The following is a 57,671-nucleotide window of genomic DNA, read 5'->3' as shown; positions in this document are numbered from 1 at the left end:
AAGACCTGCTTTAATGGTATGATTTTCTGCGTAATACTTTACTTTTTGTTGCAACTGAATCGTATTTTCGATAGCATCAAAAACATAACCTGGATTTCCAATAACGCCTAATGTTTCATCATTTACACCTAAAATCGTTACTTGCGAACTATTGGGATTAAATGGCTTTGCATAATTCCATCTAAAACGACTATACTGCACATTAGTTTCTCCAGAAAAATCACCAAATTTATAACTGTTTTTTAAAGCCAATAAAATACTGTTGCGTTGCTGTGTATTTCCTGCTGATTTAAAAGTAGAACCACCATCGAGTCCGCCACCTTGTCTTTCAACATCGATCACGCCCACGTTTGCACGCAAGGAAGAACTGAAATTTGGATTCCAAATCTGATCAATTTTCGATGAAAAATAATTGAATGTGTTCGTTCCTCTTACGGTTTCAGTAATGCCTAATTGTGGCACATTTAACAAGTTATCTTTGATATCAGTCGTGTGTTCAAAATTGAAATAATAAAAGGTTTTGTCTTTTACTAAAGCCCCTCCAATTCCTCCACCCGCTTGATAACGAGCAAAACCATTTTTAACTTGGTTTCCAGACAAATCTCTCTGTGCAAAACTAGATTTTCCATCAATGGATGGTCCAGGCCTTGTAATAAAGAACACTTCTCCAGTAGTTTCATTAGATCCAGAACGTGGGGTAATGTTGACAATTCCGCTTCCAGTTAAACCATATTCCGCCGAGAAATTATTAGTTAAAACCGTAACATCTTTTACAAATCCTGACGGAATTGCAAATTTTTGTCCTCCTAGAAATCGCTCATTATTGTCTAATCCATCAATCAAATAGGAAGTATATCCAGAACTTGCTCCATTGATACTCACATTTGCCGCTTCAGGAAAGAACCCTGTCGCCTGTGACACATTAGGCAAGCGAAACAAAACTCTTGTAATATCACGCCCTTCGACAGGGATTTCTTGAATTTCGGCGGCTTTCATTTCAAAAGAAACTTCGGCATCGCGGCGGTTAATTTTTGCAGTTGCTCCTTTAGTAATCAAAACTTCATTCAACTCGTTGGATTCTTTTGGTGCTAAGAGCAAAGTGATATTTGCCGCTTGATTTGAACGCACACTAATTAATTCTGATTTTTGCGCAGCGTAAATTGCCGTTCCTTCAAAAACAACTTGGTATCCATCTAAGGCTGGAATCCCTCTAAAAGTAACCTTACCTTGACTATTTGAAATTTGTTGGACACTACTATTACGAGTGCTATTCAATAATAAAACTTCAATACTAGCAAGAGGTTTTTGTGTATTAAAATCGATGATTGAGACGGATAAGTCTTCTTGAGCGACAGCAAATGTTGTGACACTCAATAGTAAAAACAGGAAAAATTGTTTCATTAAAGTACGGTTTTGGATTATAATTTTTAAAATAAACCACTATGGACTTAAAGTCCATAGATTTGGTTGTCAATCTTAAAGTCTGCATGTTGTATTGCTAATATTTACCGCAGATTCGCAAATTATCTTATATCAATTATTTTAAAATTTGCGAATCTGCGGTGTTAACATTTTATAGAAGCTAAAGCGAGATGCACTGAAAGTACATAGTTTTAAACTCTATTTGAGACCAATAAAAGCTAGAAAATTACTCCAATACGGGAGAGCCTTTATTAAAATTAAGTCCAATAAACGCATGAGCATAAAAGTGCTTTAAAAACGAGTATATAGCAATTGCATAGAAAAGAAAGGATGCCAAAATACTTTTAAAACTACTGTAAAAAGGAAGGTCACGCAAGCGCTCTTCAAAATCACTTTTAGTGTTACAATCGGCTAAAGGAGTAATAATTCCTAGCTTTTGTGTACAATAAAGCGCTTGTAATTGTCCAAATACTTTTGGTGTTTGCCAATCAATTTTGGCGAAAGCCGCCTTATTAAATGAAAGTCTCGAAATTCCTATCAAGTAAGTACCGCCTTTAAAATTAGAACCAAGTACGACACTCTTATCTTGCAGCTCCCTAAAAGCTTCTTGCAAATGAGGCAACCGCAATCCCGGACTATCATTCCCTAACACAATAACCTTATCATACCCTCTATCCAATACGGATTGAATGGCGTGACTCAACTTATCTCCAAAAGAATCGCCTTGTTGCGTATTTTCATCAGAAATAAAATAAGGCAGTTTTGTTTTATGAACCGTTTGTAAGACTTTTTGATTCATTTTATGCCACAATAAATCATTCTGTCTTTTGCCATAAGCAATTGGTTTCAAAGCACTTTCTACCTCATCGCTTTGCGCAAAAAGGAGAATCGCTACTGAACAAGAATGTTTATTATTTAAATTCATATACTTAAAGACGAATAACAGGAGTGTTCCTGACAACAAAAATTATTTTTATTATACTTTTTTTGAAACTTTAATTTGGCTTCACCAAAAATGGCTTCTTCAAAGATACAATCTATATTCTTCTATCTAATTACGAAAATTATCTCATTATGGTTTTACGTTTTTTAATTTTTTTTGCCATAAAGTAGTCTAGCATCAAGCAAAAGCTCGTTTTCTAGGCAAAGTGATATAATTTTATACCTTTGCAGGATGCATAAAACTATTTCATTACACTACTTAAAAAGTAAATCTTCACACAGCAATCCGTTATTTTGCTTCTTAACTAAAAAGACAATCCCTTCTTAAATTAGTATTTTCTTCTCAAATTAATTCATTTTTTAATTACAATAAACATTTTATGTTTTCAAAAATTACTTTGATAATTGGCTTTTTGCTATTATCAACCGGAGCTATTTATGCTCAAGACAAACCCGAAGTAACCATAGGTGGTGCTTTACGATTCAATTATAATTTATCAACGTGGAAAGAAGGACAAAAAAAACGAGGTGGCGATTTTGGCTATGATGTCTTTCGTATTAATGCTAAAGCTAAATACCAAGGAATTAAACTAAATGCAGAATACCGCTTGTATTCAGAAAGTTTTGGAGGCGGAATGCTAAAACAAGGTTGGCTGGCGCATGATTTTGACTCTAAAAACGAAATTCAAGTTGGATTAACCCAAGTCCCTTTTGGTATAACTACCTACAATTCCCACAACTGGTTTTTTAGCATTAACTATTACATTGGCCTGGAAGACGATCATGATATGGGTGTTAAGTTCACACATACCGATAAAAAATGGAATTACACTTTGGCTTTTTTCAAAAATGCAGAAGAGTTAAGATTTGGTAGCAACTCTGATATTTCAGATAGTCGTTATTCTTATGATGTTGCTTCTATAGATTTAGATGGTGATGGCGTTTTGGATTTACGCAATAAAGAAACAAACCAAGTTAATGGAAAGCTTAGCTATACAATAGGAAATGACAGTATTAATCATAAAATAGGCGCCTCAGTACAATATGGCGGACTTTATAACTTAGATACCCAAGAAATGGGATCGCATTATGCAGCGGCATTGCATTATGAATTAAAGTACAAGCGCTTTGGTGTAAAAGCCCAAGTGTCAACCTACAAAAAAAGTCCAAAAAATCCTAACGGACAAAACAACGAAATTATAGCGATGACAGCTTATGGCGCTCCATACCTCGTGGCAGCAGCAGGAAATACCTATACTTTAGGCGTACAATACACAGTACCTGTAAAATGGGGTCCAGTATCAAGCTTACAATTCTATAATGATTATGGATACCTAGAAAAAATAAACGCTGATTTTAAAGACTCGGCGATGAATGTTACTGGTGTTTTAGTTTCTGCTGGAAATGTATATACGTATTTTGATATTGCGGCGGGTAAAGACCAACCTTGGCTCGGACCAGTTTGGAAAAATGCATTGGCAAACGGAACTGCAAATGCCAAATGGGAAGTGCGTTTTAATATGAATATCGGGTACTACTTTTAAACCGTTTTTCTGTATCATAACCAATAGGAGATTTTACCTCTTTTATAATCAAAAAAAACAGCCTTTAGTTCCATCAGGATTAAAGGCTGTTTCTTTTATGTTCCTATTTAAACAAAAAGGAACGTTAAAAATTCTATCTTATTCAACAAAACAATTCTGTAACGATGACAAGTTAATAAACGTCTTCAATGACATAATTAGTTTCATTAAATTGGAAATTATTTCCTTTTTCTAAACCTCTCATGTTTGCATAAATGGGCGCTTTGGTTGAAATACCAAAGACCGTTTCTCCATCTACTTCCACTCTTTCACTGGATACACCAATAAAAAAAACAAATTGCTCAGTGACAACAACTGCTCCAGGTGCAACAACCGAGTTTTCCTTTTTAACATCCAGTGAATTTAGATAAGCTAATTCTTCTTGGGCAAAAGCGAGTTCGTCACCAATGGCTTTCAGTAATTCATATTTTCCAGCTCGGCGATCTTCACTCTGACTCGGTGATTCATTCTGGCTGAAGGTATCGTCATTCATTTCAGCTTCACGCTGTTTAAAATTATCAATCAATTCATGCTGCTTTTGTATACAGGCTTCAAATATTCGGGTTTTAACTATTCTACTTTTCATAATATAGGCATCAGTTTAATAAGTCCTAAAGATATACTTTTTATTCTAAAACCTCCATTAGGTTGTGTCCTGGTATACAATTTAAATCAATTTCGATTTCAAGCGACAATAAATTCGCTAGAAAGCCTCCTTTGTCAAGATTAGCTATTTTCGTGATTTTATCATATTAATCCATATATTCGTAAACACGGAATTACATGGGGTAGATATCCTTGCTCTGCATCAGGATACTTCACATTGGGAACAATAATTAACCGCCCCTAAATTCATATACTAATTGTAAAATACCATGATAGAATTATACTTAAAGACGAATGAAGTAAAGAAATTTAATTTCATTAGTGAGATTGACACTGATGCTGTCGATCTGTTTAATATTCGGATTATTGATTATACAGACAGTATACTAAGCGAGGTTTCTGAAAAATTTGGAATCGACATATCTATTTTTAAACAAAAAGAGGATATTGAAATAAGTTCCCATTACCTAAAATCAAACGATCAATTATCTTTTAATTTTTCAATACCCAAATACAATTCGGAGACTCTTTTTAAAGAAGAAGAAATATTTATTATCATTAAAAACGAATTAGTATTTTATTTTTTATCTTCAAACATTGATAACGATTTTTTAAAGCTGACCAAAACAAGATATGATTTCACGAGTATCCATTTTAGCTCTCATTTAGAGCATTTTGTTTTTCAAATAGGAATAATCTCCGATTATTATGCCGATTTGACCGAGATAATATCCAGGAGAATAAAGCGTTTTTATGAGAATATTTTAAATTCGAAAGACTATAATGAAAAAGATCTGGATTTAATAATGATACTCAACTTCAATAATCTATTGATTAAAGAATCAATAAGTAATTTCCAAAGAATATTGCATTTGCTGATACAAAATAAATTTGAACTAAAGACGATAACAACTAAAATCAACCTAGAGCTGGATGATATCGCAGTAATTTCAGACCATATCCAATTTAATTTTGAAAGGCTTGATGACTTGGAGGACAATATAAACAGTAAAATTGATTTAGAACAAAATAAAATATTTAGAACGTTGACCATTATAACCGTATGCATCTCTCTACCAGCGTTAATTGCAGGAATATATGGAATGAATTTTAAAAATATGCCCGAACTAGAATGGGAATATGGCTATCCAGCAGCAATTGGACTAATGATAATTAGTTTCGTAATTGCATTAATCTATTTCAAAAAGAAAAAATGGATCAAATAAATTAAGCAAAAAAAACAGTTAATTCCCATCCTTTATTGTGATTTCCCAAAGCATTGACGGTGTTACTAATCAAATAAACAAAGCAAATATGAATCTAGATAAAGACTTTACTTTTCAAACTCTTAAACTAAAACCTGACTACGATGGAGAAGCAATTGCTACGTTAATTTCTTCAAAACACAACCTAGGGAATAGAAAAAGTATATTGTACTTACATGGTTATAATGACTATTTTTTTCAAACCCATGTAGCTGAAAAATGCAATGAAAATAATTTTGATTTTTATGCTCTTGATCTTAGGAAATACGGCAGATCCCTTCTGAAACATCAGCACCCCAATTATTGCAAAGACATTGAAGAATATTTTGAAGAAATATCAATTGCTATACGTGACATTTATACCCTTAATAAAGAACCTATTTCCCTGTTAGGTCATTCCACTGGTGGATTAATAGCAAGTAGCTATATGAACAATGGCTCTGAAAGAAGCCATATAAGTGCTCTTATTTTAAATTCACCCTTTCTTGATTTTTATCAATCTAACTTTGAGAAGTTCATTACTTATTGGGGGTCAAAAACCATTTCCACCCTAGCCCAGTATGCCAAAATTGAAGGAGTACTATCGCCTGTCTATGGACAAAGTTTACATAAAGACTATTATGGTGAGTGGGATTATAACCTCGATTGGAAGCCAATAAAAGGATTTTCGACCTATTTTAAATGGGTAATGGCGATAAACATCGCACAAAAAAAACTAGCACACTCTAACATAAAAGTACCCATTCTAGTTATGCATTCTTCGGCTTCCAAAAACGGTAATACTTTTTCTGAAGAGGCCATGTCAAGAGATACGGTATTGAACATTGAAGACATAAAAAGAGTTGGAGTAACGCTGGGTGATGATGTGACCTTACTGCAAATTGATCATGCGCTGCACGACATCTTTCTATCTCCAAAAGCGGTCAGAGAAAACGCTTTTGATACGATGTTTTCCTGGCTAGTAAAAATTAAGTAAATAGCAACAATTAAAAATCGAAATAGCAATACGGGAATTTTTTATAAATAAATCTAATTTTCGGTACCTTATTTTAGAAGCTAAATGAGACACTACCCCATTTAAGTAGTTAAATTAGTCAGTATGAAAGTCCGTTTACTATCCCCTCTTTTTTGTCAATAAAATCTATTATGAGTTCCAATAACGATAAAGATAAGCCGAATTAAATTAATCAATTTACAAGTCTAAAAAAATTGAATACAACCTCCGTATACAATTAAAATAAAAACCATTTAGAGATTAATACTCATTAAGTTTATATGCTTAATTTTCTTAATCTCTAAATAGTTCAAAAAAAGAGGTTACAATTTAATACAACCTTTCAAAAAATGTTTATTTCAACTTCGCAGTATCCACTCTCGTTGGCGTGTCTTTTCCGCTGATGATCGTTGACGAACTAATCGCGATCGCTTTAATGATTTCGGTCATATTATTCATGTCTAAAGTCTCAATTTCATCACTTGCTTTGTGATAATTAGGTTCATTATCCATTTTTGAAGTCGAAATTGTATGTGCAGGAACACCTAATTTTGCTAGAGTAGCGTTATCAGAGCGATAAAAAAGCTGTTGCTCTGGATACGGATCAGCATAAAATTTAAAGGCAGAACCTTCTAAGTTCTTCTGAAGTATTTCACCCATATTTGATTTATCAAAACCAGTAATATAAGCAGAATTCTTTCCCCATTTCGATTCTGTTCCTATCATTTCTAGGTTAAACATCGCCATTACCTGCGCTGGGTCTAGTTGTTTCGAAAAATATTTCGCACCATATCCACCTAATTCTTCGGCTACAAAAGCTGTGAAAATGATCGAACGCTCGTTAGTATCCATTTTCTTAAAATAGTCGGCCAGCAAGATTACAGCGGTCGTTCCCGCAGCATCATCATTGGCCCCATTATAAATAGAATCTTTTGCATCATGCGGCATTCCTTCCCCTGGAGACCCTACACCAAGATGATCGTAATGCCCTGAAAACACTACATATTCATTCGGTTTGCTTTTCCCTTTCAAAACCCCAACGACATTATTTAATTTATTAGTTGTAATGGTATGGGTCGCTTCAATCGAAAAATGGGTCGCCTCAGCAGGGCCAAAAACAAATACTACCGTATTCTTGCCAGGAGTTGCCGCCATCATTGGCATGTGAAGCATGTTCTGAATCGCTTTTTTAAACGAATTATCAACAAGAACCAGCAGGTTTTTATCGCTTTGGTAATACTCATAAAACTTAGGGCCAAAAGAATCTCCAGCTCTAATATTCACCACCGCAATAGGACTATTCTCTGTAAAAGAAACTTGAGGCTGGTATGAAAACGAAAGCATCGAACCCGCATCAATCACTTTGCCGTCAATCGTTACTTCCAGACTTTTCCTTATAGACTCCGTCATTGCAAATTCCTGCTTGTAATCTTTCGCGCCGTCAAAGGTTTGTAAACCTATTTTCTTGAACTGCGACTCAATATACGCCGACGCCTTATCAATTCCCGGGGTAAAGGCTCTCCGTCCTTGCATATCATCCGCAGCAAGTACTTTTTCAATTTCGGTTACCTTGTTTATAGTAATCAATTTATCAATAGACTGCGCCTGAACTAGCAAACCAGAACAAAGCACCAAACCAGTTAAAACAATTTTTTTCATAGCTATATTTTAAATAAGTAATAATCAATTTCTAATAAGAGTGTAAAAACACAAATGTGTTACAGTAAATCTAAGAAAATCACCAACATAAACGCATTGCGGTTCATTAGCCTCTAATGAAAAATTTTAATAGTCTGTTTTATTTTTAGGAGCAGGTCAACTATCGTTTTCAAGAACTTCCCCTCCTGCTGTCCGCTGTATCTCTCCACTGCGTTACGAGGATGCCGCTCCCATCAGGGCTACTAATCACGGGTAATTTTCATAATAACTTTTCCGGTATATTGTCATTGCGAGGAACGAGGCAATCACAATAAAATAAGTCGCCAATAAACACAAGAAAGACACTCGTGCTTGTATAGCTGCTATTCTTCAATCCATTCTCTCATGTACCACACGAAAGGATTCGTGCGGTAGCGGGGACTTAGCTTGTCTCTTAAGATCCCTTGTTTATAAATTGATCATCTTCTGCGACTTCTCGCGAAGGAAGAACACTATTTGGTATACTCGCAATTTTACTAGTTGGATTTGCAATGCCATATTGATGTTTTGCAATGCATACTTTAATCAATATTGCAATTTCTTTTAAAGTCTCAGGCGATGAATAGCTATAGCTATATTCATGCTTAAGTGCAGAAAGAACTTTTAATAAGTAAAATGAGTTTTTGTCTAAACTTACTATATAGCGTTGAACTTCCAATTTCCAGTTTTTTGGCCTATCATATATTATTAACAAAATCAGTTCCAGCTTTTTTAAATCGTTCTTCTCATTATTTATTTGACTAAATATAAGAGCACCGATTTTATTGGAATACAAGTCATCTTTAAAAAAACGTACAACATTGTTTGGAATTACATTTAAAATTCTGCTCGCTCTGTCTTCTTTTGTCTTACCAAAATCTCCATCTAACGTAAAAGTTTGACCTTCAAATACAGCTTTTCCTTGATCAGCTAGGATTGGAGTCAATGCGATGAGCACTTTTGAAACTTGTTCCCAACTCCTCATTATTTGATCGAGGATCAGTTTTTTAGCCTCAGGAGAAACAAAATCACTATTACGAAGAGCACGAGAAGCTGATTTTAAGCTAAACAATAAAGTGTGTAACGAATATTGTTCAAATATCTTACTAACACTTTGATCATATGGCTTGATTTGATTATATGATTTATCAGCATATTCATCTTTAACAGATACTGGTAAGCTTGAGTTCTTCACATTTTCACCTACAAAATCCTGCATTCTTTGTAAACTGTCAGTAGTTGGCTCCCATTTTGCGATTTTATACGGATTCATTCCATCTGGTATCCCAACTTTATTATATACAGTATCACATATAGATTTCAAGTCATCAGTAAGAATTTTTATAGCATTTTCCCTTCTTCTATCAATTCCTGTATAAAATTCAATAATCTCGGGAAAAGACAAATAGTTCTTATCCCTAAACATGAACTGTGTAAATTTTTCACAGTGGTGCATTCTTTGGGCCGCAAAATAATAAACCCAATACATAGATCTAAAAACAAAGGTTGTATCTCGTTTAACGATGATATTATTTTCGTACAAGATTTGAAAAACTAAATCATCTTCGATTGTCAGTAATTTTTCTTTCGAGAATTTTACAATTTTTTTTGAGAAATCTTCTCTAGTAAAGGTGTAGCATTTTTCTCTGATCATATCTTCACAAAAATATCCCAACACATATTCACAATCTGTGACATCAGGCCTGGACTTATAAGTAGGTATTTCAGGACGCTCAAAAAGCATTATTAAAATTCTTTCCAACATTTTAGTCCTGTTTACAGGACTTTCATCATAAAATTTCTCTGATATTTTAAGTATTGTCAAACAATTTAGTGGAGTTCTATGAATATTCAAAACATCTAAATCAGAAATGATTTTAGTAATTACAGCATCTTCTTCACCTATATGCTTTTTGAGATTATATTGTGCTACAACCTTACGAACCTCACCCCTCGGAAGTGCTAATAGATGAATAATTTCAAAGTCTCTATTGATTGGCTCACGATTTTCTTCTTTTAGAAAATTCATATCGTCAATCGTTTGCATAACAATTATTTTAATATCACCAACCAAGTCACTTAAATTTTTAAGTAATGTAAAATTAATCTTAGTTGAATTATTCCATGAATCAAGAATTATACAATTAACATCTTTTAACGAGCACCTTCGTTTTGTTAATTCTTTAGTGATTTTATCTTGCAAGTTGTGTGGACCTACTGTATTAGAATCTAAATATAGCCAAATGGATTTATTTATTTGCCAAGCAGTTTTAATTAAATATTTTGATAAACAAGTTAAGCCAAACTGTGGTGGGGCTTTAATAATTAGTGAATCAGTCGTAATTAGAATCGCTTCAACCGGAACTTTATTATCGACATTATTGAAGTCAGTAATATCATTACTTTTACTAATTATTGGATCAACCCATACGATTGGTTGCCCAGCAAAGGACTCCAGTGCTTCAGTCAATTCATTGTTCAACATAAATAAAACCTCGTCTGAAACCAAAGGTACTTTAGCTGCTTCAATACGATTAAAAATTATTTTACCATCATCAGTATTGGAGAAATTAACGCCTGTTAAGAAATTATTATTTTTGCTCCATTGACGATAAGTTAAATCGACTGGACCTAAATCCGAAAACGTGAAAATTGCATATCCTAAATTGTCTTTTTTCTCTGTGAACAATGGGGGAGCAGAACATTCTATTAATGAATTTTCGCTTATAATTTTATGAAAGATTTCTTGACTGTGAACATGCCCAGATAAGCAGACATTAAAATGATTTTTTAAAATAAGTTTAAGTTCATTTTGAGCCCAATCCATTAACCAATCTATTGGATGGTGCATAACCAAAATTTTATACTTTGAGTTATCCGCAGAAACCCACTTGTATAACTCTCGTGTATTGATTCCTAAATATTGTTGGTCGTTAATATCGCGTAACCCTCCAGACGAACAAATAGATGTATTTAAGCAATAAATCGAAACATCTTTTGCCAATTGGTAACCATTACCTGTAAAGCTACCTGTTAAAGCCATAGGTTGTGAAAATTCATCAGAAAATTTTATATAATTATTAAATTTATCTCTGAAAATATTATTTGGCTTTTCTACGTAGTCATTAAATTCTTTCTCGCTAGGTTTTCTTTTCACAACAGCATCATGAACTACAAAATCCTTTTCAACTACACTTCGTTGTACGTCGTGATTACCAGGTACGCAAAATCGATTTGACTTAGGAATATTTAGTCTATTAAGTTCTCTATCAAAAAGGTCGAAGAGCTCTTTAAATAAGTAATTTTTATCTCCCGCTAAAGCGAAGTCCCCTGACATAACTAAATAATAAGTATCATTTGGAGATAAAGCAATTTGTTTTTCGATATCAATAAACAAGTTCCTAAGAACTACACCTTGATTTTCTTCCCAATTTTCGCGATAATGTAAGTCTGAAAGATGAATTATTCTGATCATTTAAAAATGTATTAGTTTTTATTGAAATTTGTATTAAAATCCTATTGAACAATGAGATGGGAATAAGAAGCGTATAAACTAAATAACCCTTCGTGTTTATACAGCACTTTGAGTACACTGGAGGAGCTTTCTTTTATTTCATTACTTATTTCAAACATACAAATTAATATCCTAAAAATCTGAATAAATAACACATTTGAATTCAAATATAAAACCTTCTCCACAATAAACTTTACGGAAAACCACAATCACCCCAATTAAACCACAAATCCCCTAGCCCCGGTAGCAGTGAAAACCCCATGTAGGTCGAAAACCACTTTTACTGGTAGTGGCAGAGCGACCGCAGGAAGCTCCTGCCACTACCTAGAAAAAGGGTTTGAGACCAAATGGGTTGTAACGGATAACGGGATTAGCTCCTAAAAATAACTTTAAATAAGAGTACTAAAATCTCGATTTTAAAAACGAATCAGCGCTCTAATTTGTAACCAATTCATAAAAAAAATCCCAAAATCTAACTCGTAGACTTTGGGATTTTATGTTTAAAAGGAAAAGTTTAAACTACTATTCGATAGGTAAAACTATGGTGGAAGTCACTTGTTCTAAAACCTCAAAAGCGGTTTCTGCCATTTTATTTCCTTTAGTATCCAAAAGTGGATTTACCTCAACAACTTCAAGACAAACTACCTTTCTGCTTTTAATAATCTGATTGATGATCGCAATTACTTCATGTTGATCAAATCCTTTAGCAACAGGGGTTCCTGTACCGTATGAAATCATATCACAATCCATAGAATCTACATCAAACGATATGTAAATTAAATCACAATTTGACAGCTTAGTCAATGCTTCAGAAACGCAGGTTTGAAGTCCTCTATAGCGTACTTCATCTACCATGTAGTTTCTAATCCCTAATTTTTCAATTTGGCTATTCTCTGCCTCTTCCGTATCACGAACTCCAAAGTAAATTAAATTTTCGGGACGTATTTTAGTACCAGGAGTACCAATGTTTTTCATGTCTTCCCAATGCTGTACTGTTTCGGGAGTAATTTCATTGATTTGACAATCTAAATTATCTTCTCCTAGAGCCGCTGACAAAGGCATTCCATGAATATTTCCTGATGGTGAAGTGTAAGGCGAATGTAAATCGGCATGCGCATCAATCCAAACCACACCTATGGTCTTTGTTGGATAAACCGCTTTAACTCCACTTATCGTTCCCAATGCTGACGAGTGATCACCTGAAAGCACAATAGGAAAATAATTCGCTTGTAAATTATGCTTTACAGCATAAGAAACTCGCGTACATTGTTCTACAACGTGTTCGATTCTTTTAGCAAAATTATTTCTATTTTTATCATAGATGCTTTCGTTGTGCGTTTTCACGTCTTCAAACTCAAATCGATTAAAATAATCACTATTAAGATTGATAGCTGCAATTTCGATAGCATCAACCCCTAAATCAGATCCTCGCGTTCCCGCACCAATATCTGACCGGTTTTTTATTAATTTTACAAATCGTTCCATAACAAATTTTTATTTGAAATCGTTAAGTGCTTTTTCAATAATTGCAAGACAGTCTTGAATTTGAGCTTCCGTAATTACTAATGGCGGAGCAAATCTAATTTTATTCCCGTGAGTTGGTTTAGCCAACAATCCGTAGTCTCTAAATTTCAAACAAATTTGCCAAGCTAAATCAGATTCTTCATCACAATCGATTACTATTGCATTCAACAATCCTTTTCCTCTCACTAAATTAATTATTGGATTTCTGGAAGCGATATCGTTCAATCCTTTTCTCAATATGATTCCGAGACGTTCTGCGTTTTCTGATAAATTTTCGTCACGAACTACTTCAAGAGCGGCAACGGCAACAGCAGCAGCAACTGGATTTCCACCAAAAGTAGAACCGTGTTGACCTGGTTTGATAACATTCATAATTCCATCATTTGCCAATACGGCAGAAACTGGATATACTCCTCCTGAAATTGCTTTTCCTAAAATAAGGATATCTGGTTTTACTTCTGGCGTATTTTCACATCCTTTAGTACAAGAGCAATTGCCACAAGTTGCTAATAATCTACCAGTACGTGCTATTCCTGTTTGTACTTCATCTGCTATGAACAAAACGTTATGAGCTGCACAAAGTGCTTTGGCTTTCGCCAAATAACCTTCGCTAGGAACATAAACTCCTGCTTCACCTTGAATAGGTTCTACTAAAAATCCTGCGATATTTTTACTTGATTTTAAAGTTGCTTCTAGAGCGTCAATATCATCATAGGCAATTTTGATAAACCCATCTGTAAACGGACCGAAGTTTTTACGTGCATTTTCGTCATTTGAAAACGAAATGATTGTCGTTGTTCTTCCATGAAAGTTATTCTCACAAACAATAATTTCTGCTTGATTTTCAGGAATCCCTTTTACTTCATAAGCCCATTTTCTACATAATTTCAAAGCCGTTTCAACAGCTTCAGCACCTGTATTCATAGGTAACACTTTGTCAAAATTGAAATATTTAGTCACATATTCTTCAAAAACTCCTAACTGGTCATTGTGAAATGCTCTAGATGTTAAAGTCAAGGTTTGTGCTTGCTTTACCATTGCTCCAACAATTTTTGGATGACAATGTCCTTGATTTACTGCAGAATATGCAGACAAGAAATCATAATATTTTTTACCATCAACATCCCAAACGAAAACCCCTTCTCCTTTGTCAAGAACTACCGGTAATGGATGATAATTATGAGCTCCATATTTATTTTCTTTTTCTATTAACGCTTCTGCTTTAGAAGAAAGTCCTTGATGTGTGTGTTCCATGATCTATTATTTTTTAATGCTTAGAATACAAAAATACAAATATTTTTTAGTTTTACAATAAAAATAGACGTTATTGACTTATTTATTATTATATAAAGTTAATTTTATCAAATTAGATTGTTAAAAAAGTCAATTCGAGTAAAATAAATCAAAGTTTCGTATGCAAAGAGAAAATAAATAATTACTTTTATACTTATAAAATTACGCATTTTAATTTAAACTAAGTTTCATGGATGTATTAGATGAATTCGATATAAAGATCATAAAGGAATTAGAAAAAGATGGTCGTATGGCGTACTCTGCAATTGCTACGGCATTAAAAATATCAAACACTATGGTGCACCAGCGTATCAATCGCTTAATGGAGCAAGGAATCATTACGGGAATCAAACCCATCATCAACGAAAAAAAAATAGGCTATGATTGGGGCGCTTTTACTGGGATTACTTTAAATAAAGATGAAGATTCAAGCAGAATTATAGAAGAACTTAAAAAAATCCCGGAAGTAACGGAGTGTTATTACATTACAGGTTCTTATACCTTGTATATAAAAATGATTGCTCGTGACCATGAGCACATGAGAAAATTACTCTATGAAAAAATTGACACCATTCAGGGGATTGCAAAAACGGACTCTATGATTGAATTAGGTTGTGCCTTTAAAAGAAATATTTCACTGTAATATTTTGTTCATAAAATTACTCAAATTTGGCGCTTTTCTCAAATAAAGAGATACATACATCAATTTATTCTATAGTATAAAGTTAAATATTTATTTTTATTTCTGATATTTGTATAAACAAATAACACACAATGAAAAATTTAAAATATTTTATTTTGGGAGTTCTTATATCCTCAAACGCCTCTTTTGGTCAATTAAAAGCAGTTGTTTATAAAGACGGAAGTCAGGTTTTAAATGGTTTTAAAATTGCGCCAAAAAAGAAAAGCGACCAAAAACCGGGGATTTTGATCCTTCCTGCATGGCATGGAATTGACAAAGCATCTAAGGATATTGCAGGAGATTTGGCTAATTTGGGGTACTACTCCTTCGTAGCAGATATTTATGGAGAAGGGAATTACCCGAAAGATAATGCTGAAGCAGGCCAAAAATCCAGTTATTACAAAACCAACTATAAGGAATATCAAACAAGAATTTCATTAGCCTTAGAACAATTGATTAAGGCTGGTGCTAATCCCGATAATATTGTAGTTATTGGATATTGCTTTGGAGGAACAGGGGTACTTGAAGCTGCTCGTGGGCATCTCAATGTAAAAGGAGTGGTTTCCTTTCATGGTGGTTTAGGCAGAGATGCTACAAGACCTACCGAAGCGATTACCGCTAAAGTCTTAGTTTGTCACGGAGCTGATGATCCTTACGAATCTGCAGCAGAAATTACAGCCTTTCAACAGGAAATGCGTGACACAAAAGCGGATTGGCAAATGATATATTATGCAGACGCAGTTCATGGCTTTACCAATCCGGAATATGGAAATGATAATTCAAAAGGTGCTGCTTACAATGCCACAGCTGCAAGACGTTCTTTCGAACATTTAAAACTTTTCCTGAATGAGGTATTAAAAAAATAGTACTTTTCTCTTACAGCATGTAACTATTAAAGCTCAAATTGTACTAATATTGCACATGAGTATTAATAGTTCCATGCTTTTTAGCAATAATAATAACTACTAATTCCATAAAACTAATTAACTGTTTATGAGTAAAGGTACTTTAAGAAAAGACAAAATCTGTTTGAATTGTAGATACGTAGTAGAAAATCGCTTCTGCTCTAATTGCGGACAGGAAAATACAAATACGCGAAAAACTTTTCACCATTTATTCATTCATTTTTTTGAAGATTTAACGCATTATGAAAATGCTTTTTGGGAAACCATAAAAAACCTTTTATTCAAACCGGCAACTTTAACCAAAGCCTATCTTTCCGGTAAACGATTGTCATATTTAGCACCGGTACGTCTCTATATTTTTATCAGTTTTATTACCTTTTTATTAATTGCGCTTCTTTCTAATCACGACTCTGATATAGTACATAATAGTGGAGAAAAAAACACAACTAACACTTTAAAGCAAGAAAAAGAAAGCATCAGATTTGAAGATATATCCTTTAGTTCTTTAAAAGAATTAGACTCTATTCAGAAGCAGGCATCTGAGTCTGAAAAACTATCCGATTTTAAATATTGGATAGCCACAAAAATTCTAATTGTCAAAGAAAACAGTACGAACAAAGAAATGATGGGTAAATTTATCGAATCATTTGTGCATAATCTACCTAAAGTTCTCTTTATATTCATGCCGTTCTTTGCCTTCAGCCTATGGGTATTTCATGGCAAAAAGCGATGGTATTATTTTGATCATGGTATTTTTACCTTGCATTATTTCTCCTTTTTATTATTGATTTTTTTAATACTCTTTCTAGCCAATAAATTCCTATCCTTATTTCAAGAATCGGCAGTACTTGAATTTATTACAGTAACTTTGAATTTCATGGGATACGGTTGGATGGTCTACTATTTTTTCCCTGCTCATCGTCGATTTTACGAAGAAACACGAATGATTTCCTTTCTAAAAAGTAGTCTTATTTTTATCATCAACTTCATAATAGTATCTATAATTATTACCCTATTTGCATTTTACACTGTCATCAATCTAAAATAACCCCTAAATGAAAAAAATATTTTCTCTATTTGTGTTGGCCACTACGCTATCGTGCAGTAGCACAAAAGTTACTAAATCAGCAGATAATACTGATCCTACGAAGTATATGAATACCATTACTGCTAATGAGCTAAAAACACATCTTTACATTGTGGCAGCTGACGGAATGGAAGGCCGGGAAACTGGTTCTGCAGGACAAAAAAGAGCTGGAACTTACCTAATCAGTCAATATGTAAAAAATAACATTTCATTTCCTAAAGGAGCGACTAACTTCTACCAAAAAGTTCCTGCTGCCTTTTTGAATGCTAAGCGAGATCAAAGTCTACCTGATTCTGAGAACATTTGGGCCTTTATAGAAGGTTCAGAGAAACCTAACGAAGTCGTAGTTATCTCTGCGCATTACGATCATGTGGGAGTAAAAAATGGAGATGTCTATAATGGCGCTGATGACGACGGTTCAGGAACGGTTGCATTATTAGAAATTTCCGAAGCATTTCAAAAAGCAAAAAAAGACGGTCACGGTCCTAAACGTTCAATCATGTTTTTACATGTAACAGGCGAAGAACATGGTTTATTAGGTTCTAGCTATTACTCGGAGAACCCTTTGTTCCCCATGGAAAACACTATTACAGATATCAATATCGATATGATAGGCCGTCGGGATGCGGCACATGCCAATACGAATAACTATGTGTACGTAATCGGGGCAGATCGTCTGTCAAGTGATTTAGATAATATCACCGCCACGGCAAATAAAAAGTATGTGCAAATGGATCTGGACTATAAATACAATGATCCTGCAGATCCAAATCATTTTTACGAGCGTTCTGATCATTATAACTTCGCAAAGCATGGTGTTCCTTCCGTTTTCTTATTTAATGGTGTTCATGCTGATTATCATCAAAAATCAGATACGCCAGACAAAATCGAATACGATGCCTTAACAAAGAGAGCCCAACTGGCTTTTACGATGGCATGGGAATTGGCTAATAGAGAAAATAGACCCGTTGTAGATAAAAAGTAGATTTAGAATTTGGGCACCTCCTCGCTTCCACTAGCGTTCCAGCGAGACCGGGCTATCCGTTTCAATCTCTCTGGTCTCGTTCTGAAAACGAGACCAGAGAGGATTTCCACTTCTATCCCTGGTGCAAAAAAAGCTTTGAAGTGATTCAAAGCTTTTTTTTGTAACATTATGACCATTTTGGTATCCAAAAGCAATAAACCTATTCAAACAAATACATTTTATGGAATTTGAGGAAATTTACAAAACCTATTGGCACAAAATTTATCGCCTCTGCCGAGGATATGTAGACGATGACGATTGGGCAAAAGACATTGCTCAAGACACATTTATCATTGTATGGAACAAACTAAGCACCTTTAGAGAAGATGCCGCCATTAGCACTTGGATTTATAGAATCGCAGTTAATAATTGCCTGAGACAGTTAGAGAAACAAAAAAGACTACCAAAAGCGGAGTTGCCAGAATACCTGAGTCAGTCTGCCGAACTTCCCATCGATGCTAAAATCGAGTTTTTATATCAATGTATTAATGAACTAAAAGAGCTCGACAGAATTATCATTTCATTGGAATTAGAAGACATTAAACAGTCAGAAATTGCAGTAATAGTCGGTATTTCCGAAGTAAATGTTAGAGTAAAAATCCACCGTATAAAAGAAAAACTAACCGAAAAATTTAAACGATATGACCGAGACTAATTTTAAAGCTTTATGGCAGAAGCAAAAAACACCGGATCAGCTAAACTCAAAAGAAATTGTAGCCATAGCAAAAAAATCACAAAAGAAAACGCGTATAAAACTACTTTTAGGCAACCTCTTGCTGTTTGTGACAATGCTATTTATAACTGGTATTGTATTGTATTTCAAACCAAAAATGATAACAACAAAACTAGGAACTATACTCGTTATCGTCGCCATCATTATGCAAATAGTAGCTTCGACCAATCTTATATCTCTAATAAAAGAAAGTGATTCTCAAACCAATAATGCCGTATATCTAAAACAACTACTGCTGATTAAGAAAAAACAGGCTCTTCTGCAGTCAAAAATAATGGCTCTTTATTTTATATTATTAGGACTTGGACTTTTGTTGTATATGATTGAATATACCCTTAGAATGTCAGTAACTGGAGCTGTATTGACTTATGGAATTACAAGCCTATGGATCGCTATAAATTGGTTTTACTTTAGACCTAGAATAATAAAAAAGCAACAACAAAAACTTGATGACGCTATCACAGCTTTAGAAAGTATGAATAAACAATTCTTAGAAGAAGAATAATTTAATTTTTAGAAGTTGTAACATTTATTCAATTATGGTATCAAAAGCAAATAACCTAAATAAATATACCATGAAACGAATACTTCTATTACTCCTTCTATCATTATCCATTCAGAAAAATTTTTCTCAAGAGCTCTATAGTAAAACTTTTGGAAACCCGAAAAACATTCCAGTCTTGTATCTTCATGGCGGCCCTGGATATAACGCCGCAAGTTTTGAAATTTCTACTGCGCAAGAATTAGCTAACAATAGTTTTTATGTCATTGTTTATGACCGCCGCGGAGAAGGTCGCTCTATCGATGCTAATGCAAAGTTTACTTTTCAGGAAACCTTTGATGATATTAACGTAATCCTTAAAAAATACAATCTTAAAAAGATTAATCTAATAGGTCATAGTTTTGGAGGTATTGTTGCCGCTATGTACGCTGAAAAAAATCCTAATAAAGTAAATACAATAGAATTACTTAGTGCCCCAGTATCATTGCAGGAAACCTTTAAGACCATTCTTCGTTCTTGCAAAAGAATTTACTTGGAGAAAAACGACAAAACAAATCTAAATTATATAGACATGATTGAAAAAATGGACCCCACTTCTGTCGGATATTACGCCTACAGTTTTGCGCACGCCATGCAAAACGGTTTTTATTCTCCGAAGGTAATGAGTGATGAAGCGAAAGCTATTTATTCCGCTACAGTAAAAGAGGATGCCTTTAAATATACTTCTCAAATGAGCCGTGAAGCTCCTCAAGATTTTTTGAAAAACGAAAACTACACTTCTATCGATTTAACAGAGATATTGCAAAAATTAATTTCGAATAAAACTAGAATTTATGCACTATATGGTAAAGAAGACGGGCTATATTCTCCAGAACAGGTAGCGCACTTACAACAAATCATTGGAAGCAATAATATAAAATATTTCGATAATTGCTCCCATAATTTATTCATGGATCAACAATCCCTATTTATAAATTCGACAAAAAAATGGATGAAATAGTTTTGCTGTAATCTCTAAACTTTATTCCACAAAAAAAGCCTCGAATTACTTCGAGGCTTTTGCCTTTTGGGTGGAAGACGGGGCTCGAACCCGCGACCCTCGGTACCACAAACCGATGCTCTAACCAACTGAGCTACAACCACCATAATGCTTAGCGGTGGCAAAGATACAACATAAGTTCACTTTTGCAAATAATTTATTTAAAAATTTACATCAATTTTAGATCAAATCCCCTAAACTATTGACTGCCAAATATCTTTCTACCGTAAAACCTTCACCATAATCTACTCCTACTAACCTACCTAGATCCTGAGAGCGATAATTAAGGCTTTCAAAGAAGTTTTTAGAGGTAATTGGCGACTCAGGCTCTTTAGAATCCTTATCATAAAACTGGGAACCATATGCCAATATCGACTCTATTTTTTTTGCTGTAAATCCAGTAATATCTACGACAAAGTCAGGTTCAATGTTTTTCCATTGAATATAATGGTACACTAATTTAGGCCTCCATGCCAGTTGCTGCTCTCCGTCCAGCTCTGTTTCTACCTTCATTAAACCGGATAAAAAACAAGCGTCAGAAACTAACTTACTCCCTTTCCCGTGATCGATGTGACGATCATCAATTGCATTACACAATATAATCTCTGGTCGGTATTTCCGGATCATTTTTATAATTTCACGTTGGTGCTTTTCGTCGTTGACAAAAAAACCATCACGCATCTCTAGATTTTCCCTAACAGAAACCCCTAAAATTTTTGCAGCAGCATTTGCTTCCTGATCTCTAATTTCGGCTGAACCTCGAGTTCCTAATTCGCCCCGAGTCAAATCGACAATCCCAACTGTTTTCCCTAAGGATATTTCTTTTAAAATGGTTCCCGAACATCCCAATTCTACATCATCTGGATGGGCTCCGAAAGCTAATATGTCTAATTTCATTTTTATCTTTTTTTGTGTCTTTTTCTACCTTCATTTTTCTTCCTTGTAACCTCTTTTATGCTCTTCCTATAACATCCTTTTCATTGTCAGCGACTTATTAACGCTTTCCTCCCACTCTTTTCTTGGATTGCTGTCTTTTGTAATACCACAACCCATATACAAATGTGCCTGATTATCCTTGATTTTCATACATCTTAAATTGACATACAAATCAGATTTTAAAGTGGTTTTATTAAATCCTTCTTTGTTTAATTCGCCAAGAAAACCTGTATAATACTCTCTGTCATAGCCTTCTTTTTCCAAAATAAAAGTCTTTGCTTCTTGTTTAGGTAGCCCACAGACTGCTGGCGTAGGATGCAGAACAGAAATCACTTGCTTCAAATTTGAATTATCGTTTAATACGCCTTCAATATCTGTTTTAATATGCAATAGAGCACCAGCCTTTATGGAATAAGGGCTTGATATCGCTACTTCTGAAGTTAAATCTTTTAAATTATTTAAAATGAAGTCGGTGACGAACTGCTGCTCTTCCATTTCTTTTTTCTCCCAGATTGTTTCTGATGAACCTTGGATTTTTTGCGTTCCCGCCAATGCCATCGTCGAAAATTTTTTATTCTCGGATTTAAGCAATCGTTCCGGTGTCGCCCCCATCCACAAACCTATTTTTGGGTGAAACCAACAATAGCAAAAAGCATTCGGGTAGCTTTTAATTAGTTTTTCGAATACAGAAACTATATCAAAATTAGCTAAGTCCATAATTTCTTTTCTGGATACTACTACCTTTTTAAACATACCCTCCCCTATAGCGTCAATTCCTTTTTGAACCAAAGATTCAAAATGTTCTTGACTTTGTTTATTTTCTGATTTTGTAACATCAAAATCTGGAGTTTCGTCACTGGAAGTTACCAATTCACTCCATTTCACGGACTGATCATAAGGAATAAGTACCATTTGGCTGCCTTCAAAAGGAGCAAAAATAAAACCGGCCTCCTCAAAATTTTCAGCAAAATACAAATGGTCATTTTTCTGAAAATACCCCACCACTTTAATAATATCCGGCTTTTTGTAAAGTACAAAAGGCAAGTTTTGTGATTCCTGTTGTTTTACTTTAATAAAAAAATCAATCATATTTACTTTATTGTAAACCGAAGTTTAATTAATAAAAAAGCCCCCTTATTCTTCTTTTGTCTTTCGTTTAGGCAAAACCATATTGGTCAATTTGCAAAGTGAAATGAGAGTATCATTTTCATCAGTAATGCGTATTTCCCACAGATGGATGCTTCGACCTTGATGAATAATCCTTGCCGTCGCAGTTACTACCCCATTGCGTTTTGCCTTTAAATGATTTGCCGAAATCTCGATTCCACGTACTTCGCTGAGCTCAGGATTAATAAATAAAAATGAAGCCGCACTACCTACACTTTCTGCCAAGGCTACCGAGGCACCACCATGCAACAATCCCATAGGCTGATGAACCGTTGGATTTACAGGCATTGTTGCTGTTAAAAATCCTTCGCCAGCATCAATATACGCAATATTTAAGGTTTCCATTAACGTGTTTTTGGAAATACGATTACAGTATTCCAGTATTTTTTCTTTATCGAATGTCATGAATTTTATTTTATAGAATGTAAATTTATACAAAAGAGGAGAAACAAAATAGTAAAAACAATCTTTAGCATAGAATTAGCTTTTGTTCGTAATTAAAATCAACGGATTATTGTTGGATTTAGAAATAGGGAATCTTAATTTAAACCATTAAGAAATTAAAAACAATTTAGTTTTAATACCGTAATTATTTATTTCTCTCGTTCCGTTATTGCACAAACTATTTATTGTTAGCAATAAAGAAAGTCCTAATGTAAATTCTTATCTAAAAAATCAGCACCATTCAAATGAGTTTTTTCTTATTTTTACACAAAATCAAACGAAATGCGTCCTTTCTCTCTATTGCTTTTTATCGGAATATTATTTTCAGTTTGTTCTTGTCGTTCTGATTTTGAAACGGTTGCCAGCACTGGAGATTTAACTTTTTCAAAAGACACTATCTATCTGGATACCGTTTTTAGTAACATCGGTTCCAGTACCTACCGACTCAAAGTTTACAATAAAAGTAAAAATGATATTAGCATTCCCACGATAAAACTGGCAAAAGGGCTAAATTCTAAATACCGCATGACCGTGGACGGAATGCAAGGAAGCGAAGGGAAATCATTTAAAAACATCGACCTACTTGCAAAAGATAGCTTATATATTTTTATAGAAACCACTGCCAATAGCACCGATACCAACCCAACTGATTTCCTATATACTGACCAAATTGAATTTGATGCCGGAACAAATTTACAAAAGGTAGAGTTAGTGACGCTTATACAAGATGCCATTTTCTTGTATCCAAAACGCTTTGCAGATGGTACTACCGAAACACTGCCGCTGGGTGACGAAAAGATTTATGGTTTTTATCTAGATGAAAATGACCCCGTAAACGGAAACGAGCTCGTATTTAATAATCAAAAGCCGTATGTTATTTACGGCTACGCTGCGGTTCCCTCAGGAAAAAAAGTTGTTTTTAATGCCGGTTCTCGTGTTCATTTCCATGCTAACTCTGGACTTATCGTGAGTAATAACGCCTCAATAAACATAAATGGCTCCAAATCAAATTCAGCGCTATTTGAAAATGAAGTCATTTTTGAAGGCGATCGTCTGGAACCTGAGTATTCAAATGTTCCCGGCCAATGGGGAACGATATGGCTTACAGACGGTAGCACAAATAACGTCATAGACCATTTGACTATTAAAAATGCAACCATTGGCCTATTAATTCAAAACAATGACGGAACTACAGTATCCATAAAAAATACCCAAATTTACGATTCGTCCAATTATGGGATCTTAGCTCAAACAGCAAAAATCAATGGAGAAAATATTGTAATTAATTCTGCAGGACTAGCGAGTTTGGCTTGTTCTTATGGTGGGAATTATAAATTCACTCATTCCACGTTCAATAATAACTGGAATAGTTCGTCCCAAGTGGCCGTTGCAATAGATAATTTTATTGAAGGTGCCATTCCTGAAGTTAAAGACCTAACACAAGCCACTTTTAACAACTGCATTATTTATGGCTCATATTCGAACGAATTAAGCTTAACTAAAAAAACAACGGCTACATTTAACTATCAATTCAACAATTGCCTGATAAAGTATGATGCTACAACCACAAATCAGGATTACCAATTCACGACTGACGCCACTCACTATACTGGTATACTTTTAAACCAAAGCCCTAAGTTTTATAAAGCTTCTCAAAACAAACTTACTATCGACGAAACTTCCGGCGCTCTCGCAAAAGGGAATTCGGCCTATTTGATTCCGTTAGATATTTTAGGAAACACAAGAACTACTCCTCCTGACTTAGGTGCGTATCAAAACAAACCTTTTCCTAAATAACTCTCATTCCAACTGTAGAAACGCTAATCTCTACTCCAACCTCTTTTAATAAATATTCCTTTAAATACACAACATATAGTAACTACTGTAAGATAATTAACAAAAATAGTAAACATTTCATAACATACTGTACTCCTAAAACATTTAGATTTGCCAACATCTAAAAAGTCAAATTCAAAAAATTCCGTCTTTTTGAACCTTCTTTTTGGATGCCCTAATTAACAAATCAATTTAAATTAAATTTTATGAAAAAAACCTACTCTTTTCTCTTTTTATTATTCTTCACAGCAGCTATTGCCCAAATACCATCGGGTTATTATGCAACAGCCACAGGAACATCTTACACTCTGAAAACTCAATTGTACACTATTATTAAAGGCCATACGGATAATGGTTACGGTGGACTTTATACTACTTATCAAACATCGGATGTCGATAATTTTTATGAAAATGATGGTACTGTTTTAGACATGTATTCTGAAAAAACAAACGGCACTGATCCTTATAATTATTCAACAGGATCTACACAACGATGTGGTAACTATTCCACGGAAGGGGATTGCTACAACAGAGAACATATCATTCCACAATCTACTTTTGGTTCAGCGGCTCCCATGGTTTCTGATGCTCATTTTATCACCCCAACGGATGGAAAAGTAAACGGACAAAGATCCAATTATCCACATGGAACTGTAGCAACAGCAACCTGGACTTCGCTTAACGGAAGTAAATTAGGTTCTAGTTCCGTTTCTGGTTATGTAGGAACTGTTTTTGAACCAATTGACGAATTTAAAGGAGACATTGCCAGAATGTATTTCTATTTTGCCACTCGTTATGAAACTACTGTTTCTGGTTATGCTTACCCCATGTTTAATGGAACCAGCACTCAAGTCTTTACAACTTCATTTTTAAACATGCTCCTAGCTTGGAATGCCTTAGACCCAGTTAGCCCAAGAGAAATTGCCCGTAACAAAGCAATTTATGTTACTCAAAATAATAGAAATCCATACATTGACCATCCTGAATATGTTCAGCAAGTATGGAATCCAACTGCTGATACTACAGCACCTTCAAATCCCACTAATTTAGTAGCTTCAGGAACAACACAAACAACAACTAATTTATCTTGGACTGGCTCAACTGATAACGTAGCCGTAACAGGATACAATGTTTACCAAGGAACAAGCTTAAAAGCTACCGTTACTGGAACTTCATATGCCGTTACAGGATTAACAGCCGCTACTGCTTACACTTTTTCAATAAAAGCAAAAGATGCTGCAGGAAACATTTCGGCTTCAAGCAACTCGGTAAATAGTACTACTACAGCTGCCACGGGCTCAACAACTGAATTATTATTTTCAGAATATATTGAAGGTTCATCAAACAACAAAGCGCTTGAAATTTCAAATGCTACAGGTATCGCCATTAATCTATCTGTTTATAGTGTGAAAAAACAAACTAACGGTGCTGGATCTTGGAGCTCAGGAATCGCCTTAAGCGGAACATTAAATAACGGAAGTAAATTTACTTTGGTAAACAGCTCCATGTCATCAAGTTGTTATCCTAAAAGTTCAGCAAATATTTCTACTGCTGCTGCCGAAATGACTTTCAATGGTAATGATGCTGTCGGTTTATTTAAAAACGGAGTGCTTATCGATATCATTGGTACCTTCAATGGTGGAACAGCAAACTTTGCCGCTAATGTAACCTTAAGAAGAAAAATAACCGTAACTGGCCCAAAAACAACTTTTAATAAAACAGCTGAATGGGATTCTTATGCAGCAGATACTTGTAATAATCTTGGAAGTAAAATAATTTCTAAAGAGGCTAAAGAAGAAATAGTTATAGATGGAAACGATGTCACGATATATCCAAATCCTTCAAACGGTAGCTTCACGATAGACAATTCAAACAAAGCCTTTTCAGTTGAAATTTATAATCTTTTAGGACAAAAAGTTTTTGAAAGTAATAATACTAATGGAACAGCTTTATCAGTTTTACACCTAGACAAAGGACTGTATTTAATAAAAATAACGGATGACGCAAAAACTTCTGTTAAAAAAATCATTATCAATTAGTTGACACAAAAATAACATCCATTTTAAAAGCGGCAATTATGCCGCTTTTTTTATTAGAAATTTTAATCTTAATTGACTAAATTTGCACTAAAATACAACAAACTACACAACAATGATCCATTTCTTTGAAAACCAAAGCAAAACTGTTTTTGCAGTACAAACGCAAAACGAAATTTCAGCTCAAGACATTTCAAAATTAAACTGGCTTTTTGCCGACTCAAATAAAATTGAAAAATCCGTACTAACGGATTTTTTTGTTGGTCCCCGCGCCGCTATGGTCACTCCTTGGAGTACTAATGCCGTTGAAATTACCCAAAATATGGCCATTTCAGGAATCATCAGAATTGAGGAGTTTCATTATGCTAAAGCTGATTCTGAGGATTTTGATCCGATGCTTTCGCAAAAATATTCCGAGTTAAATCAAACAATTTTCACTATCGATATCGCACCAGAAGCCATTTTGGATATTGATGATATTGCAGCTTACAACAAACAAGAAGGATTGTCTTTAAGTCCAGAAGAAGTAGAATACCTTGATAACTTAGCTGTTAAAATAGGTAGAAAACTAACTGATTCTGAAATATTTGGTTTTTCACAAGCCAATTCAGAGCATTGTCGTCACAAGATTTTCAACGGGAAATTTGTTATTGATGGTGTAGAAAAAGAATCTTCTTTATTCAAAATGATTAAGAAAACATCGTTAGAAAATCCTAACGACATCGTTTCGGCATATAAAGACAATGTAGCTTTTGTAAAAGGACCTCGTGTAGAACAATTCGCTCCAAAAAGCGCAGACAAACCTGATTTTTACCAAGTAACAGAATTTGATTCGGTTATTTCCTTAAAAGCAGAAACACATAATTTCCCAACTACGGTAGAGCCTTTCAATGGAGCTGCAACGGGTTCAGGTGGAGAAATTCGTGACCGTCTAGCAGGTGGACAAGGTTCATTACCTATGGCGGGAACAGCAGTTTATATGACTTCTTATTCTAGATTAGAAGACTCATTCGACTCCGCTCAGAGTAGTCGCCCATGGGAAAACGGAATGGCCGAGAGAAAATGGTTGTACCAAACTCCAATGGATATTTTAATCAAAGCCTCAAACGGAGCTTCTGATTTTGGAAATAAATTCGGACAACCACTTATTACTGGTTCTGTTCTGACTTTCGAACACGAAGAAGATGCTCGTAAATTAGGTTTCGACAAAGTGATTATGCAAGCGGGTGGAATTGGTTACGGAAAATTAGAACAAGCGATCAAAAAAATACCACAAACAGGAGACAAAATTGTTATCCTGGGAGGAGAAAATTATAGAATCGGAATGGGTGGAGCTGCGGTTTCTTCTGCAGATACAGGAGCATTTAGTTCTGGTATCGAGTTAAACGCAATCCAACGTTCGAATCCAGAAATGCAAAAAAGAGTGGCTAATGCTATTCGTGGATTGGTAGAAAGCAATGAAAACCCAATCGTATCCATTCACGATCACGGTGCTGGAGGACACTTAAACTGTCTGTCAGAACTAGTGGAAGATACCGGAGGTTTAATTGATTTGGACAAATTGCCTTTAGGTGACCCTACTCTTTCGGCAAAAGAAATCATCGGTAACGAGTCTCAAGAAAGAATGGGATTAGTTATTGGGCAAAAAGACATTGACACCTTACAAAAAATTGCCGATAGAGAGCGCGCTCCTATGTACCAAGTAGGTGACGTAACCGGAGACCATCGTTTTACTTTCGAATCAAAAACTACGGGTGCTAAGCCAATGGATTTTGCTTTGGAAGACTTTTTTGGAAGTTCGCCAAAAGTGGTGATGACCGATTCTACTATCGAAAGAAAATATGCTGATTTAGATTATTCGAAAGATAAAATCTCAACCTATTTAGAACAAGTGCTTCAATTAGAAGCAGTAGCTTGTAAAGACTGGTTGACAAATAAAGTAGACCGTTGTGTGGGTGGTAAAGTAGCCAAACAACAAACTGCAGGACCATTGCAATTGCCGTTGAATAACTGCGGTGTAATGGCTTTGGATTATAACGGAAAAGAAGGAATTGCTACTTCTATAGGGCATTCGCCTGTAGCCGCTTTGCTTGATCCTGTTGCAGGAAGCAGAACTGCTATTGCCGAGGCTTTATCGAATATTGTGTGGGCTCCAATTAAAAACGGTTTAGACGGAATATCACTTTCGGCTAACTGGATGTGGGCTTGTAAAAACGAAGGAGAAGATGCTCGTTTGTACGCCGCCGTAGAAAGTTGTTCGAATTTTGCAATCGAATTGGGAATCAATATTCCAACAGGAAAAGACTCCCTTTCGATGAAACAAAAATATCCAAACGAAGAAGTAATTGCTCCGGGAACGGTAATTATTACTGCCGGTGGTAACTGTACCGATATCAGAAAAGTGGTAGAACCTGTCCTTCAAAGAGACGGAGGTTCAATATATTATATTAATTTATCGCAAGATGAGTACAAACTAGGTGGTTCTTCACTTGCACAAACGTTGAATACTATCGGGAAAGACGCACCAACAATTAAAGATGCAGCCTTTTTCAAAAGAGCCTTCAATACCATTCAAGAATTAATATTGGAAGACAATATTCTTGCAGGACACGACATAGGAAGTGGTGGTTTGATTACTACCCTTTTAGAAATGTGTTTTGCTGATAATAATTTAGGTGCCAAAATAGATTTCTCTGTTTTTGAAGAGAAAGACATCATCAAATACTTGTTTTCAGAGAATATCGGAATCGTGTTCCAAGCCAAAGACGATGCGGCTTTAGAGAATAAACTAAACACAAATGGAGTTTCTTTCTACAAATTAGGAACAGCAACTTCCGAAGCAACTTTAGACTTTGGCCCTTGCAAATTAGACATTGCGAAATACAGAGACGTTTGGTTTAAAACTTCGTTTTTATTAGACCAAAAACAATCTAAAAATGGAACGGCACAAGCGCGTTTTGACAATTACAAAAACCAAGCATTAAACTATACTTTCCCAACACATTTCACAGGAAAAAAACCTGTCATCTCGAGCGGAGTCGAGAGACCAAAAGCGGCAATTATCCGTGAAAAAGGAAGTAATTCGGAACGCGAAATGGCAAACGCTATGTACCTTGCGGGTTTTGATGTAAAAGACGTTCACATGACCGATTTGATTTCAGGTCGGGAGACATTAGAAGACATTCAATTCATCGGAGCTGTTGGAGGTTTCTCTAACTCAGATGTATTGGGTTCAGCCAAAGGTTGGGCAGGAGCATTTAAATACAACGAAAAAGCAAATACTGCCTTGAAAAACTTCTTCAAACGAGAAGATACTTTGTCTGTTGGAATTTGTAATGGTTGTCAGTTGTTTATGGAATTGGAAGTAATTAATCCAGAGCACGAAGTACACGGAAAAATGTTGCATAACGAAAGCCACAAACACGAAAGTATCTTTACTTCGGTAACGGTACAGGATAACAAATCAGTGATGTTGTCATCATTAGCAGGAAGCACTTTAGGAGTTTGGGTTTCACATGGTGAAGGTAAATTCAACTTACCAATGGGTGAAGGAAATTACAATATCGTAGCTAAATATGGTTATGAAGGTTATCCAGCAAACCCGAATGGTTCTGATTTCAACACAGCTATGTTATGTGATACAACAGGTCGTCACTTAGTGATGATGCCACACATTGAACGTTCTACGTTTCAATGGAACTGGGCGCATTACCCAAAGGATAGAAACGATGAAGTTTCCCCTTGGCATGAAGCCTTTGTGAATGCCAAAAAATGGATTGACAAAAAATAAAACTCACACTTTATATATAGAAAGCGTTCTCGAAAGAGAGCGCTTTTTTTGTGGGATATAGTTAACTATTTTTTGGGCGTGCCCCAAGGGTCAGGCTATTCGCTACAATCTCTCTCCTCTCGTTTTAAGAACGAGACGAGAGAGGATTTCCGCTGCTATCCTTCACGCACTCCAAAAGAAAAATGATTCAAGTAGAATAATCCAACTCTTAACCGATATAATTGCTTTTTGAACAAAAAAAAACATTCCTAATAATCCATTGCGTAATGATACAGAAATGACTTATTAGGAATGTAAATCCAATAAATAGGGTTTGTAAAACTACACCGTTAATGTATCAACGATTGCAGTAACTGGTCGTATTGCAGTCGTGTTTTCAATAGTCGGCCCGGCAACCCAAACCGTTTTGTAGGTAAATTCAGTAGCTGCTTTAGTTACAGCGTTAGATCCCATTATGTATCGGATCATTTTAACCCACTTTTTCAAGCTTTTATTTTTATTTAAAGTGCTTTCTAACCACGTTTGTTTCGTTCCTACTTTTTGAATGTAAGGCGTATTAATTACGGTACATGGTGTCCCCGAAATTTTCTCGGTCAAGACAATATCTTTGGCTCCATAGTCAACACAAGCTTGTTTGTATTCCTCTGAAACACCTGACTCTAATGAGGCTATAAATGGACTCCCCACAGATACGCCTATTGCACCATAGCCTAACATTTCATCTAAATCTGATTTAGTACTCACACCTCCAGCAGAAATAACAGGCAATCCAGTATTTTCATTTAATTCTTTAATCAATTGCTCTGGTGATTGCGGGCCTCTATGACCTCCAGCCAAATTGTTAACAGCAATAATAGCATCAGCACCTAGACTTTCTACTTTTTTGGCGAAAGCCAAATCGGTAACATCACAAAAAACTTTAATTCCTACTTTATGAGCTGCCTTAATGGTTTCTTCTGGTGAACCTAAAGAAGTAATTATAAAATCTACTTTTTCTTCACATAGAACGGCTAATTGATCCTTGTATTTGATATTTGATTTATTCACAATCAAATTATAACCAAAACTACCTCCTACTACTTTAGCTGCCTTAAGTTCTATAACGGAAGCGCGAAGTTCCTCTAATGTGCGGTAATTTAGGGCTGGGATACAACCTGCCACACCCGATTTCATTCCTTCAATTACCATTTTAGTATTTGAAACAAGAAACATAGGCGCCATTATCAGTGGTCGATCAATATTCAATAGAGAAGTTAACGTAGGCTTAGTCATTACTTAAAGTTTTAATTCGAACAAATATAACTAAATATACTATGCACGCCTACTATTTATAAAGTAAAGACAAAGAACACAAGAATTGCATCTAACATACCACTATAAAACCGCGCATATTTTCGAATATTATTAAAAAAAGGAGTATAAAGTGTTTAAATACTTTATACTCCTTTTTAGATCTGACAACAGTATTTAGCATCAAAAAAACTGATAGCTTTACTGTATTATAGGATACTCCCTTGAAACATTACTGATCTCAAAGGGCCAACCATTTTGAGACAATACTCATATTATTATGTTTACACCAAAACTACTATAACAATACGGCTTCCGTTACATTTTCCTCAATGTCAATTTCGACATTAGCCATAAAAATTTCAGGTTCCCTCACAGTTAGCCAATAATCGGCGATAATACTCAAAACGACATCTTTTAAACCGCTCAACGAGCTCTCAACTTGATGTTCTTCGTCTTTAATTACTTCAATAAGCAATTCGTTTACTTTTCTAATTTTTTCTGAATTCGTCATCGTGTTTATTAATTAATTGCTGTCTACACAGTATTATTAAATGTCTAAAAATTTCTAAATATTGGAACTTAATATCTTAAATGACTTCACATTAAAGCATATTCAAATCTCGTTTATTTTCGCAATAAAAGTAAATGAAATAACTTTTTATGACAATACCCACTTTTAGTGATATTTCAAATAAAATACTTCTTGAAATTAGCGAATAAAAACTGTTTAGAGTAAACCGTGGATATTAGTATGCTTATTTTTCGCTACAACTGCCGTATTCTTATAAAATTATTTAAATAATGATTGTATTTTCACTATCTATTTTTTAACAATATATCGCTACAATAGGCTATTTCATAGATAATAAAACCCTCCTGAATAGCATAAAATAATATCAATTCAATTATAAAATTTACACAAAAAGAGAATTATCACTATTTTTTAACTATTTTGCAACTACATTAAACATTAAATGATGACATCCGTAACTAGAATTTTTGATTTCCCATATTATCAGCTAGAAAAATATACTTCAATAGCAGATGCTTTTGTAACAAAGAAAAATGGCGTTTGGGAAAAAACTTCAACTGAAGAATTTATTTCCAAAGCCAATGCTATTTCTGGCGCTCTCTTGCGAATGGGCATTCAGAAAGACGATAAAATCGCAATGATTTCTACTAACAACAGAACGGAATGGAGTATTGTGGATATTGGTATTCTACAGATAGGTGCACAAAATGTACCCATCTATCCTACAATCACGGCAGATGACTATGCTTACATACTCAACCACTCTGGTGCAACGTATTGTTTTATATCCGACTTGGAAATATTTGAAAAAATCAATTCAATACGAGATAAAGTTCCTGCTCTAAAAGAAGTATACTGCTTCGATGAAATTCAAGGCTGCAAAAACTGGTCAGAATTGCTTCTTCTTGGCGAAGACCAAAGCAATCAAAATGAACTTGAAACACGAAAAGAAAAAGTACTACCTCTAGATATGGCTACCATTATCTATACCTCTGGAACCACTGGAACACCCAAAGGGGTTATGCTTTCGCACCAAAATCTTGTTTCCAATGTCCTTGCTATTGTTAACTTAGTTCCGTTCCCAGCTGGCAATGCAAAAGCACTGAGCTTCTTGCCTGTCTGTCACATTTTTGAACGCACCGCTTTATATTTATATCAATATCATGGTGTTTCGGTTTATTTTGGGGAATCCATAGAGAAAATTAGTGATAATATAAAGGAAGTAAAACCAACTATGATTACTGCAGTCCCGAGACTTCTAGAAAAGGTATACGATAAAATCTATGCAAAAGGAACGGAACTGACAGGAATTAAAAAGAAGCTGTTCTTTTGGGCCATTAATTTAGGTTTGCGATTTGAACCTTACGGCGCCAATGGAATATGGTATGAAATGCAACTTAAAATTGCAAGAAAATTAATTTTCAGCAAATGGAAAGAAGGATTAGGTGGGAATCTCGAATTGATTGTTAGCGGTAGCGCTGCCTTACAACCCAGATTAGCACGTGTTTTTACGGCAGCAGACATTCCAGTTTTAGAAGGCTATGGTTTAACAGAAACCTCCCCTGCAATTTCATTCAATGATTTAAAAAACAAAGGCTTAAGAATAGGTACTGTAGGAAAACCAATTGAGTATGTAGAAGTAAAAATTGCCGAAGACGGCGAAATCCTTTGTAAGGGACCTAACGTAATGATGGGGTATTATAAAGATGAGAAATTAACTAACGAAGTCATTGTTGACGGTTATTTCCATACTGGAGATATAGGAATTATTGACGCGGACGGCTTTTTAAAAATAACGGATCGAAAGAAAGAAATGTTCAAAACCTCTGGAGGAAAGTACATAGCACCACAATTAATAGAAAACACAATGAAACAATCCCGTTTTATTGAACAAATTATGGTCATAGGAGAAGGACAAAAAATGGCGGCCGCGCTTATCCAACCTAATTTTGAATTCTTAAAAGAATGGGCTGCCATCCATAAATTAGACATTGGAAAAACGAATAGTGATTATGTTGTGCATGAAAAAGTACTAGAACGCATACAACAAGATATAGACAATTTGAATGAAAAATTTGGAAGTTGGGAAAAAATCAAACGCTTTGAATTGACAGCTGAAGTTTGGTCGATAGATGGTGGACACTTAACTCCGACACTTAAACTGAAGAGAAAAATTATTAAAGAGCTTTACAAAGACCAATACCAGAAAATATACAACCTATAAATCGTTAAAATTAACGAGATTGCTACTAAACATGAAAAAAAAGCGCACATTATAGCTTTGTAATGTTTAAAATTAGTGTAAAAATTTGAAATATAGCTAATTATTTCAACTTTTCAATATTAAAGCAACCACAGTTTATTTTAAACTAAAAACTACTGCAATTTTTCTTTTTACTTATAATCAACCTTTTAAACTCCGTTTAAAGAAATCGTTTTCGTAAAATGGGAATTATAAAATTAATTTTTTCCATTTTAATTTTGAAAATGGAAAAATATTGTCATTTTTTTTTTAATTTGCAGCAAAATTCAACCTTCGCATAATGACTTCTATAACCAGACTATTTGATTTTCCTTATTATCAACAAGATAAATATACCTCAATTCCAGATGCTTTAAATACTAAGCAGGACGGTGTTTGGATAAAAACGTCTACACAAGAATATATTGCTCAAGCAAATGCTGTTTCTAGAGCACTCTTGCGAATGGGAATAAAAAAAGACGATAAAATCGCAATAATCTCTTCCAGCAACAGAACGGAATGGAATATTATGGATATTGGTATTCTGCAAACCGGAGCACAAAATATACCTATTTATCCAACAATTACAGAAGATGATTATGAATACATATTGAACCATTCTGGTGCAATATATTGTTTTGTATCTGATGCGGAAATCCTTAAAAAATTAAATTCAATAAAAAATAAGGTTCCTAATTTGAAAGAAGTATATTCTTTTAACCCTATTGAAGGTTGTAAAAACTGGAAGGAACTACTCGCTCTTGGCGAAGACCAAAGCAATCAGAATGATGTTGAAGAAAGCAAAAGTTTAGTTAAACCTGACGATTTAGCGACTATTATTTATACATCTGGGACAACTGGGCGACCAAAAGGAGTTATGCTTTCTCATAATAACATCGTATCAGACGTACTAAACAGCTCTACAAGAATTCCATTTGAAGCGGGAAATGCAACTGCATTAAGTTTCTTACCTGTTTGTCACATTTTTGAGCGCATGCTACTTTATTTATACCAATATTATGGTGTATCGATCTACTTTGGAGAATCTATTGATAAAGTCAGTGATAACCTAAAAGAAGTAAAACCTACTGTAATTACGGCTGTACCTCGACTATTAGAAAAAGTGTATGATAAAATCTATGCCAAAGGAACTGAACTGACTGGGATTAAAAAGAAATTGTTCTTTTGGGCAATTGATTTGGGATTAGTCTATGAACCTTATGGTGCGAATGGTCTTTGGTATGAAATGCAACTTAAAATTGCTCGAAAATTAATTTTTAGTAAATGGAAAGAAGGATTAGGTGGTAAGTTAGATTTAATGGTTTCAGGTAGTGCTGCGTTGCAACCTAGATTAGCTCGAATTTTTGCTGCAGCCGAAATACCTGTTATGGAAGGATATGGTTTAACCGAGACTTCGCCTGTTATATCCGTAAATGATATAAGAAATGGAGGTTTCAGAATAGGAACTGTAGGGAGAGTTATTGATAATGTAGAAGTTAAAATTGCCGAAGACGGAGAAATTCTTTGTAAAGGACCTAATGTCATGATGGGCTATTATAAAGATGAGAAATTAACCAATGAAGTCATTATTGACGGTTATTTTCACACTGGTGACATAGGAAACATTGATAAAGACGGATTTTTAAAAATTACGGATCGAAAGAAAGAAATGTTTAAAACTTCAGGTGGAAAATATATTGCACCGCAACTTATTGAAAACACCATGAAACAATCCCGTTTCATTGCAGAAATTATGGTGATAGGCGACGGACAAAAAATGCCGGCAGCCTTCATTCAACCTGATTTTGAATTCGTAAAAGAATGGGCGGTTATTCATAAAATAGTAATAGGAAGTACTAATGAAGAAATTGTATCCAACGAAAAAGTAATAGCAAGAATTCAGGAAGAAATTGATGGTTTAAACGAAAAATTTGGTAATTGGGAAAAAATTAAGCGTTTTGAATTAACACCAGATGTTTGGTCTGTAGAAGGTGGGCAACTGACGCCAACACTTAAGCTAAAAAGAAAAATAGTTATGGAAAAATACATTAATTTATTCCATAAAATCTACGGTTAGTCGATTGACTTATAATTATAACTGATAAATACGATGACAATGAAAGTAAAAATCCTGTTTTATTCTCTAGTAAGTGTTTTATTATTTTCTAATTGTAAGCAAAAGAACGAAGATCCAATTAGAGCGAATTATTTGGATTATTCCAAAACGAAAGATCAGTACACAGGAGGCATAAAAATGATTCCGATTACCACACCAAAAGGAACCTTTAAGGTATGGACAAAAACCGTGGGGAATAACCCTAGAATTAAAGTATTATTACTTCACGGAGGACCTGGACTCACGCACGAATTGTACGAATGTTTTGATGGTTATTTTCCTAACGAAAGCATCGAATACATTTATTACGATCAATTAGGATCCTACTACAGCGACCAACCTAATTACGACAGTTTGTGGACGAACGAACGTTTCGTTGAGGAGGTGGAACAAGTCCGAATCGCACTAGGAGCAGATAGTTCTAATTTTTATGTTTTAGGTCAATCCTGGGGCGGAATACTTGCCATGGAATATGCCCTAAAATACCAAAAAAACATGAAAGGCTTGATTATATCTAATATGATGGCCAGCATTCCTGAATACAATGCCTATGCACAAGAGGTTCTTGCTCCACAAATGAATCCTAAAATCCTGAAAGAACTACAGGAAATGGAGAAAAACAATGATTTTGACAATCCAAAATACAGCGAACTTCTTTTCAAATATTATTATACGGAACACATTCTAAGAAAACCACTGGAAGAATGGCCAGAATCTATCAATCGATGTTTCAAACACATCAACCCTAATGTATATGTGTTTATGCAGGGTCACAGTGAATTTGGCATCACCGGAAATGCTTCCTTAAAAAATTGGGACGTAAAAGACAGGCTTAAAACGATAACGATTCCTACATTATCAATCGGTTCTAAATACGACACTATGGATCCAGAGCATATGAAATGGATCGCCAACGAAGTTCAAAACGGCCGATTTCTATTTTGTGCTAATGGTAGTCATCTTTCTCAATATGATGATCAAAAAACATATTTTAAGGGTCTAATAAAATTTATAAAAGACGTGGATAACGGCACTTTTAAAAAAGAGTAGTGTAGCTATAGATAAATACCATTTTACACTCGCCTAACAAAAGACTATTTTGTAGTATTACATAAAATCATACCCCTTTACTTTTTAAATTCTAAAACTACTTAATTGACTGACAATTAAGTAGTTTTATTTTTAAACGCTATATTGGTTATTTTTTCATACTTTTAATATCCTAATAATTAGTTGCTTAAGAACTATTAAAAGTAGAAAAACTTATAGTTTCTTATTTTGTGGGAGGTATTGCCTAGTTTCTCTTAGATTGGCTATCTTAAGGAATCATTTTTAAATACATTTTTCCGCAAGCTGAAAATAGAAACATTTCTTTTAAACTGTTAGGAAGCTTAAATTTTGATTTCTTGGATTCTTATATTTTGAATTGGATTTCTATAATTAAGAACCCTATCATAGTTTTACAAATAGGAGCTACAATTGGATTTTTCTTTAGTTTATCGGCAAACTTCTGTGTGTTCTAGCCCGCACATGAATTACGAAAACCTAACTTTTGATCTTCTTATTTTACTAATACACATGCTTGAACAGGAGCTTCAATTGCCCTTGTCACTGGACAAGCTTTAACAATACTATTGATAATTAGCTGTTTTCCAAAATAAAACGCTCCAATTTTATGGATTTTTTTTGTAATCATAAATTTTTAACAAAAATAAATTAATTTATTATGCGTGCATAGTATTTTTTTTATTATATTTGAAATCGATAACGTACCATATGAAAGACAAAACAATAGATTATATATTAAGAGCGACTTGGCAAGCCGTTTCAAGAATGTACAATGAAGAAGCTTCTAAGTACGGTGCCACAATGGCAACAGGTTTTGCTTTGTTGAGTATGGATAAAAATGTAGGAACCCCTTCTACCTCCTTAGGACCTAAAATGGGAATGGAGGCTACAAGTCTTACCAGAACCTTAAAATCTATGGAAGAAAAAGGTTTAATCATTCGAAAGAAAAATCCAGATGATGGTCGTGGTGTCTTAATTTACTTGACTGAGTTAGGTAAAGAAAAAAGAGATTTATCAAAAAATACTGTTTTAAAATTCAATGACACTGTCAAAAGTCACATTACGGATGAAAAATTACAACATTTTATTGAAGTCTCAGAGACCATCAACGAATTAATTCAAAATAAGAATATATTTAATCAAACTGAAAAAATAGACAATGAAACGCACAATTAAAAAAGTTGCAGTAATCGGATCCGGAATTATGGGTTCGGGAATTGCTTGCCATTTTGCCAATATTGGTGTCGAAGTTTTACTTCTCGATATCGTTCCTAGAGAACTTACTGAGGCCGAAACAAAAAAAGGACTGACATTAGAGAGTAAAATCGTTCGCAACCGTTTGGTAAATGAGCATTTAAATAATGCTTTAAAGTCAAAACCGGCTCCTATCTACACTCAAAAATTCGCTGACCGAATTACAACTGGAAACACCACCGACGATATGGCAAAAATTGCTAACGTTGATTGGATTATCGAAGTTGTTGTAGAAAGATTAGACATCAAAAAATTAGTATTTGAACAAGTAGAAAAATACCGCAAACCGGGTACTTTGATTACTTCAAATACATCAGGAATTCCTATTCACTTTATGAGTGAAGGAAGATCTGAAGATTTTCAGAAAAACTTCTGCGGGACTCACTTTTTTAACCCTGCACGTTACTTAAAATTATTCGAAATTATTCCTGGCCCACAAACTTCATCAGAAGTATTGGATTTCCTTACTGTATATGGAGAGAAATTTTTAGGAAAAACTTCGGTTGTAGCTAAAGATACTCCTGCTTTTATTGGAAACCGTGTTGGAATTTATGGTATTCAAAGTTTGTTCCATTTGGTTAAAGAAATGGGATTAACTATTGAAGAAGTAGATAAATTAACAGGTCCAGTTATTGGCCGACCAAAATCAGCTACTTTTAGAACTGTTGATGTAGTAGGTCTTGATACATTGGTACACGTTGCAAACGGTATCTATGAAAACTGCCCTGCTGATGAGCAACATGACTTATTTAAACTTCCAGAGTTTGTTAACAAAATGATGGAGAATAAATGGTTAGGTAGTAAAACAGGCCAAGGTTTTTATAAAAAAGAAGGAAAAGATATTCTAACTTTAGATTTAAATACTTTAGAATACCGTCCGGCTAAAAAAGCTTCTTTTGCCACTTTAGAAATGACTAAATCAATTGACAAACCTATTGATCGTTTTAAAGTTTTGGTAAAAGGAAAAGACAAAGCAGGTGAATTTTACCGTAAGAGTTTTGCTGGTATGTTTGCTTATGTATCCAATAGAATTCCAGAAATATCAGATGAATTATATAAAATCGACGATGCTATGAAAGCTGGTTTCGGTTGGGAAAATGGTCCATTCGAAATTTGGGCTGCCATTGGTGTTGAAAAAGGGATTGAGATCATGAAAGCGGAAGGCCTTGCTCCTGCTGCATGGGTAAATGACATGTTAGCTGCAGGAAGTAAAAGTTTTTACACCGTAAAAGAAGGTGCTACTTTTTTCTACAACATTCCAACTAAAGCACAAACTAAAATTCCAGGACAAGATTCATTTATAATCTTGAACAACATTCGCGAAAGCAAAAAAGTTTGGAGTAATAGTGGTGCAATTATACAAGATTTAGGAGATGGAATACTAAATTTAGAATTCCAGTCTAAAATGAATACAATTGGTGGTGACGTTTTACAAGCCATCAACAAAGCAATCGATTTATCTGAAAAAGAATATCAAGGTCTTGTTATTGGAAACCAAGCAGCAAATTTCTCTGTAGGTGCTAATATCGGAATGATATTTATGATGGCGGTTGAGCAAGAGTATGATGAGCTTAACATGGCAATCAAAACTTTCCAAGATACTATGATGCGTGTGCGTTATTCTGGAATTCCAGTAGTAGTTGCGCCTCATGGAATGACTTTTGGTGGTGGTTGCGAAATGAGTTTACATGCGGACAAAGTTGTTGCGGCAGCGGAAACGTACATGGGATTAGTAGAATTTGGAGTAGGAGTTATACCAGGTGGTGGTGGTTCTAAAGAAATGGCTTTAAGAGCTTCTGATTTATTCCATAAAAACGATGTTGAGCTAAATGTATTGCAAGAATATTTCTTGACAATCGCTATGGCAAAAGTATCAACTTCTGGTTATGAAGCTTTTGATTCTGGTTTATTACAACAAGGAAAAGATATTATTGTTGTAAACAAAGACCGTCAAATCGCCGAAGCTAAGAAACATGCTTTATTAATGGCAGAAGCAGGATATACACAACCAATCCACAGAAAAGACGTAAAAGTACTAGGAAAACAAGCATTAGGAATGTTCTTAGTAGGAACAGACCAAATGGAAGCTGGAAAATACATTTCTGAACACGACAAGAAGATTGCTAACAAACTAGCTTATGTAATGGCTGGTGGTGATTTATCTGAGGCCACATTAGTATCAGAACAATACCTATTGGATCTGGAACGTGAAGCATTCTTATCACTTTGTACGGAAAGAAAAACATTGGAAAGAATCCAATTTATGTTAACCAAAGGGAAACCGCTAAGAAACTAAAAAAATGAAAACAGCCTATATAGTAAAAGCATACAGAACAGCCGTAGGAAAAGCTCCTAAAGGGGTGTTCAGATTTAAAAGACCTGATGAGTTAGCAGCAGAAACTATTCAATTCATGATGAATGAATTGCCCCATTTTGACAAAACTCGTATTGATGATGTTATGGTAGGAAATGCCATGCCTGAGGCAGAACAAGGACTTAATGTGGGACGTTTAATCTCTTTGATGGGATTAAAAATCGAAGATGTTCCTGGAGTAACTGTAAACAGATACTGTGCATCTGGATTAGAAACAATAGGAATGGCTACAGCTAAAATACAGTCAGGAATGGCACATTGTATTATTGCTGGTGGTGCTGAAAGCATGAGTTTTATTCCGATGGGAGGTTACAAGCCAACTCCGGATTATGCTGTTGCAAAAGCAGGAAACGAAGACTACTACTGGGGAATGGGTCTAACAGCCGAAGCAGTTGCACAGCAATTTAAGGTTTCCAGAGAAGACCAAGATGAGTTTGCTTATAACTCGCAAATGAAAGCTTTGAAAGCACAAGCAGAAGGTAAATTTGATAAGCAAATTGTTCCTATTACAGTAGAGCAAACGTTTATCAATGAAAATGGCAAAAAAGAAACTAAATCTTACATAGTAAACAAAGATGAAGGACCTAGAGCTGGCACGACAATTGAAGGTTTGGCTAGTTTAAGACCTGTTTTTGAAGCTGGTGGAAGTGTAACAGCTGGTAACTCCTCACAAATGAGTGATGGTGCTGCTTTTGTACTTGTTATGAGTGAAGAAATGGTAAAAGAACTTAATCTTGAACCTATCGCAAGATTAGTAAACTTTGCTTCTGCAGGAGTTGAACCTAGAATAATGGGAATAGGACCTGTAAAAGCGATACCAAAAGTGTTGAAACAAGCTGGATTATCTCTAAATGATATCGGTTTAATTGAATTAAACGAAGCTTTTGCCTCACAGTCACTTGCGGTTATCCGTGAATTAGGATTAAATCCAGATATCGTGAACGTTAATGGTGGTGCAATAGCAATGGGACACCCACTGGGATGTACTGGAGCTAAATTGTCAGTTCAATTATTTGACGAAATGAAACGTCGTGGTGACAAATACGGTATTGTTAGCATGTGTGTAGGAACAGGTCAAGGAAGTGCTGGGGTTTACGAATTGATGTAGACAGTAATTCCACTCCTTTTGTCTTTCCAACGAAGGAGGAATTTAGATTATAAAAAAAATAAAAATTATCTTTTAAAATAACAAAAAATGAGCGACGTAACTAGAGGTGGACAATTCATCGTAAAAGAAACTAAGTGCGAAGACATCTTCACTCCTGAGGATTTTTCGGAAGAACAATTAATGATGCGTGACTCTGTAAAAGAGTTCGTAGACAAAGAATTATGGGCACACAAAGATCGTTTTGAGAAAAAGGATTATGCTTACACAGAAGAGTGCATGAAAAAAGCCGGAGATTTAGGTCTTTTAGGAGTTGCTGTTCCTGAAGCTTACGGTGGATTAGGAATGGGATTTGTATCAACAATGTTAGTTTGTGATTACATTTCTGGTGCTACGGGATCTTTTTCAACTGCTTTTGGAGCACATACAGGAATTGGTACTATGCCAATTACTTTATATGGTACTGAAGAACAAAAACAAAAATATGTTCCTAAATTAGCTTCAGGTGAGTGGTTTGGTGCATATTGTTTGACTGAACCAGGCGCAGGATCTGATGCTAATTCAGGAAAAACTAAAGCAGTTTTATCAGAAGACGGAAAATATTATTCGATCACTGGACAAAAAATGTGGATCTCTAATGCAGGTTTCTGTTCTTTGTTTATCGTTTTTGCACGTATTGGAGATGATAAAAACATCACTGGTTTTATCTTAGAAAACTCTGATGACAACGGAATTTCAATGGGTGAAGAGGAACACAAATTAGGTATTCGTGCTTCTTCTACTCGTCAGGTATTCTTTAATGAAACAAAAGTTCCTGTTGAAAACATGCTTTCTGATAGAGGAAATGGCTTCAAAATAGCGATGAACGCTTTGAATGTGGGCCGTATTAAACTGGCAGCAGCATGTCTAGATGCACAAAGAAGAGTAATTTCCAATTCAGTGAAATATGCAAACGAAAGAGTACAATTTAAAACTCCTATTGCAGAATTTGGTGCTATCCGTTCTAAATTAGCAGAAATGGCTACGAACTGTTATGCAGATGAAAGTGCTTCTTACAGAGCTGCAAAAAATATTGAAGATAGAATCACGGCTCGCGAAGCAGAAGGATGTTCTCATCAAGAAGCTGAATTGAAAGGTGTTGAAGAATACGCTATTGAATGTTCCATCTTAAAAGTGGCTGTTTCTGAAGATGTACAAAGCTGTGCTGATGAAGGTATCCAAATTTATGGAGGAATGGGATTCTCTGAAGATACTCCAATGGAAAGTGCTTGGAGAGATGCTCGTATCGCTCGTATCTATGAAGGTACTAACGAAATCAACAGAATGTTATCTGTAGGAATGTTGATTAAAAAAGCAATGAAAGGTCATGTTGATTTATTAGGTCCTGCTACAAAAGTAGGTGAGGAATTAATGGGCATTCCTTCTTTTGAAACTCCAGATTACTCACAGTTATTTGCTGAAGAAAAAGAAATGATCGTTAAATTGAAAAAAGCTTTCTTAATGGTTGCTGGTAGTGCAGTTCAAAAATTCGGAACTGAATTAGACTCTCACCAACAAATTTTAATGGCTGCTTCAGATATGTTAATCGAAATTTACATGGCAGAAAGTACTATCCTTAGAACTGAGAAATTAGCTAAAAAAGAAGGTGAAGACAAAGTACAAGAGCAAATTGCAATGGCAAAATTATACTTGTACCAAGCAGTAGATATCGTTACACAAAAAGGGAAAGAAAGTGTTATTTCATTCGTAGAAGGGGATGAACAACGCATGATGCTTATGGGTTTAAGACGTTTCACTAAATACGCTAATATGCCAAATATTGTTGCATTAAGAGAAACTATTACATCTAAATTAGTAGCAGAAAATGAATATTGCTTCTAAGCATTAAGATAGTTTTTAGTTAAATTTGTTTGTTTAAAAAAACCGCAATCATCATTGATGATTGCGGTTTTTGCTACTTATACACTTTGTGTTTTAATCAATTGGGTTTCATCAATAAATCATGCATGCCATCAGACCCTAAGGTTAAGAAACGCTGATATTCTCTTAGTACATCTGATATAATTTCATCCTTACTCAAATATTGAATATCATAGCCCATACGGTGATCTCCAAAATAAGAAATAGGTAAAAAGACAGTATCTGAGTCAATGTTAGGTGTGTTTTGTTCATTAATTAAGGTTTCCGAAATTGTTTGGGGCTGTGCCATAACACCATAAATAAAATTACGCAACTGATCGTGTTTGATTACCAATTCAATAGAATTATTTGGAGTTGTATTGTAGAGAATACCAGCTTCAATTTTATTTTTCTCCAATTCTTTTACCAATTCCTCAAATGAAACCCGAACGGTTTCATTCAAAAATTTCTTTATATCTTTCTTTTGTGAATAAGTAAGTATTTTTTCCAATCGAACTTTCCAATGGTAATCATTCCAATTTAAACTTCCATGAGAATACTTACTAGTACTATACTCATTATCTGCCATTAAAGCCTTCCACAAATTAACACACAACAATAACATGATAATACCAAACGGTAAAGCAGTTACCAATGTCATGGTTTGCAAAGAGGCTAAACCTCCTGAACTCAATAAACTCAACGAAACGATAGTAAGTAACCCACCCCAAAAAGCATTTTGCCATTTTGGTGAATTAGCCGCTCCTTTAGAAGAAATTCCATTCATTATGAAAATCCCTGAATCAGCAGATGTAATAAAGAAAACACAAATAATTGCAATCGATAAAACATTAAGCAAACTTGTCAGTGGAAAGTAACTGAAAAAATTAAACAACAAGGTATCTGAATTATTTGCAAACTCACTCAAAGCACCATGCGCAACAAATTCATCAATCCATATCGCACTACTTCCAAAAATAGTCATCCAAACAAAATTAAAAAGTGCTGGAATAAATAAAACAGCTAATATAAATTCACGTATCGTACGTCCTTTTGAGATTTTTGCAATAAATAAACCTACATAAGGAGCCCATGATATCCACCAAGCCCAGTATAGAATTGTCCAATTAGAGAACCATTCCTGACTGTCTTTCTCAAAGGCATATGTATTGAATGTAAGCGACATAAAATTACTAACGTAGTGACCTATTCCTTCTGTTAGCGTACTTAATATATAAATCGTTGGTCCAGCTATTAAAACAAAAAGCATTAATAAAGTAGCCATTATAATGTTTATTTCACTTAACTTCTTCACCCCTTTCCCTAAACCACTAGTAGCCGATATAATAGCAATAACCATCACTATAACAACAATACCAACTTGGTACTTAAAATTAGTATTTGGAATAACTCCCAAACTTTGAAGTCCTGCGCTTAATTGAAGTACTCCAAAACCTAAGGTCGTAGCAATACCAAAAAAAGTACTGCATAAAGCAAAAACATCAACAATATTTCCAAATCTACCGTGAATCTTATCTTTCAACATAGGATAAAAACCACTTCTAATCGCCAAGGGCAAGTTATGACGGTATGCAAAATAAGCCATGGAAAGACCCACCACTCCATATATGGACCAAGCATGAAATCCCCAATGGAAAAAGGTATACAGTTGTGCTTCTTTAGCTCTTAAACTTTCATCAAGATTACTAATCGCTGGATTAGCATAGTGAGCCATCGTTTCGGCTACACCAAAATACATCAAACCAATCCCCATTCCTGCTGCAAAAAGCATCGCAACCCAAGAGAAGAAGGAATACTCGGGTTTAGTATCATCTGCGCCTAATTTAATTTTGCCAAATTTACTAATGGCTACACCTATAAGAAACAGTACAAAAACGGTAACTATCAAAACATACAACCAACCTAAATTTTTAAAAATAACAGCCTTAACTTGATTAAAGAATTCTTCGGCTTCAGTTGGAAAAAAACCACAAAATATAGATATGGCTATAATTATAGTTAAACTTGGTAAAGCTACAGACCTCGTAAAGTCTGTTTTAAAATTATATTTCTGTTCTAAAAAATGTAATAATTTATTCATAATTCATAAATAGGGTTAACTATAAACAATTATTGTCTATAGTATTAAAAATAATCGCCTTATGTATTCCATATTAGAATAACAGCATAAAACGTATAAGCTTCTGTAAAATTCATTAAGCATAACTTAATGTACGATGGCCATTAAAACAAGGTTAAATACTAACCTTGATACTTTTGTAATAGAATTATATTACAAAAGCACAGTAAAAACTGAGGACATAATGCCTTAGAGGATATATAAAAAACTTTAAATGAGTAAATGATTAAGGATCTCTAATCAGTGTCAACCTGTTTAATAAAAACAGTCTTTTAAAAGCAAAATATTGGAGTGCAAATCTAGTGAAAAAAGAGCCGTTACCACTTAAAAATACACAATGGAAATAATAACAGAGAATAACACAACTATAAAAAGAAATTAGTGAGCAATTTTCAATTTTTATATTAAAAAGTTCATTATAAACCGTTAACAATGTATTCCAAAAACTTATTTGGAAGACTACTTGGCCAAAAAAGAGTCTCGTGACTATTAAAAAAACGTGTACATTGCTAAAAAGAGACATTTATATTTTAATAAGTCTATTATTGTGAGTGAAAACTATTCAAATATTCTATTCTAATTCTTGAATAAAAGCAATCATTTATGCATTTATTTAATTTGTAAGATAATCCAAATAAAAAATTTAATATTAATTTAATTTACGGATCATAATTTTATACGTAATTTTATATAATATTTTTAAAACATATACTATCATGAAAAAAATAATATTTTCAATCGGCTTAATAATTGCCGTTCTTATTGGTTGTAAAACAAATAGTGGCTCAAGTGATTCTAAAAAATTGGTAATTGCTTTTGAAGCAAAAAGTAACAGTAATGTTTCGGGTACAGCCACTTTTATTGAGAAAAATGGCAAAGTGACTTTCGTTGCAAAATTAGCAGGATTAAAACCGGGAATTCATGCCATTCATATCCATGAAAAATCAGATTGTTCTGCTGCAGATGGAAGTTCCGCTGGAGGACATTGGAATCCTACTTTTAAGAAACACGGGAAATGGGGTGTTGGTGAATACCATAAAGGAGACATAGGAAACTTTACCGCTGATGCTAAAGGTAATGGAACCATAACATTGACTACTGATGAATGGAATATCGGTTCAGGAGATCCTACAAAAGATATTCTAGGAAAAGGATTGATTGTACATGAAGGAACTGACGATTTTATTTCTCAACCTTCCGGTGATGCCGGAGCAAGAGTAGCCTGTTCAGCAATTATCAAGTAATTAATAACAAAGATGCGCATGCAGCTATATTAAAATAGCTGCATGCCTATTTTAATATAGTTACAGAACCATAAAATAACATAGCTTTGTACTATTAAAATCACACAATGATTAACCCTTCAGCATCCGGTTGGATAGATAAGTATTTTACAAAACAAAAAACCAAGGAACAAATTGTTTACCTCAGTCCTGATTTGTTTTACACCAATATTAGAAAAACAGGATTCATATACGGTCACATTGTCTCATTTGAAACGACCGTCCCTATAATAACGAAAGGTTGGGTTCAAAATGAAATCCCAAAAGTCGCCCTGTTAAATACACTTTATGCTATTTATGGATTAACTACCCGTGATAATAATCCTGATAATTTCCTGTCTAAAGCTTTAGAGTTTTATAATGAAATGACTCCTCAAGGGTATAATTTGTTGAAAAAAATATTACCTGACAGTCCACCTTCCTTAAATTTAGAAAAAATAATTGATGATCGAGTTCAAACTAACTTTGACATCATCAGTAAAAACTTTTCTCATATTGTAACTAACGCTTTACTTTTTATCGATGTTTTGGCTTTTCGCCAATATTTAATTCATGGTGCAATTCCAGAAAAATACCTAAAAAAGATAGAGGAAGCAGTTATTAGCATTGTTTCTCTTTCTTTGAAAACTAAATCCAATAAATCTAAATACGACGATTTATTAATTAAGTTGTTTGAAGCCTCAGTGCGCTATAGTAAATTCTCAAAAGTAAGTGTCCAAAATTTGGAAGAACTTAATCTGACCTATTTTGAGTCTGAATTAGAAAAATATTATCTAATTGATATGGCAGGAATGGCACTTTGGAGCGATGGAAATCTTGAAAATGAAGAAGCTTATTTTTTACATAAATTAGCAGAACTAATTGCAGTTCCTGACGCGTTTGTAATGGAGAGTATCAATAACACTGATGTTTTTATCACAAAACATAAAAGTGAAATTCCTTATTTCAACTATTCGAATCCTGTTAAGCATTTTTATGATCAAACGACTCAAAGCGTCATCACATTGATTACAAGAAATAAAAACAGGCTGGTCAAAGAAATTGTTCAAAGTAGAGATTTGATGATACTTTTAGGAATTTCCACAAGGAGAGATTTGGATGAAAAAGAAAAGAAAAAAGTAAAAAAGCAGCTGTTGGAAATTTGTAAAACCATTCCGTCACTAACTATATTTTTACTCCCTGGTGGTAGCTTGCTATTGCCTATCCTGATTAAATTTATTCCAAAATTACTGCCGTCGGCCTTCAATGAAAATTTAGATATAGACTAAAAAAAAATCGCCATATGGCGATTTTTTTTTTAAAACTGTAATTGAAAAACTTCGTCCAAATCTTTGTTGGAACTAATATTAACCTTTAAGTCAGTCACAAAACCTGAATTTAAACCGTAAACCCAACCGTGAATACTTAAATCTTGTCCGTTTTTCCATGCCGCCTGCACGATTGAGGTTTTAGACAAATCAAAAACCTGCTCTTTAGCATTGATCTCGACAAAAGTATTAAACCGTTCCGTATCATCCTCAATAGAATCTAGATAGATGTTATGCAGACGGTAAACATCTTTAATATGACGAATCCAGTTATCGATAATACCAATGGACTGATTGCTCATAGCTGCTTTAACTCCTCCACATCCGTAATGACCACATACGATTACATGTTTTACCTTTAAGACATTAACTGCATAATCTAAAACACTTAACATGTTCATATCTGAATGGACTACCATATTGGCGATATTTCTGTGAACAAAGACCTCACCTGGCTTAGCACCAATAATTTCATTTGCAGGAACACGACTGTCTGAACAACCAATCCACAATAATGGTGGTGTTTGCCCTTTGGCTAAATCTTCAAAATAATTTGGGTCTATAGCTAATGCTTTTTCAACCCACTCTTTATTGTTCTCTAATATTTTTTTATAAAAATCACTCATTTTATTTTCTTTTATAAATTCTTAAGTTCGTTTCAAACCTTTATAACGTAGTAAAGAAACTAATTTTTCCGGTTTGAATTACATTGACTATTTCTTTTTTCTAACTATTCGTAAAAAATTTACTTTACGATTTCTTTTTTAACCATAACTCTTTTGGCAACATCATAATAATGCTCAAAGGAAACATGATTAGCAACCTCAGGACTATTAACTAGATCATAAGCTTTTTTAAATCCTTTTAACTTTACGGAAATCTTTTCATCGACAGCTCTAGTTTCTTTAAACTCTCTAATCAAATCTAAGATGTCATGAGCTATATAAACCGTATCGTGGGCATTTATTATCACTTTAGAATTCTCTGGGATATCGTTTAAAGTAGCTTTTATTGCAGCTTTATTTAAAAAAGATACTTCTTGCGCTAGATCGATATGAATGATATCACCGTCAACATACTCTTCCTTCTTAAAACTATAAGCTCTTTTTAAGTTCCCTTTAAGTATAAAAATAATACTAATTATAATACCTAAAAATACTCCTTTAAGCAAATCAGTTGTTACTACCGCAACTAGGGTGGCGACAAAAGGAATAAATTGATATTTTCCTTTTTCCCAAAAGTGCTTAAAAGTTGCTGGTTTAGCTAGTTTATATCCGACTAAAATTAATATTGTCGCTAATGTTGCTAATGGGATTTTATTTAAAACAACAGGTATAACTAACACACTTATTAATAAAAGTATACCATGAATAATCGCTGACATCTTTGATTTAGCACCTGCATTATTATTTGCCGACGAGCGCACCACTACAGATGTCATGGGTAAACCGCCAATAAGCGAACTTAAAATATTACCTATACCCTGTGCTTTTAATTCAACATTTGTGTCTGTATATCTTTTTTGAACATCCATTCTATCAGCAGCTTCGATGCATAACAGTGTTTCAATCGAGGCGACAATTGCAATTGTTAGTCCTACGACCCAAACTTTTGGATTCAAAAACCCTGAAAAATTAGGTATCACAACAATCGCTTTTAATTCATCAAAAGAAGTGGGTACTGGCAATGAAACCAAATGTTCACTTGAAATAGCCAAAGAACTACCTGAACTAATAAATATTTCATTCAATACAATCCCCGAAATTACTGCTATTAATGCACCAGGGACTAATTTTAATTTCTTTAAAAATGGAACCTTATCCCAAGAAATCAATATAATTAATGACACTACCGTTATCATAATAGCACCCAATTGAACATGATTAAAAACTTCGAACAAAGAAGAGAATGAGTTGTCTCCATTTCTCTGAACAAAAGACTGATCTCCTTCAAAATCAGCATCATATCCAAAAGCATGCGGCAATTGTTTTAGAATAATAATAATACCAATACCCGCAAGCATTCCTTCAATTACATTGGTGGGGAAATAATTTGAAATACTCCCTGCTTTGATAAACCCTAAAGCAAGCTGAATAAGTCCCGAGATAAAAACGGCTGTTAAAAAGATATCAAAAGCACCTAAATCCGTAATTGCTGTTAAAATAATTGCTGTTAAACCAGCTGCTGGCCCCGAAACACTAATATGTGACTTACTCAAAAAACCAACTACAATCCCTCCAATAACTCCTGAGATGATTCCTGAAAATAAAGGTGCACCAGAGGCCATTGCTATCCCTAAACACAAGGGGAGCGCCACCAAAAAAACTACTAAACCAGATGCAAAATCAGATTTAAGGTTGGCAAAAAGATTAATTTTTTTTGTCATAATACTAGAATAATTTATAAGTAAACTGTCCATAACTTTTATAAATGCGACAGTTAATTTTTTTAAATATAATCGAAAGTATTAAGTTAAGTTAGGCGGAGGGGAAAATATAGTGGCCGAAATCCTATCGTGTTTAGAGAGATTTTCAGAGTGGATGAGACTTGATTTGTTGTGCTTTCCTAATAAGAATCCAAGTTCTATATCAGTATAATAAGCAAAAACCTTAATCTCTTTTTGAGCATGTTCTTCTTCGGACACATTAAAAAAAACAGAGGTATCGCATGATTTCTCTATCATCGTCACTATGGCAGGCGTTGATAGAAAAGCTATAAATAAAAATAAAAATATGCGAGCTATAAATTTCATTAATATAACCTATAAATTTAATTAATGTAAAAGTATAATTTAACTTACCAATTAGCGACTATTGAAAAAAAATTTGTAAAAATTTAACATTAATAAAAAACCAGAATAGTACTTATGTACTATTCTGGCTTTTTATTATTCTAGCTGAAATAAGACTTCCTTTATTCTTCTAACCAAGCCTGCATCATCCATATTGTTTTCTCTTGCTCCGCAATGAAGTCACTCATCATGGCGTTCGACCCTTCATCATTAACCGCCGCTGATTTATTCAAAATCTGTCTTTCTATCACTAGCAGATGAGACAATGAGCTAACAATCAAACTTACTGCTTTTTCATCATTTGAAATATTTTTCCCAACTACTATTTTATTGTGCTTAATATAATCCTCAAATGTATGCAATGGAGTGCCTCCTAATGTTAAAACACGTTCGGCTATCATATCAATCTTAAGTTGTGAATCATTGTACAATTCTTCAAATTTCACATGCAAATCAAAAAAACGTTTTCCTCGGATATTCCAATGAATCCCTCTTAAGTTCTGATAATAAACTTGATAATTGGATAATAATGAATTTAGTTCACTTACTATCTCTTCCGTTTCTTTTACTGGTAGACCTAAAATATTTGTTTTCATGTTGTTATTTTCAACAAAGTAACCAATAAAAGCACAAAACACACTATAAATTAAATTGATTGTTTTTATATTTGTATCGTAAAATACTATCAAAAATGACAATCACTCAATTAAAATATGTTTTAGCTGTTGCTGAACATAAAAATTTCACTTTAGCTGCAGAAAAATGTTTTGTCACGCAACCTACATTAAGTATGCAAATTCAAAAAATTGAAGAGGAATTAAGCATCTTAATATTTGATCGCTCTAAAAAACCGATTCAGCTTACTGATATTGGCCAAAAAATTGTAAATCAAGCCAAGAACATTGTCAATGAAGCGGATCGAATCCAAGATATTGTAGAGCAACAAAAAGGATTTGTGGGAGGTGAATTCAGGTTAGGAATAATCCCTACAATTATGCCTACACTACTTCCCATGTTTTTAAATAATTTTATAAAGAAATATCCAAAAGTTAAACTGATAATAGAAGAGTTAAATACAGAGGAGATTATCACTAAACTAAATAATGGTCATCTCGATGCTGCTATTGCAGCCACTCCTCTGCTGGAGGACAAAATCAAGGAAATAGTTTTATATTTTGAACCTTTTGTCGCCTACATTCCTGAAAGCCATCAGCAATTTAAAAAAGAAGAAATCACTATTTCAGATTTAAATCTAGATGAAATCCTTTTGCTCCAAGATGGTCACTGTTTCAGAGATGGTATATTAAATTTATGTAAAAACAATCCAAAAAATGAATTTAGCCATTTTCAAATAGAAAGCGGAAGTTTTGAAACTTTAATAAAGCTAGCCGATGAAGGTTTAGGAACAACGCTCCTTCCCTATTTGCATACTTTAGATTTAAAAGAATCAGACAAAGTCAAACTACGCCATTTTGCAGAACCTAAGCCAGCTCGCGAAGTAAGCTTAATTTTCCCCAAAAGCGAATTGAAAATGCATATAATTGACGCACTGCGAACTACTATCGCCGGAGTAATAAAAGGGGCTATTGTTTTTCAAAATGTGCAAATTGTGAGCCCTCTAAAAAGTAAATAAAAAAAAGGAACATTTCAAAATGTTCCTTTTTTTTATTCTCTATTCAATAACAGAAAGACACTCTTTTAATTCTGGCTTTTCATTCGTGAAGAATAAAAGCCATTTCCTTAAATGGTCTATTTCGTATGGCAATAAATTTCTAATTGCTTTTTTAAGCTCTTTAATAAAAAGCTCGGGGTTAAAGCTCACTCGTTCAAGTACCTCTTTTGTGTAATCATAAATCATTCTAGACATAACAATAGGGTTTAAAAATTATCTCATTAAAAGGAATTGTAAATATATCGATTAATGGCATTGATTATAGATAAAAAAAACAGATAAAGTGCGCTAAAAATCGATTAAATACACTTTTTTTTATATCACTTACTAAGTTTCCTACTATATATTTTTTTACTTAAAATAGTGATTGTAGTATACTATTTACGTTATAAAACAAAAAAAAAGAACCTTGTACAGATTCTTTTTTTTAAAATTTATAGGTTTACTCTTAATACACATTGCTGTAATTCTGGTTTTTCGATTATAAAATTAAATAACCATTCTCGTAATTGTTCCATCTCGTAGGGTAACAATGTTTTAATAGCTTTTTCCAACTCTTTGCAAAAAAGTATCGGGTCGAAACTCACTCTTTCTAATATTGATTTTGTGTAATCAAACATGATTTTAGACATAATAAATTAAGAATTTATGGTTAAATTAAAGTTTTTAACTTAATGTAAAAATACATTTTTTATATTTATTGCTTGTAAATTTAACGTGTAATTTTGATTATTATTTCAACCTGCTGAAAAAATTATAAAAATAAAACTTCAATTCAATTCAAAATCATGCCAACTTTCTTGCACGAAACATTTCTCTTTTACCTGGAGGTCCTGCCAGTTTTTCTACTGTAAAACCCACTTCAATCATACTCCTTTTCACCACACCGCGTGCCGCATAAGTAACCAAGACCCCATTGTCTTTAAGCGCATCGAACATTTTTTTGAATATGGCAGTGCTCCACAAATCTGGCTGTACACGATAGCCAAAAGCATCAAAATAAATTAGATCGAATCGCTCCACATCATCAATTTCTTCAAATAACTGTTTCCTTTTGGTTAATGAAAAATCATTTCCAAAAATTTCCTTGTCTCCCCAATTGCATTGATGCATTTTTTCAAAAACATCTTTGTCATCCGTGGCATTTAATTCTTCAACATAATTCATAGCAGCCAGTTCGTCTGCAGCTATAGGATAGGCTTCTACTCCTACATAATCGATTGATTGATTCATTTTCTTCCCTTCCAAAAAGGTAATAAAGGCATTCAACCCAGTACCGAAACCAATTTCTAAAATTGAAATTTGTTTGTTTTGAAATAATGAAAGTCCGTTTTTTATAAAAACATGTTGGGCTTCCTGTATCGCACCGTGCTTAGAATGATAGCATTCATCCCATTCCTTAATTTGTATGGTCGTTGAACCATCAAGCGTCTGTATAATTTCTCTTTTCAAAATACTGTTTTTGGAGGCATTACTAATTTTATACTTCTTGTATTTCGTCAAATTTAATAAAATCCGTTATAGTACGCTCAAAAAACCCCATTTATTGTAAATTCGACAGAAAAGCCAAGCTTTTTATTTGATTTTAATAACTGTAAATAAATCACAATTAAAAGCTATAATTAATGACGTTTTCATAAGAATTTCGTTGATTTTTATTTAATTTTGCATGAATTAAAGTTTAATTCGCATAAAAAATATGTTCTAACTAACTGATTACATTATTTACAACACTAAAATAAAAAAAACATAATATTATGAGCACAACTCACACTAACAAAATTGATATCATCAAAGCAGCGACTTCAAAAATTAATGAAGTAGATTTTGAAAATTTAAGCTTTGGATCGGTATTTACTGATCATATGCTCGAATGTGACTTTAAAAATGGAGAATGGCAAAAACCGGTCATTAAACCTTATGCGCCATTTTTGTTAGATCCTTCAGCTAGAGTTTTTCATTATGGTCAAGCCATTTTTGAAGGGATGAAAGCTTATAAAGATGAAAGTGATGACGTTTGGCTTTTTAGACCTGATGAAAACTACAAACGATTCAATAATTCAGCGGTACGAATGGCAATGCCAGAAGTTCCTGAGGATGTCTTCATGGATGGTCTAAATGAATTACTAAAACTAGATAAAGCTTGGATAAAAAAAGGAAAAGGAAATACATTATACATCAGACCCTTTATGATAGCTACTGGTAAAGGAGTTATTGCAAACCCTTCTGATGATTACAAATTTATGATTATCCTATCTCCAGCAAAATCTTATTATTCAGGAGAAGTAAAAGTATTGATTGCAGAGCATTTCAGTAGAGCAGCAAATGGTGGAATTGGAGCTGCGAAAGCTGCAGGTAATTATGCTGCACAATTTTACCCAACTAGCCTAGCAAATGCCGCAGGTTTCCAACAGGTAATTTGGACTGATGATGCAACACACACAAAACTAGAAGAAGCAGGTACAATGAATGTGTTTTTCAGAATAAATGACACTTTATTTACTGCCCCTACAAGTGAAAGAATCCTAGATGGTATTACTAGAAAAAGTCTGATTGATATGGCTAAAAAAGAAGGTATTGCTGTTGAAGTTCGCCCTGTTTTAGTTTCAGAACTTGTTGAAGCATCGAAAAATGGTGCGCTAAAAGAAATATTTGGTGCTGGTACTGCTGCCGTAGTTAATCCTATTATAGGATTCTCTTATCAAGATGTATATTATGAATTACCAAAAATTGAAAATTCATATGCAACACAATTGAAAGATAGATTAACGAACATACAACACAAACTAGCTGAAGATACATTTGGTTGGACTGTAAAAGTATAGATTTCAGTCCCGATACTTTAGCGGGTACTGTCTTAAATAAAAAAGCGATTTCCAAATTTGGGAATCGCTTTTTTATTTTTTTTAGTGTATTGAAAAACACTTTGTGTAAACTGTAGAATTAGCCGCTATAAAATGGTAATCTGAACGTCGTTACTCACACAATATTTTGGAAAAATCGGGTTTAAAATAATTAGGCCCTTTCATTACTTTTCCGTCCTCACGATAGATGGGATTGCCTGACTCATCTAATTTACTCATATTACTGCGTTGAATTTCATCGAAAACAGCTTCTATTTTATGCTGTAATCCATGTTCAATTATGGTCCCACAAAGGATATACATCATATCGCCCAAAGCATCGGCTATCTCAACTAAATCGTTATTTTGAACCGCCTCTAGGTATTCTTCATTTTCTTCCTTCATTAAATGATACCGTAGCGTGTTCTTACTCTCTCCTAAATTGGCAATTGGAGTTTCACTATGCCCTATTTTAAATGCGGTATGAAATTCTTTGACTGAGTCGATTTGCTTTTGCATAATAATAAATGATTAAATGAGATTGCAAATTAGCAACTAATCTTAAACAATTGACTAAATTTGCCAAAAATAATTTATACTATGTTTAGTAAAGAACAATTGATATTCGCAGTCTGCTTTTTTGTTGCTTTTGTTATTGCAATGATTTTTGCTTACCGGAAAGATATAAAAATTCATAAAGAATTTTACAAAGGAAATTACAAGATATTAATAGGTTTCCTCGTTTTTATTG

46 protein-coding genes and 1 tRNA gene (2 of these 47 only partly in view) are annotated in these 57,671 nt (G+C 34.1%); 25 read left to right on the top strand and 22 right to left on the bottom strand.

What is annotated here, in order from left to right; genetic code table 11:
• Both AC4PRO_RS01220 and AC4PRO_RS01215 read right to left on the bottom strand, forming a co-directional pair.
• A protein-coding gene (locus AC4PRO_RS01220; protein ID WP_492115989.1) for a TonB-dependent receptor domain-containing protein crosses the window boundary here: on the bottom strand, positions 1-1,401 show its start. 1,575 nt of this gene lie to the left of the window's left edge; the window shows 1,401 of its 2,976 coding nt (coding positions 1-1,401); the start codon lies at positions 1,399-1,401; its stop codon lies beyond the left edge, outside the window.
• A gap of 247 nt (positions 1,402-1,648) precedes the next feature.
• Positions 1,649-2,347 carry a DUF2064 domain-containing protein gene (locus AC4PRO_RS01215; protein WP_492115988.1) on the bottom strand — a complete coding sequence of 233 codons (699 nt, stop codon included), beginning with the start codon at positions 2,345-2,347 and terminating at the stop codon, positions 1,649-1,651.
• Positions 2,348-2,744: 397 nt separating this feature from the next.
• On the opposite strand from AC4PRO_RS01215, the gene AC4PRO_RS01210 reads away from it, so the two are divergent.
• Complete coding sequence (locus tag AC4PRO_RS01210) at positions 2,745-3,908, top strand: hypothetical protein (protein WP_492115987.1); 1,164 nt, start codon at positions 2,745-2,747, stop codon at positions 3,906-3,908.
• A 172-nt stretch (positions 3,909-4,080) separates the two neighbouring features.
• On the opposite strand, the gene AC4PRO_RS01205 is transcribed toward AC4PRO_RS01210, so the two are convergent.
• Entirely contained in the window at positions 4,081-4,533 is a 453-nt protein-coding gene (locus AC4PRO_RS01205; RefSeq protein WP_492115986.1) for a hypothetical protein, read from the bottom strand.
• A 289-nt stretch (positions 4,534-4,822) separates the two neighbouring features.
• Between AC4PRO_RS01205 and AC4PRO_RS01200 the strand changes: the two genes are divergently transcribed.
• Together AC4PRO_RS01200 and AC4PRO_RS01195 are read left to right on the top strand one after the other, a co-directional pair.
• Complete coding sequence (locus tag AC4PRO_RS01200) at positions 4,823-5,779, top strand: CorA family divalent cation transporter (protein WP_074724475.1); 957 nt, start codon at positions 4,823-4,825, stop codon at positions 5,777-5,779.
• Between the two features lie 88 nt (positions 5,780-5,867).
• Positions 5,868-6,794, top strand: a complete 927-nt coding sequence (locus AC4PRO_RS01195) for an alpha/beta hydrolase (RefSeq protein ID WP_492115985.1) — start codon at positions 5,868-5,870, stop codon at positions 6,792-6,794.
• A gap of 372 nt (positions 6,795-7,166) precedes the next feature.
• Here the strand turns inward: AC4PRO_RS01195 and AC4PRO_RS01190 are convergent, their stop codons facing one another.
• The 4 genes from AC4PRO_RS01190 to rocD all read right to left on the bottom strand — a co-directional run bounded on the left by AC4PRO_RS01190 (position 7,167) and on the right by rocD (position 14,781).
• Complete coding sequence (locus AC4PRO_RS01190) at positions 7,167-8,471, bottom strand: M28 family peptidase (protein ID WP_492115984.1); 1,305 nt, start codon at positions 8,469-8,471, stop codon at positions 7,167-7,169.
• A gap of 433 nt (positions 8,472-8,904) precedes the next feature.
• On the bottom strand, positions 8,905-11,964 hold the full coding sequence (locus AC4PRO_RS01185; RefSeq protein ID WP_492115983.1) for a metallophosphoesterase family protein: 3,060 nt from the start codon (positions 11,962-11,964) through the stop codon (positions 8,905-8,907).
• Between the two features lie 561 nt (positions 11,965-12,525).
• Positions 12,526-13,488 carry an arginase gene (rocF, locus tag AC4PRO_RS01180; RefSeq protein ID WP_492115982.1) on the bottom strand — a complete coding sequence of 321 codons (963 nt, stop codon included), beginning with the start codon at positions 13,486-13,488 and terminating at the stop codon, positions 12,526-12,528.
• A 9-nt stretch (positions 13,489-13,497) separates the two neighbouring features.
• Positions 13,498-14,781 (bottom strand): ornithine--oxo-acid transaminase, encoded by a 1,284-nt coding sequence (rocD, locus tag AC4PRO_RS01175; protein ID WP_492115981.1) that lies wholly within the window; start codon positions 14,779-14,781, stop codon positions 13,498-13,500.
• A 229-nt stretch (positions 14,782-15,010) separates the two neighbouring features.
• Here rocD and AC4PRO_RS01170 point away from each other — a divergent pair, with 229 nt between their 5' ends.
• The 7 genes from AC4PRO_RS01170 to AC4PRO_RS01140 all read left to right on the top strand — a co-directional run bounded on the left by AC4PRO_RS01170 (position 15,011) and on the right by AC4PRO_RS01140 (position 20,753).
• Positions 15,011-15,463, top strand: coding sequence for an Lrp/AsnC family transcriptional regulator (locus tag AC4PRO_RS01170; RefSeq protein WP_492115980.1), 453 nt, complete (start codon positions 15,011-15,013; stop codon positions 15,461-15,463).
• A gap of 131 nt (positions 15,464-15,594) precedes the next feature.
• Positions 15,595-16,368, top strand: a complete 774-nt coding sequence (locus AC4PRO_RS01165) for a dienelactone hydrolase family protein (protein WP_492115979.1) — start codon at positions 15,595-15,597, stop codon at positions 16,366-16,368.
• Positions 16,369-16,495: 127 nt separating this feature from the next.
• Complete coding sequence (locus AC4PRO_RS01160) at positions 16,496-17,455, top strand: DUF3667 domain-containing protein (protein ID WP_492115978.1); 960 nt, start codon at positions 16,496-16,498, stop codon at positions 17,453-17,455.
• A 7-nt stretch (positions 17,456-17,462) separates the two neighbouring features.
• Positions 17,463-18,479 (top strand): M28 family peptidase, encoded by a 1,017-nt coding sequence (locus AC4PRO_RS01155; RefSeq protein WP_492115977.1) that lies wholly within the window; start codon positions 17,463-17,465, stop codon positions 18,477-18,479.
• Between the two features lie 220 nt (positions 18,480-18,699).
• Positions 18,700-19,173 (top strand): RNA polymerase sigma factor, encoded by a 474-nt coding sequence (locus tag AC4PRO_RS01150; protein ID WP_492115976.1) that lies wholly within the window; start codon positions 18,700-18,702, stop codon positions 19,171-19,173.
• The gene (locus AC4PRO_RS01145) at positions 19,160-19,756 is read left to right on the top strand and encodes a hypothetical protein (RefSeq protein ID WP_492115975.1); all 597 of its coding nucleotides are present in this window, start codon (positions 19,160-19,162) and stop codon (positions 19,754-19,756) included. Before AC4PRO_RS01150 ends, AC4PRO_RS01145 begins: the two co-directional genes overlap by 14 nt.
• A 70-nt stretch (positions 19,757-19,826) precedes the next feature.
• Complete coding sequence (locus AC4PRO_RS01140; RefSeq protein WP_492115974.1) at positions 19,827-20,753, top strand: alpha/beta fold hydrolase; 927 nt, start codon at positions 19,827-19,829, stop codon at positions 20,751-20,753.
• A 68-nt stretch (positions 20,754-20,821) separates the two neighbouring features.
• Here AC4PRO_RS01140 and AC4PRO_RS01135 read toward each other — a convergent pair.
• From AC4PRO_RS01135 to AC4PRO_RS01120, 4 genes are all read right to left on the bottom strand, one after another.
• Positions 20,822-20,897 (bottom strand) — tRNA-His (locus tag AC4PRO_RS01135).
• Positions 20,898-20,972: 75 nt separating this feature from the next.
• The gene (gene bshB1 / locus AC4PRO_RS01130) at positions 20,973-21,689 is read right to left on the bottom strand and encodes a bacillithiol biosynthesis deacetylase BshB1 (RefSeq protein ID WP_492115973.1); all 717 of its coding nucleotides are present in this window, start codon (positions 21,687-21,689) and stop codon (positions 20,973-20,975) included.
• A 66-nt stretch (positions 21,690-21,755) separates the two neighbouring features.
• Entirely contained in the window at positions 21,756-22,817 is a 1,062-nt protein-coding gene (locus tag AC4PRO_RS01125; protein ID WP_492115972.1) for an isochorismate synthase, read from the bottom strand.
• A gap of 45 nt (positions 22,818-22,862) precedes the next feature.
• Positions 22,863-23,300: a PaaI family thioesterase gene (locus AC4PRO_RS01120; RefSeq protein WP_492115971.1), complete on the bottom strand. Its 438-nt coding sequence runs from the start codon at positions 23,298-23,300 to the stop codon at positions 22,863-22,865.
• Positions 23,301-23,621: 321 nt separating this feature from the next.
• Between AC4PRO_RS01120 and AC4PRO_RS01115 the strand changes: the two genes are divergently transcribed.
• From AC4PRO_RS01115 to purL, 3 genes are all read left to right on the top strand, one after another.
• Positions 23,622-25,136: a hypothetical protein gene (locus AC4PRO_RS01115; protein WP_492115970.1), complete on the top strand. Its 1,515-nt coding sequence runs from the start codon at positions 23,622-23,624 to the stop codon at positions 25,134-25,136.
• Between the two features lie 245 nt (positions 25,137-25,381).
• Positions 25,382-27,214, top strand: coding sequence for an endonuclease (locus AC4PRO_RS01110; RefSeq protein WP_492115969.1), 1,833 nt, complete (start codon positions 25,382-25,384; stop codon positions 27,212-27,214).
• A 112-nt stretch (positions 27,215-27,326) separates the two neighbouring features.
• Positions 27,327-31,001, top strand: a complete 3,675-nt coding sequence (gene purL, locus AC4PRO_RS01105; protein WP_492115968.1) for a phosphoribosylformylglycinamidine synthase — start codon at positions 27,327-27,329, stop codon at positions 30,999-31,001.
• Positions 31,002-31,322: 321 nt separating this feature from the next.
• Here the strand turns inward: purL and AC4PRO_RS01100 are convergent, their stop codons facing one another.
• The gene (locus tag AC4PRO_RS01100; protein WP_492115967.1) at positions 31,323-32,273 is read right to left on the bottom strand and encodes an NAD(P)H-dependent flavin oxidoreductase; all 951 of its coding nucleotides are present in this window, start codon (positions 32,271-32,273) and stop codon (positions 31,323-31,325) included.
• Positions 32,274-32,589: 316 nt separating this feature from the next.
• A complete protein-coding gene (locus AC4PRO_RS01095; RefSeq protein ID WP_074723045.1) occupies positions 32,590-32,805 on the bottom strand; it encodes a hypothetical protein in 216 nt (71 codons plus the stop codon).
• A 466-nt stretch (positions 32,806-33,271) separates the two neighbouring features.
• Here AC4PRO_RS01095 and AC4PRO_RS01090 point away from each other — a divergent pair, with 466 nt between their 5' ends.
• The 7 genes from AC4PRO_RS01090 (at position 33,272) to AC4PRO_RS01060 (ending at position 44,866) form a co-directional block, all read left to right on the top strand.
• Entirely contained in the window at positions 33,272-35,050 is a 1,779-nt protein-coding gene (locus tag AC4PRO_RS01090; protein WP_492116025.1) for an AMP-dependent synthetase/ligase, read from the top strand.
• 319 nt (positions 35,051-35,369) lie between these two features.
• Positions 35,370-37,145, top strand: a complete 1,776-nt coding sequence (locus AC4PRO_RS01085) for an AMP-dependent synthetase/ligase (protein WP_492115966.1) — start codon at positions 35,370-35,372, stop codon at positions 37,143-37,145.
• 39 nt (positions 37,146-37,184) lie between these two features.
• Entirely contained in the window at positions 37,185-38,234 is a 1,050-nt protein-coding gene (locus AC4PRO_RS01080) for a proline iminopeptidase-family hydrolase (RefSeq protein WP_492115965.1), read from the top strand.
• A gap of 726 nt (positions 38,235-38,960) precedes the next feature.
• On the top strand, positions 38,961-39,428 hold the full coding sequence (locus AC4PRO_RS01075; protein WP_074723048.1) for a MarR family winged helix-turn-helix transcriptional regulator: 468 nt from the start codon (positions 38,961-38,963) through the stop codon (positions 39,426-39,428).
• On the top strand, positions 39,412-41,802 hold the full coding sequence (locus AC4PRO_RS01070; RefSeq protein ID WP_492115964.1) for a 3-hydroxyacyl-CoA dehydrogenase/enoyl-CoA hydratase family protein: 2,391 nt from the start codon (positions 39,412-39,414) through the stop codon (positions 41,800-41,802). Before AC4PRO_RS01075 ends, AC4PRO_RS01070 begins: the two co-directional genes overlap by 17 nt.
• Before the next feature lie 4 nt (positions 41,803-41,806).
• Positions 41,807-42,988 (top strand): acetyl-CoA C-acyltransferase, encoded by a 1,182-nt coding sequence (locus AC4PRO_RS01065; RefSeq protein WP_074723050.1) that lies wholly within the window; start codon positions 41,807-41,809, stop codon positions 42,986-42,988.
• Positions 42,989-43,075: 87 nt separating this feature from the next.
• Positions 43,076-44,866 carry an acyl-CoA dehydrogenase FadE gene (locus AC4PRO_RS01060; protein ID WP_074723051.1) on the top strand — a complete coding sequence of 597 codons (1,791 nt, stop codon included), beginning with the start codon at positions 43,076-43,078 and terminating at the stop codon, positions 44,864-44,866.
• Positions 44,867-44,963: 97 nt separating this feature from the next.
• On the opposite strand, the gene AC4PRO_RS01055 is transcribed toward AC4PRO_RS01060, so the two are convergent.
• Entirely contained in the window at positions 44,964-46,985 is a 2,022-nt protein-coding gene (locus tag AC4PRO_RS01055; protein WP_492115963.1) for a BCCT family transporter, read from the bottom strand.
• A 755-nt stretch (positions 46,986-47,740) separates the two neighbouring features.
• Between AC4PRO_RS01055 and AC4PRO_RS01050 the strand changes: the two genes are divergently transcribed.
• Both AC4PRO_RS01050 and AC4PRO_RS01045 read left to right on the top strand, forming a co-directional pair.
• Positions 47,741-48,268 carry a superoxide dismutase family protein gene (locus AC4PRO_RS01050; protein WP_074723053.1) on the top strand — a complete coding sequence of 176 codons (528 nt, stop codon included), beginning with the start codon at positions 47,741-47,743 and terminating at the stop codon, positions 48,266-48,268.
• Positions 48,269-48,375: 107 nt separating this feature from the next.
• Entirely contained in the window at positions 48,376-49,575 is a 1,200-nt protein-coding gene (locus tag AC4PRO_RS01045) for an LETM1-related biofilm-associated protein (RefSeq protein ID WP_492115962.1), read from the top strand.
• 29 nt (positions 49,576-49,604) lie between these two features.
• Here the strand turns inward: AC4PRO_RS01045 and can are convergent, their stop codons facing one another.
• The 4 genes from can to AC4PRO_RS01025 all read right to left on the bottom strand — a co-directional run bounded on the left by can (position 49,605) and on the right by AC4PRO_RS01025 (position 53,001).
• Complete coding sequence (gene can / locus AC4PRO_RS01040) at positions 49,605-50,240, bottom strand: carbonate dehydratase (protein ID WP_074723055.1); 636 nt, start codon at positions 50,238-50,240, stop codon at positions 49,605-49,607.
• A gap of 119 nt (positions 50,241-50,359) precedes the next feature.
• Positions 50,360-52,000, bottom strand: coding sequence for a SulP family inorganic anion transporter (locus AC4PRO_RS01035; protein ID WP_074723211.1), 1,641 nt, complete (start codon positions 51,998-52,000; stop codon positions 50,360-50,362).
• An 81-nt stretch (positions 52,001-52,081) separates the two neighbouring features.
• Positions 52,082-52,297 carry a hypothetical protein gene (locus AC4PRO_RS01030; protein WP_492115961.1) on the bottom strand — a complete coding sequence of 72 codons (216 nt, stop codon included), beginning with the start codon at positions 52,295-52,297 and terminating at the stop codon, positions 52,082-52,084.
• Positions 52,298-52,527: 230 nt separating this feature from the next.
• Positions 52,528-53,001 carry a Dps family protein gene (locus tag AC4PRO_RS01025; RefSeq protein ID WP_492116024.1) on the bottom strand — a complete coding sequence of 158 codons (474 nt, stop codon included), beginning with the start codon at positions 52,999-53,001 and terminating at the stop codon, positions 52,528-52,530.
• Between the two features lie 95 nt (positions 53,002-53,096).
• Between AC4PRO_RS01025 and AC4PRO_RS01020 the strand changes: the two genes are divergently transcribed.
• Positions 53,097-54,038, top strand: coding sequence for a LysR substrate-binding domain-containing protein (locus tag AC4PRO_RS01020; RefSeq protein ID WP_074723057.1), 942 nt, complete (start codon positions 53,097-53,099; stop codon positions 54,036-54,038).
• A gap of 39 nt (positions 54,039-54,077) precedes the next feature.
• Here the strand turns inward: AC4PRO_RS01020 and AC4PRO_RS01015 are convergent, their stop codons facing one another.
• From AC4PRO_RS01015 to mnmC2, 3 genes are all read right to left on the bottom strand, one after another.
• Positions 54,078-54,272, bottom strand: coding sequence for a hypothetical protein (locus tag AC4PRO_RS01015; RefSeq protein WP_492115960.1), 195 nt, complete (start codon positions 54,270-54,272; stop codon positions 54,078-54,080).
• A gap of 239 nt (positions 54,273-54,511) precedes the next feature.
• On the bottom strand, positions 54,512-54,709 hold the full coding sequence (locus AC4PRO_RS01010; RefSeq protein WP_492115959.1) for a hypothetical protein: 198 nt from the start codon (positions 54,707-54,709) through the stop codon (positions 54,512-54,514).
• Between the two features lie 154 nt (positions 54,710-54,863).
• Positions 54,864-55,529 carry a tRNA (5-methylaminomethyl-2-thiouridine)(34)-methyltransferase MnmC2 gene (mnmC2, locus tag AC4PRO_RS01005; protein WP_492115958.1) on the bottom strand — a complete coding sequence of 222 codons (666 nt, stop codon included), beginning with the start codon at positions 55,527-55,529 and terminating at the stop codon, positions 54,864-54,866.
• A 305-nt stretch (positions 55,530-55,834) separates the two neighbouring features.
• Between mnmC2 and AC4PRO_RS01000 the strand changes: the two genes are divergently transcribed.
• Complete coding sequence (locus tag AC4PRO_RS01000; RefSeq protein ID WP_492115957.1) at positions 55,835-56,902, top strand: branched-chain amino acid aminotransferase; 1,068 nt, start codon at positions 55,835-55,837, stop codon at positions 56,900-56,902.
• Positions 56,903-57,052: 150 nt separating this feature from the next.
• Here AC4PRO_RS01000 and AC4PRO_RS00995 read toward each other — a convergent pair whose 3' ends face one another.
• Positions 57,053-57,439: a pyrophosphohydrolase domain-containing protein gene (locus AC4PRO_RS00995; RefSeq protein ID WP_074723061.1), complete on the bottom strand. Its 387-nt coding sequence runs from the start codon at positions 57,437-57,439 to the stop codon at positions 57,053-57,055.
• An 81-nt stretch (positions 57,440-57,520) separates the two neighbouring features.
• On the opposite strand from AC4PRO_RS00995, the gene AC4PRO_RS00990 reads away from it, so the two are divergent.
• On the top strand, positions 57,521-57,671 hold the 5' portion of the coding sequence (locus AC4PRO_RS00990) for a hypothetical protein (protein ID WP_074723062.1). Its footprint extends 38 nt past the window's final position; the window shows 151 of its 189 coding nt (coding positions 1-151); it begins with the start codon at positions 57,521-57,523; its stop codon lies off the right edge, out of view.

Source organism: Flavobacterium sp. DW-iso2, from assembly GCF_058725285.1.
This window is presented reverse-complemented; position numbering and strand designations above follow the sequence as displayed.

Excerpts from the sequence above, each read along its gene's own strand:
- AC4PRO_RS01215 (WP_492115988.1), bottom strand. The coding sequence starts at position 2,347 with ATGAATTTAAATAATAAACATTCTTGTTCAGTAGCGATTCTCCTTTTT.
- AC4PRO_RS01210 (WP_492115987.1), top strand. The coding sequence starts at position 2,745 with ATGTTTTCAAAAATTACTTTGATAATTGGCTTTTTGCTATTATCAACC.
- AC4PRO_RS01205 (WP_492115986.1), bottom strand. The coding sequence starts at position 4,533 with ATGAAAAGTAGAATAGTTAAAACCCGAATATTTGAAGCCTGTATACAA.
- AC4PRO_RS01200 (WP_074724475.1), top strand. The coding sequence starts at position 4,823 with ATGATAGAATTATACTTAAAGACGAATGAAGTAAAGAAATTTAATTTC.
- AC4PRO_RS01195 (WP_492115985.1), top strand. The coding sequence starts at position 5,868 with ATGAATCTAGATAAAGACTTTACTTTTCAAACTCTTAAACTAAAACCT.
- AC4PRO_RS01190 (WP_492115984.1), bottom strand. The coding sequence starts at position 8,471 with ATGAAAAAAATTGTTTTAACTGGTTTGGTGCTTTGTTCTGGTTTGCTA.
- AC4PRO_RS01185 (WP_492115983.1), bottom strand. The coding sequence starts at position 11,964 with ATGATCAGAATAATTCATCTTTCAGACTTACATTATCGCGAAAATTGG.
- rocF (WP_492115982.1), bottom strand. The coding sequence starts at position 13,488 with ATGGAACGATTTGTAAAATTAATAAAAAACCGGTCAGATATTGGTGCG.
- rocD (WP_492115981.1), bottom strand. The coding sequence starts at position 14,781 with ATGGAACACACACATCAAGGACTTTCTTCTAAAGCAGAAGCGTTAATA.
- AC4PRO_RS01170 (WP_492115980.1), top strand. The coding sequence starts at position 15,011 with ATGGATGTATTAGATGAATTCGATATAAAGATCATAAAGGAATTAGAA.
- AC4PRO_RS01165 (WP_492115979.1), top strand. The coding sequence starts at position 15,595 with ATGAAAAATTTAAAATATTTTATTTTGGGAGTTCTTATATCCTCAAAC.
- AC4PRO_RS01160 (WP_492115978.1), top strand. The coding sequence starts at position 16,496 with ATGAGTAAAGGTACTTTAAGAAAAGACAAAATCTGTTTGAATTGTAGA.
- AC4PRO_RS01155 (WP_492115977.1), top strand. The coding sequence starts at position 17,463 with ATGAAAAAAATATTTTCTCTATTTGTGTTGGCCACTACGCTATCGTGC.
- AC4PRO_RS01150 (WP_492115976.1), top strand. The coding sequence starts at position 18,700 with ATGGAATTTGAGGAAATTTACAAAACCTATTGGCACAAAATTTATCGC.
- AC4PRO_RS01145 (WP_492115975.1), top strand. The coding sequence starts at position 19,160 with ATGACCGAGACTAATTTTAAAGCTTTATGGCAGAAGCAAAAAACACCG.
- AC4PRO_RS01140 (WP_492115974.1), top strand. The coding sequence starts at position 19,827 with ATGAAACGAATACTTCTATTACTCCTTCTATCATTATCCATTCAGAAA.
- bshB1 (WP_492115973.1), bottom strand. The coding sequence starts at position 21,689 with ATGAAATTAGACATATTAGCTTTCGGAGCCCATCCAGATGATGTAGAA.
- AC4PRO_RS01125 (WP_492115972.1), bottom strand. The coding sequence starts at position 22,817 with ATGATTGATTTTTTTATTAAAGTAAAACAACAGGAATCACAAAACTTG.
- AC4PRO_RS01120 (WP_492115971.1), bottom strand. The coding sequence starts at position 23,300 with ATGACATTCGATAAAGAAAAAATACTGGAATACTGTAATCGTATTTCC.
- AC4PRO_RS01115 (WP_492115970.1), top strand. The coding sequence starts at position 23,622 with ATGCGTCCTTTCTCTCTATTGCTTTTTATCGGAATATTATTTTCAGTT.
- AC4PRO_RS01110 (WP_492115969.1), top strand. The coding sequence starts at position 25,382 with ATGAAAAAAACCTACTCTTTTCTCTTTTTATTATTCTTCACAGCAGCT.
- purL (WP_492115968.1), top strand. The coding sequence starts at position 27,327 with ATGATCCATTTCTTTGAAAACCAAAGCAAAACTGTTTTTGCAGTACAA.
- AC4PRO_RS01100 (WP_492115967.1), bottom strand. The coding sequence starts at position 32,273 with ATGACTAAGCCTACGTTAACTTCTCTATTGAATATTGATCGACCACTG.
- AC4PRO_RS01095 (WP_074723045.1), bottom strand. The coding sequence starts at position 32,805 with ATGACGAATTCAGAAAAAATTAGAAAAGTAAACGAATTGCTTATTGAA.
- AC4PRO_RS01090 (WP_492116025.1), top strand. The coding sequence starts at position 33,272 with ATGACATCCGTAACTAGAATTTTTGATTTCCCATATTATCAGCTAGAA.
- AC4PRO_RS01085 (WP_492115966.1), top strand. The coding sequence starts at position 35,370 with ATGACTTCTATAACCAGACTATTTGATTTTCCTTATTATCAACAAGAT.
- AC4PRO_RS01080 (WP_492115965.1), top strand. The coding sequence starts at position 37,185 with ATGAAAGTAAAAATCCTGTTTTATTCTCTAGTAAGTGTTTTATTATTT.
- AC4PRO_RS01075 (WP_074723048.1), top strand. The coding sequence starts at position 38,961 with ATGAAAGACAAAACAATAGATTATATATTAAGAGCGACTTGGCAAGCC.
- AC4PRO_RS01070 (WP_492115964.1), top strand. The coding sequence starts at position 39,412 with ATGAAACGCACAATTAAAAAAGTTGCAGTAATCGGATCCGGAATTATG.
- AC4PRO_RS01065 (WP_074723050.1), top strand. The coding sequence starts at position 41,807 with ATGAAAACAGCCTATATAGTAAAAGCATACAGAACAGCCGTAGGAAAA.
- AC4PRO_RS01060 (WP_074723051.1), top strand. The coding sequence starts at position 43,076 with ATGAGCGACGTAACTAGAGGTGGACAATTCATCGTAAAAGAAACTAAG.
- AC4PRO_RS01055 (WP_492115963.1), bottom strand. The coding sequence starts at position 46,985 with ATGAATAAATTATTACATTTTTTAGAACAGAAATATAATTTTAAAACA.
- AC4PRO_RS01050 (WP_074723053.1), top strand. The coding sequence starts at position 47,741 with ATGAAAAAAATAATATTTTCAATCGGCTTAATAATTGCCGTTCTTATT.
- AC4PRO_RS01045 (WP_492115962.1), top strand. The coding sequence starts at position 48,376 with ATGATTAACCCTTCAGCATCCGGTTGGATAGATAAGTATTTTACAAAA.
- can (WP_074723055.1), bottom strand. The coding sequence starts at position 50,240 with ATGAGTGATTTTTATAAAAAAATATTAGAGAACAATAAAGAGTGGGTT.
- AC4PRO_RS01035 (WP_074723211.1), bottom strand. The coding sequence starts at position 52,000 with ATGACAAAAAAAATTAATCTTTTTGCCAACCTTAAATCTGATTTTGCA.
- AC4PRO_RS01030 (WP_492115961.1), bottom strand. The coding sequence starts at position 52,297 with ATGATAGAGAAATCATGCGATACCTCTGTTTTTTTTAATGTGTCCGAA.
- AC4PRO_RS01025 (WP_492116024.1), bottom strand. The coding sequence starts at position 53,001 with ATGAAAACAAATATTTTAGGTCTACCAGTAAAAGAAACGGAAGAGATA.
- AC4PRO_RS01020 (WP_074723057.1), top strand. The coding sequence starts at position 53,097 with ATGACAATCACTCAATTAAAATATGTTTTAGCTGTTGCTGAACATAAA.
- AC4PRO_RS01015 (WP_492115960.1), bottom strand. The coding sequence starts at position 54,272 with ATGTCTAGAATGATTTATGATTACACAAAAGAGGTACTTGAACGAGTG.
- AC4PRO_RS01010 (WP_492115959.1), bottom strand. The coding sequence starts at position 54,709 with ATGTCTAAAATCATGTTTGATTACACAAAATCAATATTAGAAAGAGTG.
- AC4PRO_RS01000 (WP_492115957.1), top strand. The coding sequence starts at position 55,835 with ATGAGCACAACTCACACTAACAAAATTGATATCATCAAAGCAGCGACT.
- AC4PRO_RS00995 (WP_074723061.1), bottom strand. The coding sequence starts at position 57,439 with ATGCAAAAGCAAATCGACTCAGTCAAAGAATTTCATACCGCATTTAAA.